The 57,671-nt window shown below is 61.0% G+C and carries 44 protein-coding genes (1 of these 44 running past the window's edge); 9 read left to right on the plus strand and 35 right to left on the minus strand.

Annotated features, from left to right (window positions below; all coding sequences use genetic code 11):
- Nucleotides 1-218 precede the first annotated feature (218 nt).
- Nucleotides 219-791 carry a hypothetical protein gene (locus CLV65_RS08720; protein WP_157847218.1) on the plus strand — a complete coding sequence of 191 codons (573 nt, stop codon included), beginning with the start codon at nt 219-221 and terminating at the stop codon, nt 789-791.
- A gap of 387 nt (nt 792-1,178) precedes the next feature.
- Here the strand turns inward: CLV65_RS08720 and CLV65_RS04335 are convergent, their stop codons facing one another.
- Nucleotides 1,179-1,778 (minus strand): hypothetical protein, encoded by a 600-nt coding sequence (locus CLV65_RS04335; protein ID WP_094690745.1) that lies wholly within the window; start codon nt 1,776-1,778, stop codon nt 1,179-1,181.
- Nucleotides 1,779-2,063: 285 nt separating this feature from the next.
- On the opposite strand from CLV65_RS04335, the gene glf reads away from it, so the two are divergent.
- Nucleotides 2,064-3,266, plus strand: coding sequence for a UDP-galactopyranose mutase (gene glf, locus CLV65_RS04340; RefSeq protein ID WP_094690746.1), 1,203 nt, complete (start codon nt 2,064-2,066; stop codon nt 3,264-3,266).
- Between the two features lie 251 nt (nt 3,267-3,517).
- On the opposite strand, the gene CLV65_RS04345 is transcribed toward glf, so the two are convergent.
- The 6 genes from CLV65_RS04345 to CLV65_RS04370 all read right to left on the minus strand — a co-directional run bounded on the left by CLV65_RS04345 (nt 3,518) and on the right by CLV65_RS04370 (nt 11,615).
- Nucleotides 3,518-4,354 (minus strand): arsenate reductase/protein-tyrosine-phosphatase family protein, encoded by an 837-nt coding sequence (locus CLV65_RS04345; protein ID WP_094690747.1) that lies wholly within the window; start codon nt 4,352-4,354, stop codon nt 3,518-3,520.
- 179 nt (nt 4,355-4,533) lie between these two features.
- Nucleotides 4,534-5,961 (minus strand): tyrosine-protein kinase domain-containing protein, encoded by a 1,428-nt coding sequence (locus tag CLV65_RS04350; protein ID WP_094690748.1) that lies wholly within the window; start codon nt 5,959-5,961, stop codon nt 4,534-4,536.
- Nucleotides 5,962-6,429: 468 nt separating this feature from the next.
- Entirely contained in the window at nt 6,430-8,235 is a 1,806-nt protein-coding gene (locus CLV65_RS04355) for a DUF4012 domain-containing protein (RefSeq protein ID WP_157847219.1), read from the minus strand.
- 247 nt (nt 8,236-8,482) lie between these two features.
- Complete coding sequence (locus CLV65_RS04360; protein ID WP_094690750.1) at nt 8,483-9,034, minus strand: hypothetical protein; 552 nt, start codon at nt 9,032-9,034, stop codon at nt 8,483-8,485.
- Nucleotides 9,035-9,112: 78 nt separating this feature from the next.
- Complete coding sequence (locus CLV65_RS04365; RefSeq protein ID WP_244569094.1) at nt 9,113-9,904, minus strand: ABC transporter ATP-binding protein; 792 nt, start codon at nt 9,902-9,904, stop codon at nt 9,113-9,115.
- A 1-nt stretch (nt 9,905) separates the two neighbouring features.
- Complete coding sequence (locus CLV65_RS04370; protein WP_094690751.1) at nt 9,906-11,615, minus strand: ABC transporter permease; 1,710 nt, start codon at nt 11,613-11,615, stop codon at nt 9,906-9,908.
- Nucleotides 11,616-11,993: 378 nt separating this feature from the next.
- Between CLV65_RS04370 and CLV65_RS04375 the strand changes: the two genes are divergently transcribed.
- Both CLV65_RS04375 and CLV65_RS04380 read left to right on the plus strand, forming a co-directional pair.
- Nucleotides 11,994-12,932, plus strand: coding sequence for a hypothetical protein (locus CLV65_RS04375; RefSeq protein WP_094690752.1), 939 nt, complete (start codon nt 11,994-11,996; stop codon nt 12,930-12,932).
- A gap of 81 nt (nt 12,933-13,013) precedes the next feature.
- Nucleotides 13,014-14,177, plus strand: coding sequence for a RecB family exonuclease (locus tag CLV65_RS04380; protein WP_094690753.1), 1,164 nt, complete (start codon nt 13,014-13,016; stop codon nt 14,175-14,177).
- A 21-nt stretch (nt 14,178-14,198) separates the two neighbouring features.
- On the opposite strand, the gene CLV65_RS04385 is transcribed toward CLV65_RS04380, so the two are convergent.
- From CLV65_RS04385 to mraZ, 12 genes are all read right to left on the minus strand, one after another.
- Nucleotides 14,199-15,260, minus strand: coding sequence for a cell division protein FtsQ/DivIB (locus CLV65_RS04385; protein ID WP_094690754.1), 1,062 nt, complete (start codon nt 15,258-15,260; stop codon nt 14,199-14,201).
- Nucleotides 15,257-16,897 carry a UDP-N-acetylmuramate--L-alanine ligase gene (gene murC / locus CLV65_RS04390; protein WP_094690755.1) on the minus strand — a complete coding sequence of 547 codons (1,641 nt, stop codon included), beginning with the start codon at nt 16,895-16,897 and terminating at the stop codon, nt 15,257-15,259. The genes CLV65_RS04385 and murC overlap by 4 nt, the downstream gene beginning before the upstream one ends.
- A 91-nt stretch (nt 16,898-16,988) precedes the next feature.
- Nucleotides 16,989-18,173: an undecaprenyldiphospho-muramoylpentapeptide beta-N-acetylglucosaminyltransferase gene (gene murG / locus CLV65_RS04395; protein WP_094690756.1), complete on the minus strand. Its 1,185-nt coding sequence runs from the start codon at nt 18,171-18,173 to the stop codon at nt 16,989-16,991.
- Nucleotides 18,174-18,316: 143 nt separating this feature from the next.
- A complete protein-coding gene (locus CLV65_RS04400) occupies nt 18,317-19,927 on the minus strand; it encodes an FtsW/RodA/SpoVE family cell cycle protein (protein ID WP_094690757.1) in 1,611 nt (536 codons plus the stop codon).
- Nucleotides 19,917-21,338, minus strand: a complete 1,422-nt coding sequence (gene murD, locus CLV65_RS04405) for a UDP-N-acetylmuramoyl-L-alanine--D-glutamate ligase (protein ID WP_420848385.1) — start codon at nt 21,336-21,338, stop codon at nt 19,917-19,919. Before murD ends, CLV65_RS04400 begins: the two co-directional genes overlap by 11 nt.
- A 119-nt stretch (nt 21,339-21,457) precedes the next feature.
- Complete coding sequence (gene mraY, locus CLV65_RS04410) at nt 21,458-22,564, minus strand: phospho-N-acetylmuramoyl-pentapeptide-transferase (protein ID WP_094690759.1); 1,107 nt, start codon at nt 22,562-22,564, stop codon at nt 21,458-21,460.
- Between the two features lie 84 nt (nt 22,565-22,648).
- Entirely contained in the window at nt 22,649-24,220 is a 1,572-nt protein-coding gene (locus CLV65_RS04415; RefSeq protein WP_094690760.1) for a UDP-N-acetylmuramoyl-tripeptide--D-alanyl-D-alanine ligase, read from the minus strand.
- 80 nt (nt 24,221-24,300) lie between these two features.
- On the minus strand, nt 24,301-25,200 hold the full coding sequence (locus tag CLV65_RS04420; RefSeq protein WP_094690761.1) for a hypothetical protein: 900 nt from the start codon (nt 25,198-25,200) through the stop codon (nt 24,301-24,303).
- 188 nt (nt 25,201-25,388) lie between these two features.
- A complete protein-coding gene (locus tag CLV65_RS04425) occupies nt 25,389-27,146 on the minus strand; it encodes a peptidoglycan D,D-transpeptidase FtsI family protein (RefSeq protein ID WP_094690937.1) in 1,758 nt (585 codons plus the stop codon).
- A gap of 125 nt (nt 27,147-27,271) precedes the next feature.
- Nucleotides 27,272-27,892, minus strand: a complete 621-nt coding sequence (gene ftsL, locus CLV65_RS08910) for a cell division protein FtsL (protein ID WP_211278394.1) — start codon at nt 27,890-27,892, stop codon at nt 27,272-27,274.
- A 62-nt stretch (nt 27,893-27,954) separates the two neighbouring features.
- Nucleotides 27,955-29,205 carry a 16S rRNA (cytosine(1402)-N(4))-methyltransferase RsmH gene (gene rsmH / locus CLV65_RS04435; RefSeq protein WP_094690762.1) on the minus strand — a complete coding sequence of 417 codons (1,251 nt, stop codon included), beginning with the start codon at nt 29,203-29,205 and terminating at the stop codon, nt 27,955-27,957.
- Entirely contained in the window at nt 29,205-29,696 is a 492-nt protein-coding gene (gene mraZ, locus CLV65_RS04440) for a division/cell wall cluster transcriptional repressor MraZ (RefSeq protein ID WP_244569114.1), read from the minus strand. Before mraZ ends, rsmH begins: the two co-directional genes overlap by 1 nt.
- A gap of 417 nt (nt 29,697-30,113) precedes the next feature.
- On the opposite strand from mraZ, the gene CLV65_RS04445 reads away from it, so the two are divergent.
- Both CLV65_RS04445 and serA read left to right on the plus strand, forming a co-directional pair.
- A complete protein-coding gene (locus tag CLV65_RS04445) occupies nt 30,114-32,396 on the plus strand; it encodes a HelD family protein (protein WP_094690763.1) in 2,283 nt (760 codons plus the stop codon).
- Nucleotides 32,397-32,492: 96 nt separating this feature from the next.
- Nucleotides 32,493-33,692 (plus strand): phosphoglycerate dehydrogenase, encoded by a 1,200-nt coding sequence (serA, locus tag CLV65_RS04450; protein ID WP_094690764.1) that lies wholly within the window; start codon nt 32,493-32,495, stop codon nt 33,690-33,692.
- A gap of 390 nt (nt 33,693-34,082) precedes the next feature.
- Here the strand turns inward: serA and nrdR are convergent, their stop codons facing one another.
- Both nrdR and CLV65_RS04460 read right to left on the minus strand, forming a co-directional pair.
- Complete coding sequence (gene nrdR, locus CLV65_RS04455) at nt 34,083-34,577, minus strand: transcriptional regulator NrdR (protein WP_094690765.1); 495 nt, start codon at nt 34,575-34,577, stop codon at nt 34,083-34,085.
- Between the two features lie 42 nt (nt 34,578-34,619).
- Nucleotides 34,620-34,958, minus strand: a complete 339-nt coding sequence (locus CLV65_RS04460; RefSeq protein WP_094690766.1) for a LysM peptidoglycan-binding domain-containing protein — start codon at nt 34,956-34,958, stop codon at nt 34,620-34,622.
- 166 nt (nt 34,959-35,124) lie between these two features.
- On the opposite strand from CLV65_RS04460, the gene lexA reads away from it, so the two are divergent.
- Complete coding sequence (gene lexA / locus CLV65_RS09200) at nt 35,125-36,186, plus strand: transcriptional repressor LexA (protein WP_476748459.1); 1,062 nt, start codon at nt 35,125-35,127, stop codon at nt 36,184-36,186.
- 81 nt (nt 36,187-36,267) lie between these two features.
- On the opposite strand, the gene CLV65_RS04470 is transcribed toward lexA, so the two are convergent.
- The 3 genes from CLV65_RS04470 to hflX all read right to left on the minus strand — a co-directional run bounded on the left by CLV65_RS04470 (nt 36,268) and on the right by hflX (nt 40,191).
- Nucleotides 36,268-37,221 carry a cation diffusion facilitator family transporter gene (locus CLV65_RS04470; RefSeq protein WP_094690768.1) on the minus strand — a complete coding sequence of 318 codons (954 nt, stop codon included), beginning with the start codon at nt 37,219-37,221 and terminating at the stop codon, nt 36,268-36,270.
- Between the two features lie 397 nt (nt 37,222-37,618).
- Nucleotides 37,619-38,581, minus strand: a complete 963-nt coding sequence (locus CLV65_RS04475) for an L-lactate dehydrogenase (protein WP_094690769.1) — start codon at nt 38,579-38,581, stop codon at nt 37,619-37,621.
- A gap of 173 nt (nt 38,582-38,754) precedes the next feature.
- Nucleotides 38,755-40,191: a GTPase HflX gene (hflX, locus tag CLV65_RS04480; protein ID WP_420848387.1), complete on the minus strand. Its 1,437-nt coding sequence runs from the start codon at nt 40,189-40,191 to the stop codon at nt 38,755-38,757.
- 743 nt (nt 40,192-40,934) lie between these two features.
- Here hflX and CLV65_RS04485 point away from each other — a divergent pair.
- Both CLV65_RS04485 and hrpA read left to right on the plus strand, forming a co-directional pair.
- Complete coding sequence (locus tag CLV65_RS04485) at nt 40,935-41,516, plus strand: class I SAM-dependent methyltransferase (RefSeq protein WP_244569115.1); 582 nt, start codon at nt 40,935-40,937, stop codon at nt 41,514-41,516.
- 19 nt (nt 41,517-41,535) lie between these two features.
- Entirely contained in the window at nt 41,536-45,648 is a 4,113-nt protein-coding gene (gene hrpA, locus CLV65_RS04490; protein WP_094690941.1) for an ATP-dependent RNA helicase HrpA, read from the plus strand.
- A gap of 131 nt (nt 45,649-45,779) precedes the next feature.
- On the opposite strand, the gene CLV65_RS04495 is transcribed toward hrpA, so the two are convergent.
- The 11 genes from CLV65_RS04495 to dnaE form a co-directional block, all read right to left on the minus strand.
- Complete coding sequence (locus tag CLV65_RS04495) at nt 45,780-46,556, minus strand: TetR/AcrR family transcriptional regulator (protein WP_094690770.1); 777 nt, start codon at nt 46,554-46,556, stop codon at nt 45,780-45,782.
- 177 nt (nt 46,557-46,733) lie between these two features.
- Complete coding sequence (locus CLV65_RS04500) at nt 46,734-47,087, minus strand: MGMT family protein (RefSeq protein ID WP_244569095.1); 354 nt, start codon at nt 47,085-47,087, stop codon at nt 46,734-46,736.
- Nucleotides 47,084-48,421, minus strand: a complete 1,338-nt coding sequence (gene glnA / locus CLV65_RS04505) for a type I glutamate--ammonia ligase (RefSeq protein ID WP_094690772.1) — start codon at nt 48,419-48,421, stop codon at nt 47,084-47,086. The genes CLV65_RS04500 and glnA overlap by 4 nt, the downstream gene beginning before the upstream one ends.
- A gap of 109 nt (nt 48,422-48,530) precedes the next feature.
- Nucleotides 48,531-49,253, minus strand: a complete 723-nt coding sequence (priA, locus tag CLV65_RS04510) for a bifunctional 1-(5-phosphoribosyl)-5-((5-phosphoribosylamino)methylideneamino)imidazole-4-carboxamide isomerase/phosphoribosylanthranilate isomerase PriA (RefSeq protein WP_094690773.1) — start codon at nt 49,251-49,253, stop codon at nt 48,531-48,533.
- Between the two features lie 57 nt (nt 49,254-49,310).
- Complete coding sequence (hisH, locus tag CLV65_RS04515) at nt 49,311-49,967, minus strand: imidazole glycerol phosphate synthase subunit HisH (protein WP_094690774.1); 657 nt, start codon at nt 49,965-49,967, stop codon at nt 49,311-49,313.
- Between the two features lie 221 nt (nt 49,968-50,188).
- Nucleotides 50,189-51,187 carry a hypothetical protein gene (locus CLV65_RS04520; protein WP_094690775.1) on the minus strand — a complete coding sequence of 333 codons (999 nt, stop codon included), beginning with the start codon at nt 51,185-51,187 and terminating at the stop codon, nt 50,189-50,191.
- Entirely contained in the window at nt 51,184-51,786 is a 603-nt protein-coding gene (hisB, locus tag CLV65_RS04525; RefSeq protein WP_094690776.1) for an imidazoleglycerol-phosphate dehydratase HisB, read from the minus strand. The genes CLV65_RS04520 and hisB overlap by 4 nt, the downstream gene beginning before the upstream one ends.
- A gap of 140 nt (nt 51,787-51,926) precedes the next feature.
- Nucleotides 51,927-53,081 (minus strand): histidinol-phosphate transaminase, encoded by a 1,155-nt coding sequence (locus CLV65_RS04530; protein WP_094690777.1) that lies wholly within the window; start codon nt 53,079-53,081, stop codon nt 51,927-51,929.
- Entirely contained in the window at nt 53,078-54,484 is a 1,407-nt protein-coding gene (hisD, locus tag CLV65_RS04535; RefSeq protein ID WP_094690942.1) for a histidinol dehydrogenase, read from the minus strand. Before hisD ends, CLV65_RS04530 begins: the two co-directional genes overlap by 4 nt.
- A 285-nt stretch (nt 54,485-54,769) precedes the next feature.
- Nucleotides 54,770-55,996, minus strand: a complete 1,227-nt coding sequence (locus CLV65_RS04540; RefSeq protein ID WP_094690778.1) for a hypothetical protein — start codon at nt 55,994-55,996, stop codon at nt 54,770-54,772.
- 149 nt (nt 55,997-56,145) lie between these two features.
- Nucleotides 56,146-57,671 carry the 3' end of a DNA polymerase III subunit alpha gene (dnaE, locus tag CLV65_RS04545; RefSeq protein WP_094690943.1) on the minus strand. 2,038 nt of this gene lie beyond the right edge of the window, so 1,526 of the gene's 3,564 nt are visible here — the last part of the coding sequence; its start codon lies beyond the right edge, outside the window; it ends in the stop codon at nt 56,146-56,148.

A 57,671-nucleotide genomic window follows, 5' to 3' on the forward strand; every position in this document is an offset into this window, starting at 1 on the left:
ATGTGGGCACGGCGGACGGCACGAGGACGTGAATCCCAGTGTTCGCAACGCTTCCGACGGTCAACGCCTCGGCGTTCAATCCCCCGCGGCTCCACCATCATCAAAGCCCCGCAGGCATCATGTCTGCGGGGCTTTTTCATTGCGATTGCTAGGATTCCCCAAGTACGGTCGCCGGGTTTCCTTTCCCAAGTGCAGTCGTTGGTTTTCATTTGCGGTTGATGGAATTCTTAGGTGCGCCGAATATAAAAACGTCGCCGAAAAAGGAAGTTAGGAAGTCTACCAAAACCATCCAAACCTCCGTATTCGGCGACTCACCAATGCACTCGCCGAAGACGGCAGTTACGGACCCCGAAAACAAGATCCAAACCTCCGTCATCGGCGACAAACCCTATACCTCGCCGAAGATGGAAGTTAGGAAGCCCATGAGACCCACCCAAACCTCCGTCATCGGCGACCCAATAAACCACTCGCCGAAGACGGAGGCTACAGGACCCAAAAACAAGACCCAAACGTCCCTCTTCGGCGACAGACTCAATGCGGCGCCGAAGACGGAAGTTAGGAAGTGCATGAGACCCACCCAAACCTCCGTCATCGGCGACCCAATAAACCACTCGCCGAAGACGGAGGCTACAGGACCCAAAAACAAGACCCAAACGTCCCTCTTCGGCGACAGACTCAATGCGGCGCCGAAGACGGAAGTTAGGAAGTGCATGAGACCCACCCAAACCTCCGTCATCGGCGACATAATCCAGGATTCGCCGAAGACGGCAGTTACAGACCCCGAAAACTGAATCCAAACCTCCCTCTTCGGCGACATACCACCCCACTCGCCGAAAACGGCAGTTACAGACCCCAATACAGAATCCAAACCTCCGCCATCGGCGAGCAATAACAAAATCACAGAAGAAGGAGGATGGATGGTTTCCTACACACAGCCTAACCTCCGTCTTCGGCGAGATAATTGAGGATTCGCTGCTCGGTGGACTGGCACCGCAGCGGCATGGAAGGATAGGTACAAAAGCGGTGCGCGGCAACCGCTGTCTGCCGCGCACCGTCCACTCCGCATACCGCTGTCTGCCGCTGTCTGCTATCCGCTGCGCGCCAGTATCCGCAAGCGCGCCACTATCCGCAGCTGTCTGCCGTGCAGCTATCCGCAGCACACCGCCATCCGCTGCGATCTACTCCTCGGAATCGTCGTCCTTGTCTTTCGCCGCTGACCGGGACTTCTTGGACCCCAGAGCGGAAATGATACGAATGGCCTCGCCAGCGTCATTCGTATGCACCGCATGGAGAAGGATACCGTTGATGCCAGCGGTGTTGCCGGAGTTCGGCAGGACCTGCTCCATATGCTCGCCCATCACGTCCAGCAGCTCCTGGGTGCGGCTCGTCCACCGCTCACCTGCCGCGTAACGCTTATTGAGTTCATCCCACTGCGGCATTTTCATGACCTCGGCAGCGGCAAGATGCACGGGAGCGGACACCTTGTATGTGATCTTTTCCGGCTCCGCACGCCCCCAGCGCAAAGCATCTTCCTTCTTGATGGGAGCGCATGCGACATCGACATACGTGACCTTGGGTTCATTGGAATTCTCAATGACGCGCACCGGCACAACGCTATCCACAATCAGCTTGTCGACCACGTCCTCGGGCACGCCCCATGCCGCGGCGGCCATCGATGGATACACCCAACGAGCAACATGTCCCTCGGCGTTCTTTTCGTCCTCGATCTTCTTGCTGAAGGCGGTGATCTCCGCCTGGCTCATGGTCTGCGTGGCCATCCGTGTCCTTTCTCAATCGTCGTGCCCCAATCCTACCGCGAACCACCACCCCAAGCGGCAAGATACGCCCTCAGCGGTACGATTGTGCCGTTATGGTTCCCTGTGCGACCACCTCTAGCCGGCCGCATCGAGACCGCAGAAACCTGCACAAGGGCTTGCAATGCGCGCGCCTTCGCTTCATCCAAGGCAGTGCGGCAGTGAACACCGCAACAGCACAGCAGCACAACAGTGCAGCAGAGCAAAAGTCGCTTGACACGTATTGTGAAACGTCAGAAGGAGACATTCATGGGCTCACCGCAAACAGGCAACGTTGCGAATGCGGATCTTGTCATTGTTGGAGCCGGCCTGTTCGGCCTGACCATCGCGCAACAGGTCGTTGAGCACAATCCGACAGCGCGCGTACATATCATCGATGTGCGCAACCATATTGGCGGCAACGCGTACTCCTACTTCGACGAACAGACCGGAGCGGAAATCCACAAGTACGGTGCCCATCTGTTCCACACGTCCAGCAAGCGCGTCTGGGATTATGTGAACCGCTTCACCACATTCACCAATTACGTGCACCGCGTCTACACCACGCACAACGGTGAAGTATTCCCGCTGCCTATTAACCTCGGCACGATCAACCAGTTCTTCCACGCCGCCTACACCCCCGCGCAAGCCAAGGCACTCATCGAGCAGCAGGCTGGGGAATACGCCGATGTCGATCCCCAGAACCTCAATGACCAAGGCATCAAGCTCATCGGAAAACCGTTGTACGAAGCTTTCATCAAGAACTACACAGCCAAGCAGTGGCAGACCGACCCCGAGCAGCTTCCCGCCACGATCATCCGCCGCCTTCCGGTGCGCTTCACCTACAACAACCGCTATTTCAAAGACACGTGGGAGGGTTTGCCCATCGACGGCTACACCGCGTGGTTCCAGCGCATGATCGACAACCCGCGCATTGAAGTGAGCCTGGGCGTTGATTTCTTCGACACTTCGCAGCCCTTGAACAAGGCAGCGCTGGTTGGCAAGGTCCCGATTGTGTATACAGGCCCGATCGACCGTTATTTCGGCTATTCAGAAGGCGAACTCAAATGGCGCACCGTTGATTTCAAGGAAGTGCGCTATGCGGAAGACGATCATTTTGGTTGCCCGGTGATGAACTATGCCGACGCGGACGTGCCATACACCCGTGCCATCGAGTTCAAGCATTTCAATCCCGAACGCGCCGACAAGCAGAGCCACGACAACACCGTGGTGTGGTACGAATACTCCCGTTTCGCCGGTCGCGACGATGACCCGTATTATCCGGTCAACACGGATGCTGACAAGGCCACCTACAACAAATACAAGAATCTCGAATCCGCCGAGCCGCAGGTCGTCTTCGGCGGCCGCCTTGGCCAGTATGCCTACTTCGACATGTGGGCGACGATCGACAGCGCGTTGACCGCGTACGAAGAGCAGGTCGCTCCCCTGTTGAAGGAAAGCCTCAACGCATAACCAACTCAGCGCATGACAGACAAGGAGTCATGAGCCACGAGCACAGGAACATCGATCGGCCTCAGGTGAATTGATCAAGGCTGATTTCGAACCCTGCTCGATTCCCGCTCTGCTCGGCTCCTGCTCTATTCGATTTCTGTTCCACAAGAAATCAAGGCGGCGCCGGTTGCGAACATTTCGCACACCGACGCCGCCTTTGCTATATCTCTACCGATGCCCTGCCATCTCGGGGCATGCGCACGAGCCGCATGCTATTGCGCACTGCCCCGGATGACACGCCCGGCATGACGGGGCGTAGCCGCCGCTACTGGGAAGGAATCCCGTGAAAGACCTGAATCAGCAGGTTGCACATCCGCCGGCTGTGCTGCCATGGCATGCCGCGCCTCCACCGCCGCCTCCACCGCCGCCTCCACCGCCGGCTGCGCCGCGGCATGCCGTGCCTTCACCACCGGCTGCGCCGCCATGTGAGCAGGCTGCCTGCCATCCACCTCTGATGCGTTATATGCACCTGGCGCCGCTGAAGAAACACCTGCCGCCGGGCGCGACGGCACGATGATCATTTTGAGGGCCATCGCGGTCTCATAGACAGCGCGTTGGTAATCCTCCTCCTGCTTACCATACGGATCGTCGATATCAGCGCCTTCAGGCACGTGGGCACGCAGCATTTGAGAGATGGAATCAATGTAACGAATCCTGCCCGCAATATCGGAATTGGGAATCATGCCGTTGATGTCAGCGTACCGGCACATGTTAGCGAAATCGGTGAGCAGATACGTGTGCTTGACCTTCGAAGGCGCCAACGACACGATGGAACTGCGCTGACGCTTCTCAAAACACAGGATGACGTCTTGTTTCATCGCAATTGCGTTGGTGAGACGCTGCGAACGGAACGACGAGGCATCTATGCCGGCGTTGAGCAATATCGTGCCGACGGTGGGCTGAATCGGGTGGTTGATGAGCCCGCGAATGCCCGCACTGGATACATGGATGGGCGCATGACGGAAATACATGGATGCCAGTGCGTCGGCTGCTGCAGAGCGGCAAATATTGCCGGTGCACACAAAGAGAATGTTGAGCTCCTGCGACATGGGACTCCTTCAAAAAACGCTTGCGACCATGATACACAACATTTCTTGAAACCACACGTGGCCACAGTGCATTCCCAACAAGCCGTGTGATTTACAAAAAGATGGCGGCAGTGGAATCCGGCCGCTGCCGCCATCTCGTGAGGAAGAGGACTCAATCCGCTATCATGCGAAACGCATTCTCACGCCGCATGCTCTGCAGTGCTGGCGTTCTTCGCGCCAGATCCTTTCTCATCGCCGTACCCGTATCCATATCCATAGCCGTAACCGTAGCCATCATGCGATTTCTCGTTGACGAAGGTCATAATGTATCCCAGCACATTCACATGGGAGGATTCCAGCTGATCATGCGCCGCGGCAAGCTCAGCACGCTTCACACGGTTGCTAGCGCACACCATCACGACGCCGCCGGCCTTGTTGCCAAAAGTCAGGGCGTCGCTGGCGACAGCAAGCGGAGCCGTATCAATGAGCACGTAATCATATACGTCACGCGCCTGGTCGATGAGATTCGACATAGTCTCGGAGCCGAGCAGCATGCCAGAATTCGCAGGACGGGCACCGGCAGGGAACACGAAGAAATTCTTCTTCCAATAACGCTGCACAACGTCACGCACATGCGCCTGACCGGACAGTACGTGCGACAGACCAGCAGCGCCTTCCATGCCGAAATGCTTCGCCACGGACGGGTGGCGCAAATCGGCGTCAATGAGCATGACGGATGATCCATTTTCAGCGAGAGCCGCAGCTGCGTTGCATGCCACGGTGGTCTTGCCCTCAGAGGGGATGGATGAGGTAAACACAATGAGTTTGCCTTTATGACCATCGTCAGGCACACCGAGGAACGACAGATTCGTGCGAAGGCGGCGGAAATCCTCAGCCACGGGAGATGCAGGGTCAGACACGATGACAGGCTGAAACTGCTTGAGCTGGTCAGATTCCGGCACCCGGCCAATGCGGGAAGCCCCCAGGATTTGACGCACGGTGGCGGAATCATGGACCTTTGTATCCAGCATCTCAGCGATAAGCGCAACGCCACATCCTGCAACCAGACCAAGCACAATTGCTGCAATCAGTACCATGCTTTTCTTCGGTTTGGAAGGCGCCGCCGGCACGCTGGCTTTCTTTATGAGCTGCAGCGAAATCACGGACTTGTCGCCGCCAGTGGACTTCGCCACTTGTTCAGACAAACTCTGAGCGATTGCATCAGCAATCTGGGCGGCGAGCTGCGGATCCGTATCGGTAACACTGATGTTGAGTATCAATGTATTCGTCGGATTTGTCGCGGAAATTTCGCCTGCAAGCTGCTGGGTGGTCTTCGACAGGTGCAACTGGTCGATCACAGGCTGAAGCACCGCGTCGGATTCCGCGAGCGACGAATACGAAGCGATCTGCTTTGACAGGTACGTGGACGCCGTGCTCATCTGGCTGAGCTGTGAGTTCTCAGAATCGTCAGAATTCGACGTATAGCTTGCGAAAACCTGCGATGTGGCGGTATACATGCGTGTTGCCGTCGCCAGATAGCCAATGGCAGCCGCAACGATCACAACGAATGTAATCAGCGCGGGAATCCATCGCCGTCGCAAAATCTTCAGCAAATCGCCAATTGTCATTTGTCCTCCATACTCCTTATGGCAGTTTTGCACCGGCGCAATCTTTCAAAGACGGCAGTCTGGGATGCGAGCCCCATCTGACACAGCTCAGTCCCAACTCGGATTCGCCAGTCTTGTGAAAAATCACAACCAATGTAACAGCCAGCCAGCGGTCTCCCGTTTCCCGAACACGGTGGATGGCCCAGCAAACGAACATGACGCCCCATGAAATGTCAGCGACCGCAAGGCCGCTTCATTACAGGAATAGCGTGATTCCATTTCCCCGCCCCCAAAGGAATGCCGTCCGATTGTTGGATTTGCAGCCATGCTATAAGCACGCAGAAACCTTGCGAATTCCCATAGCATAACTACTTGCCATAGCATGGTAAGACACATCATGGACCGCAAAAGGACATTCCAGGCATCGTCTTGCCGCCATCCATGCCTGTCTCACCATCTGGACGCATGAATCCCGTATGCCAATGCGGCTCAGTACTGGTAGTCGATGTTGCTTTCTCCGTTGCCGCTGGGGGTCTGGCGCAGCGTGAGTTTCTGAGCGCCACTCGCGCACTGCACGTCGAAGTCCACGCTCACGGATTCTCCAGGTCCGATCGTTGCCTGGAACGTTGACACATCGTGACCATCGACGTTCACGGAATTGACCGCCGACCCCGACGACACCGACACATTGCTGATGTGGCCGCCTGCAGGCGCATACAGATACACGCGCTCGACGGATTGCCCCACGCCCTCGGAATCTTTGTCGGTTCCCACGATATAAGCCGCCTGACCATCGACGCTCGTCAGTGTATTGGCGAACGTGTAATGCACGTGGTACGTCGTGTCGCTGGACTTTGTGAGCGTCGCAGTGCGCGACGTGAACCAATCGAGCTTCGACGCATGCATCTGTTGCATATACACGCCCACCTCAGGCTTGGAGGGGTCCGTGCCGATCTCTCCGGTGAGGCCCGCGTCGCGCAGTGCCTGCTGGTCCTCTGTATGGAACGACCACATGTACACATGGTTGCCCTTGGCGGCGTCAAGCAACACGTCGGACAGCTTCATGAGCTTGCTCACATTCATGTCGCTGAAGACATTCTTGACAACCTGCGTGGCGACGGCTGCGAAGTACGTGTCTTGCTCGGACACTGGCAGTTCATTGTAAACGTCATGGAGCAAGAACTGCGCGGTGTTCGTGCCATTGAGCACCCTGCCGTCGGGCATCGTGATGTCACCGGACACCCCGATGAGCTGCTGCAATGCGTAAGGGTCGAGGGAGAGGACTCCGTCGCAATCCGTTCCGTTGCCTCCGAAGCTCGCCGCCTTCCAAAAATCATTGGCCTGCTGCGCCACATCGGGGAAGTTCGGATTGGTGGTCATGTTATGCACGACAGAGCCGTAAACCAATCCCGCCGAAATCTGACGGAACAGCGTCGCCTGGCTGTCGGTGACGTCGGAAAGGCCGGAATTAGTCGGCCACTGGGCGTCAGCATAGAAATCATTGACAGAGATCACGCCATTGTTCATCGTCAGCGAGCCCATGGACCCCACCAGACCACCAGTGGAACGCGCCTCGGATGTTGTCTGGGCAAGAATCGCATAGGTGCGGGCACCGCTCGCCCCTGCGAAGCTAGGCAGCGTGACCATCAGAGAGGAAATCCCATTGAGCTGTTCGGCGAGCGCACGAATCTTGGCAACCGCATCATCATATTGGGTGCGGATCTTGGCAATCACCGGTTCCTTCACGGAATCAAGCACTGCGACCTGCTGCTGCAGTGTCGAATTGACGGATGACATCTGCTGTGAAGCGTCGGAAATCGGCTGAAGGTTCAAATTGCCTTCTTCCGTGGTGAGCGATGCGGATTCCAAGCTGGACACGACCTGCCCGAATTGCGGGACCACGTCGCTGATCAAGGTGTCCGCCACATCGGCAAGCGTCTGGACAGCGATGATGTCGCCTCCCACTTTGGGCAGTTTGGCGGCACGGTTCCAATCAGCGCCGTGCACGATTTGCCGGGCCTGCGCCGTGTTTTGCTGGGCCTTGGGAAGGTTTGTCTCAATCTTGGCAAGGTAATCTTCGTTCGAAGCGGAGTCGCCGCGTTGCATGAGCGAGACGGCTTCTTTCTCCAGCGCCTTGACCTGCATGGCCTGTGCATACAGCTGCTTGTACCAGTGGTATCCGAGGATTCCGCCGGTGGCAACCAGCACGAACACCACTACCACGACGGTAATAATGACATTGCGAACTGTGTGCCGTGAGCGTGTGCCTTCGTTCGCTCCGTGCTTCATGACCATGGGACCAACCCTTCTGTGTGTGTTGTGTGTTGTGTGTGCTGTATGTGCTGTATGTGAACGATGCGAAACGACATCCATCGCCTTCGCCAAGCAACGCATGACGCGTTGCTCTGCTAACGCTCTGCGCCCCCTGCGCGCGGATGCCTGTCAACGGTTGTCTAGCATAACATCACGGGACGGCACACTGTCAGTTCAGTTCAGTTCAGGTCAGGTCAGGCCAGGCCAGGTCAGTTCAGGTCAATTCAGGTCAGGCCGCGCCCCCATCATTCCCCGACGCCTCGGGCATGCCCCAATCGATCGCCTCAATCGTATAGCCATCCTTGACACCATCGTCCGTGGCGAAACCGAAATGCTGCGCCACCTCCACCATGGCATCGCGATCCGGGAATCCGGATTGCACGGCAAGATCGCGATTGTCCGTCCATGCGCACGGCGCATCCGCCTCACCCCAATCCACGGCATACTTGCCATCGCTCTGCCGTTGCAACACATAGACCTGCGAGGGGGCGACAAGGTCCTCGAAAACGGCGATCGGATCGTCGCCGCTCCATTCGACGGCAGCGATCTCATAGCCATCCGCCGGTTGCGGCGCGTCGCCCTGCGCATCCGTGCGCGCCAGCCCATAGGTCGCGCACGCAGCGGCAGCCTGCTTCGCGGTGGGGAATGCCGTCGACAACTGTGGGTCGTCGACCCATGTCCAATCATGATCGGCGGGCTTGATGCCGTAGTCGACGAAATACTTACCGTCTAAGACGCGGCGGATGGCGTAATCGATGCCGCTGCTGTCGCTGGTGCGCATACCGTTCCCGTTCCTCTCTGCCCCGACGCCGAGGCGTGTTGCACGCTGTCTTTCTTCCTCCTGATTATAAGGAGCCCATCATATGGAGCTGCGGCGCACCGCTTTGCGCTGGCGCGTGCGCTGCTTGATCGTCGACAGATCGAAGACGTCGTCGCAGGCGGACGCGACCTGCCGCGAGTGCGTGACGATGATGACGGTGCGGCCGTCGTCAACGATGCCGCGGAATATGTCGATGATTATTTGCGTGGATTCGGGGTCGAGGTTGCCGGTGGGTTCGTCCGCGATCACGACCGTCGGCCGGTATGACAGCACTCGGGCGATCGCTACGCGCTGCTGCTCGCCGCCGGAAAGGTGTCCGATCCGACGGTCCGCGTACTCGTCCGGCAGATCGACCTGTTCAAGCACATGCAGCACTGTCTCCTTCGCCTGCTGCTTGCCGTGATAGGCTCCGGCGAGTTTCATGCTCATGATGATGTTTTCGCTGACCGTCATGCCCGGCATGAGGTTGAAGGATTGGAAGATCACGCCGATTTTGCTGGCACGGTAGGCATAACGGTCTTGAGAGGCGAGATTGCGCCCTTCATACAGCACCTGTCCGCCGGTGGGCACCGCCAACCCCGACAGCAATGACAGCAGCGTTGTCTTGCCTGTGCCGCTGGGGCCGATGACCGCGTGCATGCGACCGGAGGTGAACGCGTGGCTCATATGGTCGAGCACGAGTGGCAGTCCCGGCTTGTAGCGGTACGAGACGTCTTTGAGCTCCAGAATCACATCCTGGGTCGCGACCACGGCGCCATCCGTGGAGGCGGCGGAATCCATGGTGGAAAGAGTTGAGGAAAGAGTTGAGGAACGAGTGGATGGTTGTGTCATGTCAGCTCCTGTCTGCCAAAATCTGCAACGGTTCATACCGCAGCACCCAAATAACGCCCACCAAACCCGCGATGAGCGCGAGAGCGAGGATTGCGAGCGCCGCCAATCCAACGGTTGTGAGGTTCACGCTGGCGTTGACCGAACTCATATATTGCGTCACCTGTCCCATCGGCCCGCCTTTCCGATTGCCGTCCGCCGCGGAATCGTCAGGCGGAACGGAGGCACCGGAAGAAGCAGAGGCGTCAGAAGACGCGGTGGCATCGGAACTCACCGTGCCCGATGACGCGCCTTGCGCTCCGGCTGCATGGCCACCTTGCAACTGGCGGCCGAAATTGCTTTGCTGCTGCTGCGCCTGCGATTGCGCGGATGATATTTCGCTGGCAAGCAGCTTGTTGGACACGGGCACGCTTGCGGCTGCACCAACGCAGGTGCCGATCAGCAGCCCCAAGACCGCGACGATGATCGTCTCTACGACCATCTGCCCGGCGACGGTGCGCTTATGCATGCCCATGGCGGTCATGACGCCCATCTCATACGTGCGCGTGCGAATCGAAAACAGTGTCATCGCCACCAGCATCACAGCCCCGAGCGCAAGCACCACACAAAGCAGCGTCTTGGCGAATTTCGACAGGTTGAGCAACGGCTCTATGGATTTTTCATAGGAGTCCACATCCGATGACTGCACTTGGTACGAATCGCTCAATCCGGCATCGGCGCACGCTTGCACGAATGCGTCATAATCACTGCCGGAGCCGAGCACGTAGGTGTATGAGATCTGCGTGGAATCATTGGAATCCGTGTCGAGACCCAATGCGCTCATCGTCGCCATGCTCACGATGATCCTGTCCGAGGTGCTTTGCCCGAAGCCGCCTGGACCGAAGGAGCCGCCCGAATCTGCGCCAGTGCTGGTGTATGTGCCGACCACGGTGAATGTGATCTGGGTGCCTGCCGAATCCGCGACGACGAAAGTGTCGCCTACCGACAGGCCATTGAGCTGCGCGAACTCATCGGTGACCATCGCGTCATAGCTGCCGTCGGAATTGGCAGCATCAAGGGTGTCTGACGTGCCTGTGGCGACTGCTTCGCCGCTCGACACGGTGATTCCTAGGTTCGCCAACGCTTCGTCGTTTGACAATCCCACCACGGTGAAATCCGAGGAGCTCATCGGGGATTCCGCTCCCCTGCCGCCGAATCCTTGACCGTCGTCGGATGGTTGTCCAGATTGCGCGGAATCAGACCCCGAGGAATCCGACGAACTCGACGACGCGGCATCGGATGATGAGGAACTGGACGACACCGGCTCGGCTTGTCCCTCCACCGCGGTGAGCTCCGCAGTCTGGGAATAATACGTGCCTGTGAGCAAGGATCCGGCAGCGGTCGCGTAGGTCTCGTAATCCGCCAACGTGAGCTGCATGTCGTTCATCGCTGTCCGTGCCGCCTCGCGCGCGGAGGAATCGCCGTTGGAGGAATCACCGTCGGAGGAATCGCTGGAGGCACTCCCCGCGGCGTCCTTGATGATCTGGCTGCGGTTCATGCTGATGGTGGCGGTGACCGATTGGTTTGCCAATCCCGATGCCTTAGCCGTCTGGGCCGCCTGCATGATGGCGAGGCTGACGACGACAGCCGCGGTGATGACGGTGAATACGATGACGAGAAGCAGGGAGTATCCTGTGCGTCGTCGTACGGACCGCCATGCGTTTTCGAATATCATGGCCTTCCCTTTCTAGATGATGGTCTGGATGATGGTTCCATGGACGGAATCCGCAGCAACGCTCTGAACCACGATGCTGTCTTTGCATTGTGGCGTCCATATCACCGGTTGCCGATGCCTGGAATCGCTGGTATCCAGCTCGCTGGCGCCTGTGCTCGCGAATGTTTGAGTTCTGTGCGCGTGCGCATTGCGTAGGATTCGTCCAAAATCAGTGTTGCAGCGCAACCATCGAAGCGATTGATGACCGCACGACAAATACCCCGGAAAACACTTCGAACTTCCTGAATGAAGGCGAAGCGACAGCTCGGTTTATTGACTCCTGCTTGTCGGTCAGCTCCCATATAGTGAAGAGACTGTTGAAGGAACAGGCACAAGGGCATGCGCAATACAACCGGGGACATCTCACACACCAGCAACAACGGGCTGCAATCCAACCAGTCCGTTGCATCACCGACCGCAATCAGCACCTCGGATGACCATCACAAACGCCACATGCGCCGATTCATGGCAGTGACCGCCGCCATTGTGCTTGCACTGTGCGCAGGCGGGGTAACGGCGAACGCGCGCATCACGCCCGCGCAATACCTCAAACAGGCGCAATCTCTCCAACCGTTGGGCGACGACATCAACGCCGTCTCACAATCCGTGGCAAGCATGGGAAGGCAACTCAGCGACAGCACTGCCGACAGCAGCACCCAGGCCACCGACGCCGCCGCGGCGATTTCGAATGCCGCGACAACGCTCAGTGACCATGTTGACGCACATCGCAAGGACCGGCTGCTTTCCCGCGACTCCACCGCAGCGGACAAGTATTCCGCTTTCGCCGACGCCGCGCATGCCTATGCTTCGGCAGCCGCCGCATACGCCGGCACCGCCGAACCACTCGCCGCGGCGTCTCTGGCATGCCAAGGCGCAGGCGTTACCCTCACCGTGGGAGACAACGTGCAGTTCCTCACGGATTATGGCTCATACTTGGATTCATGCTCCGCAGCACTCGACGCGCTCGATTCAGCGGATTCTGCGGATTCGACAGATCAATCGGCCGTATCCGCCTCCCAGCAGTGGAGCGAATCCACTCGCAAATTCGTATCCTCGCAGCGCGCTACCCTCACCGCATTGCAACAGATGGGCAGCACATCGGATATGCCACTCGATACATTCTCCACGTATCTGACGAAACTGGGCACATTGTCAGCGGCAAGCGCACCGGATGCCACGCAGGCGCTGCAATCCTGGTCCTCGACCCTCACCAGCCTCGACCCCGCCGAGTCTTTGCACGAAGTCGAGTCATACTTGTATCAGCAATCCGCCCGCTGACCCGATCCGCCTTCGGCCACCGCACAGAGCCAGCACAGAGCCAGCACAGGCACAGCACACATGTAACAAGGAAGGCGCACTATGACAGACCAGCGCACGGACTCCCCTCAGCACAATCACCAGATGCAACAGCAAGAGCACCAGATGCAACAGCAGGACCGCCCGACACCCCAACAGGCGCAGCAATCCCCCGAGGTACACCCAGACACCCCGGCATGGCTTGACGGCGAGGGCCTGCACCTGGCTGACGACCAGCTCAAGCGCAAAATCAGCAACAAACCGGTCTCGGCAAGCGCGATCAGCGGTCTCATCGACGGCTGCCCGGCGAAATTCACCTTCACCAGCCTGCTGGCGGATACGGTGATCCCCAAGACGCCCGATGACCCGCGGGTGCGCGGCACGATCTTCCACCGTGCGTGCGAACTGTATTACAACATTGCGCCGCAGGAGCGGGGCGAGCACATCGATTTTGAGCGTTTCGAAGAATGCAAGCTGCAGGCGTTGGACGAAAATCCGGACATGGAGGACGACCCCGGATTGCGCGCGTGGCTGGAGTCCGCTTCGCAACGCTTCTGCTCGATGGGCCCCGATTCCACGGATGTGACGGTGGCGCGGTACCGCACCGACAACGGCACGGAGCGTCCGGCGACCGAAATGAAGATTTCGCTTCATCTCGACGGCGTGCGACGCCGCGTCTTCGGGGCAATCGACCGCCTCGTGGCAGCCTCCCCCGACGACCCCCGCACGGTCATCGTGGATGATTTCAAAACCGGCCGCAAGGCAAGCGTGTATTCCGAGCACATGCGCTTCGCCGACTTCTCGTACCTGCGTCAGCAGACGCTGTATGCCATGCTGCTGGAACACGACACCCGCACGTTCGAAAACGGATGGAATCCGATCGGCGGCCGCCTGCTCTTCCCGCTCGCCGAGCAAGTGACGGTGCATGACGAAGGCTCGGGGCAGGACATGCAACTGCCCATGAAGAACGGCGCACTGATCTGCCTCGATGTGAAAGACGAAAGCCATCGCAAACGCACGTTGGAGGAGGCAGCGCGGACCAGCGACATGCTGGACCATGAATACGAGATGAACCTATATGAATACCGCCCCTCCAACCTGTGCGCATGGTGTCCGTTAGCACGCATCTGCCCTGCCGCGCGCATCAGCGATAGGGAAAACGCACAGCAGGCGGCGGCTGGGCAGCCGGATGCGGCGACCCTGGCACCGGCCATCGTGTGCGCATAATCGCGCATCAGCGCATCAGCATCATTTGATGATCGGCGAATCGGCGCTGGACACGTTGATGTAGGTCAGGGAAGCGTAGCTGGCGTCGCCGGTGTCTTTCTTGCCTAGGATCGCCGATACCACGCTTGCCTTGAATGCGATGTCGGAGGAATCACCCCACAGCACCGTCACGCCATCATCCATGACGGAGGTGATGGAGTCGCGTGTGGGAGCCGTGGTGCTCGTAACACGCGCCGCAAGCGCTGAACCAAGTCCGCCCAGCACTTTCACCGCTTGTGCCGTCGCCTCGTTATTAGAGACGGCATCCGCGGAATCCACGTCGATGCGGGGAATGGAGGCGTATGCGGATTCATCGGCTTGTTTGACGAGTTGTTCGCCATCCTGCGTGACCGGCACCAAGGAATTGTCGGAGGTGACATGGAGGACGGCGGCAGGCTGGGCGCTGGTGAACGTCACGGCGAGGCCGTGGGGAAAACGCCGCTGCACCTTCACATCGCTCACGCCCACGATTGCGTCGAGTTTGGAAGCGATGCCGTGCGAGTCAACAAGCAGCAGCGACTTGCCATTGTCAGCGTCGACGATGGATTCAATCTGAGAGGCATCCACCCATTGGTTCGTTCCGGTGATGACAGCGGTGGATGCATCGTATCGAAACAGCGGCGAAAGAAACGCCGCCCATCCACAGCCTGCGACAATCAGCGCAACAAGCACAAGGATGAGAATGCGTCGCACGATTCCATGAACCGCCGCTGTCTGCCGCTCCTTGCGCCTGCTGGGGAAATTCACGATCTTCGGCCGCACAAGCATGCCGGGATTGCCGCCGATCCGCGGGTCTTCGATGCGTTCGGCGACCGACGGGCCAGGCTTGAGCTGACGGGCGTCGATGAATCCCTCGCTGGCTTGCGGGGAGACGAGAATGTCATCCGCTGGCATGCGCGCAGGCGTGCTGGTGTCACCCGAGCGAACGCTGCGCGGCTCAGGATGGCGCGCAGCGTTGTTGCTTTGCGGTACCGGTCCGTTGGGAATCAGCGAATCGGCATCGTGCGCATCGGAGTGGTTCGACGATATGACGCGCCGGCTCATGCGGCTCCGTTCGCCTCGGTGTCCGCGCCTGCAGCATCAGCGGCGCCGAAACGATCACGCAAAGCGGCAAGGATCGCGTCATCCATCGTGGTGATGCTTCCGGCGCCCACCGTGAAGATGACATCGCCGGGGCATGCGCGCGCCGCGATGTCCTGTGCAGCCTTGGCCATGTCAGGCTCTGCGCTAATCCACCCACCGCCGATGCCTTGCTGGTCCGCGGCATCAGGAATCGTGCGCTCGGTCACATCCGGCCAATCCTCCTGCTTCTCACGCGCCGGATAGATTCCGGTGACGATAACGTCATCGGCCTTGTGAAGGGCCTGTGCGAAACGGCTGGCGAAGAAATGGGTGCGGGAGAACAGGTGCGGTTGGAACACGACGCGCAGCTTCGCCTGCGGATAACGGCGGCGCGCGGCGTCCAGCAATGCAGCGATCTCCGTGGGATGATGCGCGTAATCGTCGATAAGCGTCACGCCGCCCACGACGCCCTTTATTTCGAAGCGTCGCGCCGCACCATAGAATTCACGGATGCCACGCACCGCATCCGCCGGGCGCATGCCCAGCAGCAGGCACGTGGTGATGGCGGCAGCGGCATTGCGCGCATTGTGGACTCCCGGCACTCGCAGTTCGACAGGCACCGAGAACGTGGGCTCCGCCTGCGTCTCGTACTCAGGAATCAAGGAGGCAGGGAACGTGAGGGTGAAATGCTCGGGGAAGTTCGCCGCGTCCGGGGATTCCTCGGACGCCACCTGCTCGCCCTTGGCGCTGACGGATTCATGGCCGATGCGCACAATGCGCACCGCGCCGAGATCGGGCAATTGCGTCGGATCCTGCGTCGTATAAGCGACGGCACGCCGCTTCTCAGAATCATCAAGGCTGCGCAGCACCGCCAGCGCACCCGGATCGTCAGCGCATGCAACCACATGCCCGACGGCATGGTGGGCGTATTGCACGAACGCCTGCTGGAACGCATCCTTCGTCTGATAGTGATCCAGATGGTCCGCTTCCACATTCGTGATGACGGCGATGTAAGGATGATACTTTTCGAAGCTGCCGTCGGATTCATCAGCCTCGGCGATCATCACATCGCCATGGCCGGCATGGCCGCCGTCGATGACGCCACGGCTTGTGCGCACGCTTCCGCCAATCGCATACGAGGGGTCGACGAGATTGCCAGAGCCTGCAGTCTCGAGAATCTGGGCGATCATGGCGCTTGTCGTCGTCTTGCCATGAGCGCCGGCAACCGTGACGGAGCGGTGGGAAGCAAGCAGCAGCGCGAGGATGTCGCTGCGATGCACCAAGTATTTGCCTTCCTTCACCGCTTCCTGGATCTCCGGATTGTCGGGCTTGATGGCGCTCGACCACACGACGGTCTTCGCGCCACGCACGTTCTCAGCCCGCTGCCCGTAATAAATGTGTGCGCCGAGCTTGGCAAGGTGGTTGGTGCGCACGGACTCCTCCCGGTCGGAACCGGAGACATCAACGCCTTGTTCCAGCATCATCTCGGCGAGCACGCTCATTCCTGCCCCGCCGATGCCAATGAAATGAGTGCGCCCCAAATCCTCAAGATGAGCCTTCGCATAGGTGATTGGCTGGCTCGTCGGATCAAGAATGACGGATACACTACCCTGCGTCATCGCATTCCTCGCTTCCATCGCTGGGGGTTTGTTTCCACTGTAGTCTGCCGCCGTGCAAGGCGTGTTTCTGTTTCCATGAAGCGTGACCATACTACGCGTTCGCACCGACGCGGGACGATGCGATGCGCAACACTTCCTGCGCCATCGCATCCGCTGCGTCACGGATGCCATATGACCATGCCGCCTTGCCCATCGCGTGCAGACGGGTGCGGTCATGGACCAATGCCGGCACGTGCTGCTTCACCCAATCCGCGGTGAAATCAGCATCGTCGATGAGCAGCCCGCCGCCGGCGTCGACGACCGGCTGGGCGTTGAAACGCTGTTCGCCATTGCCAATGGGAAGCGGCACGTAGATGGCCGGCACGCCTAGGGCTGTGATTTCAGCGACGGTGCCAGCGCCGGAACGGCAGATCACCAGGTCCGCGGCTGCAAACGCTTCGTCCATGCGCTCCCAGTATTCGGTCGCATGATAGCTGCCCTCGCTGGAATCCCCCAGGCCGCAGATACGGCTCTCCCCCGCCACTGTCGCGACAGTGGAACGCACTGCGTCGATCTTGCCCTTGCCGGTCAGATGCACCACCTGCCCCAGATCAAGCAACGTGTCGGCGGCTTGAGACACAGCGTTGTTAAGGCTCAGTGCCCCCAAGGAGCCGCCGGTGACAAGGATCATCGGAAGCTGCGGGTCAAGTCCCAAGCGAATCTTCGCACTTGTGCGCGTCGTATCGCGATCCGCTTCGAGCTTGGCAGCCATCCGGGCAATCGGCTCACGCAACGGCAGGCCGACGCGGCGGATCGGAGCCGAGGATTTCAAGCCCGTGCCGTCGTACACCGTACCAATGAAGCTCGCCCATCGCGCCCCCAGCTTGTTGGCCATGCCGGCGCGCGCATTCTGTTCATGGATGACGATGGGGATGCCCACCTTGTGCGCGGCGTAATACGCGGGCGCGGCAGCGTAGCCTCCCACGCCCACGACCACATCCGCCTGACGCTCGGCAAGGATGCGCCTCACCTTCGCGGTCTCCGCCTTCCACAACCCCGGGAAGCGGAACATGTAGCCGTTCGGCTTGCGTGGGAACGGGACTTTCTCGATTGTGTCCATCGGCAATCCCGCGGCGGGCACGAGCGTGGATTCCAGCCCCACCTGCGTGCCGATGACAGACAGACTCGCCTGCGGATCGCGACGAGCGATGGCTGCCGCTATGGACAACAGTGGGTTGACGTGGCCTGCGGTGCCCCCGCCAGCCAGCACGATATGCACATTCCTTCTTCCAGACATGCCTACCACCTTATTACTTTCCTTGCCACTTTCCCCAGAACATTCCCACATCAAGAATATTCCCTGACGAGTCCCACAAACTGCGATGTGCCTGCGACGTGCACGGATGCCACCTCGTCGCCGCACAGCCCAGCGAGGACGCGTCACCGCGATGTCACATTGCGAATCGCCGGAATGCGCCGCGCCTCATAGCACACGACTCCGCACGCTCCCATGCAGCAGATCAGCGAACTGCCGCCGGAGCTGAGGAACGGCAATGGCAGGCCAGTGACGGGGAACATCTCCACCACGACGGCGATATTGATGACCGCCTGGGGGATGATCCAGAAGAACACGGCGATGAGCGTGAGGCTGCCCACGACATGCGGATGGTTGAGCGCCATGATGACAAGGCACCAGCCCATGAGCGCGAACAGCAGGATGACGAACAAGGCTCCCACGAATCCCAATTCCTCGCCGATGACCGCGAAGATGAAATCACTTTCGGCTTCCGGCAGGTAGTTCCATTTCTCATAGGAATTGCCCAGCCCCACGCCGCCGATACCGCCGGTGCTCAATGCATAGATGCCATGGATGACCTGATAGCAATTGCCCTGCAGGTCCGCGTCGGAAGCGGTGCATCCCTGGAACAGCATCTTGATACGGCTGATGCGGCTGGTGTTCAAGAACAGGGCGAACGTTCCCAAGACGACGATGGCGACAGCACCTACCTTGATCATCTTCCCCGGGATGCCTCCTGCGATCAGCACACCGAGGACGATGGTGATGAGGATGAGGCATGTGCCCATGTCCCTGGACACCCAGAAGACAAATCCAATCACCGCGAAAGACGCGACAAGCGGAACGAGCCAATTGATCAGATTGGAACGGTCGCGCGAGCGCTGCGCGTTGAAAACAAAAAGCGGCAGGACCGTGCACAAGGCAAGCTTGAGCAACTCCGCGGGCTGGAATTGCACACCGGCGATGGCAAGCCAGCTCTTGTTGCCCTGATACTCGACGCCGAAGATCATCAGGCCCAGCTGAGACAGCACAGCAATCGCCGCAAAGAACAGAACAACGACGCGATGGCCGTTTTTGATGTGACGACCGTGGAAGTTGATCATGAACAGCACCATCAACAGCAAGCCCAAGGCGATGAACTTGAGCTGCTCAAGCACCGCCGCGATAGGTGATTCACCTGCGGTGACGAGTTCCACGCTGGAGCTGGAATACACCATGACCAGGCCAAGCAGCGTAAGGGCCACGGCCGATGCGACGAAACCGAAATAGCAGTACACGGGATTGAGGAGGAACCTCCATCCGGTGTAATGCGACGTGGAGATCGCCGGAGTCTGGGCATCGTCCACATTGTCGAACGAATGTCTGACCACACACTGCGCGCGGCGCATCCATGATGCGGATGGGTCCGCGTCAGGCTTATAGGTGCTGCGCTGTGCCGCGTCTCCGCGCAGATTCACGCTACTGCCGCTGGCATCTTCCACAGCATCCGTTCGATCCGCGACACGTACACGGGGCCGCGGTGAGCTCCGCTTGGCAACCCGATGGTCGCGGTCGTCCAAGCGGCGTTTGCGCCGAGGAGCCGAGGCTGGGGTATCATCTGCCAAGCCTCGCCTCATGCGGTCGTATTCGGGCGAACCGAATTGCGGAGCGCGACGGCGCTGATCCGCCTCATCATCCCTGCCGCCACGTGAATTCACAGTGCGGCGTGGAGCATGATCCGCGCCTTGGGAATCGTCGCGCACATCACGCGCCATGCGCTTTCACCCACCCTTGCGCCGCGGTGGCGAACTTCTCGCCACGGTCGGCATATGAAACGAATTGGTCCATCGATGCGCATGCTGGCGCCATGAGCACCACGTCACCGGGCTGTGCGATGCGGGCGGCTTCCTCCACGGCGCGTTCCATGACCGTGTCACGTGGCTCGGGGTCGATGAACGTCACGGGGATGTCCGGCGCCTGCGAGGCGAAAGCCTCGCGCATCGGCTGCTGATCCACGCCGATGATGACCGCGGCCTTGATCGTGTGCGCTTGGTCTCGCACCAAGTCCTCGAAGCGGGAGCCTTTGGCCAGGCCGCCGGCGATCCACACGACGGACTTGGGGGCATAGCTTGACAGCGACGCGTGCGCGGCGTGAGCGTTCGTCGCCTTCGAATCATCGACGAAGCGGATGTCTCCCTCGCCGGTGTGGGCGCTTGCCACGAGCTGGATGCGATGCCCGCCGGGTTCGAATGCCTTGAGCGCCTGCAGCGCGGTAAAGGAATTGACGCCCATGCCACGGGTGAGCGCATACGCGCACAGTGCGTCTGCCAGCAGATGCGGGTACACAGTGCCATCCGGCTCCGTCAGATGCGTAAAGTCGGTGACGCGGATGAGGTTCTCATGCGCCTGCTCGCTGCGCAGCGCGGACCTGTCGCACACCCAGCCGTCCTTCACACCGATCTGCCCGTCGCCCGGCTCATGGAGGGTGAAGCCGATGCGCATGCAATCGGGGCCTGTGACGGCCTGCTTGGCGAGCCGCACGACATTGGGATCGTCGGCATTGTATACAAGCGCGCGCTTCACGCCACGGTAGACCTTCGACTTGTCGTACATGTAGTTGGCGAATCCGCCGTGCCAGTCAAGATGGTCGTCGGCGAGGTTCGTGATCGCGGCGCAGTCAAGCGCCAGCCCTTCGGTGAAATGCAACTGGAACGAGCTGAGCTCCACAGCGAGCGCATCATTGGTCGGCACGACAGCCGCCTGAGACACCGGCACGCCGATGTTGCCCACCGCCGGAGCCTTGAGACGTGCGGCGGTGAGGATGGCGGACACCATCTGCGTGGTGCTCGTCTTGCCGTTCGTGCCGGTGATGCCGATCCATGGCGCGGGGCGTCCCGTCGCATGGGTCGTGCAACGCAGCAGCCAGGCGAGCTCGACTTCGGAGATCACGGGGATGGAGCGGGATTGCGCGGTGACGATGAAATCGGCTTCCGGATGGAACACCGGCGACGTGATGACCAGGCCGATCTCATCCCAGGCCACGGCGTCAGAACTCGAGTAGGTGGATTCCGCCGGGCCTTCGTCGAGGGTGACGACGCGATGCCCTTGTGCGGCGAGCACGTCGCGCGCCGACCTTCCGGACACGCCCAGTCCGGCGACGAGCGCCGCCAAGCCTTTCGAATCCAATGAGTCGAGCGCTTCCTGTGCCTGTTCGAGGGTGGCGTTCGGCGGGAAGTTCTTCGTTCCCTCGGCGGTAACGGTATCAGTCATTGTTGATGCTCCTCTGTGGTTATGTCGTCAGTGGATCACAGGACGTGCGGCGAGTGGACGAGCCAGTTGCTGTAGAAGCACAGCGCGCCCACTATCGCGAACATCATCTCGATCATCCAGAAACGCACCACGACTTTGCTTTCCGACCATCCGCACAATTCGAAATGATGGTGGATGGGCGCCATCTTGAATACGCGCTTGTGCCGCGTGTGGAACACGGAAATCTGGATGACGTCGCTCATGGCCTCGATGACGAACAGGCCGCCGATGATGACGGCGAGCAGCTCCGTGTGCGTGGCGATGGACAGCGCGGCGAAAAGACCGCCCAAGGCGAGGGACCCGGTGTCGCCCATGAAGATGAGCGCCGGGTTCGTGTTGTACCACAGGAACCCGAAGCATGCGGCGAAGGCGCAACCTGCGATGATCGCAAGGTCACCGGGGTCGCTCACCGAATAGGTCATGCCAGCCTGCGCAGCCATGGGCGCCAGGTGCTTCGTCTCCCAGAACGCGATGAAAGCGTAAGCGACGAAGGCGATCATGGAATTGCCGGTGCACAAGCCATCCAGTCCGTCCGTGAGGTTGAATGCGTTCGTCCATGCAGCCAGCAGGAAGTTCACCCAGATAACATACAGCACGACCGCCGCGACCTTGCCCAGGCCTTCGAAAGAGATGAGGGTGTGCTCGATTCCCGTGATGCCCGGATGCGTGGCGGACAGGCCATCGCGCTGCGGCAGGCAGACCGCGATGATGGCGAAAACCGTGGCGATGAGGATCTGCCCGATGAGCTTGCCATGGATTGACAGGCCTTCGTTCTGCTTCTTACGCACCTTCGCGAAATCATCGATGAAGCCCAGCGCTCCCATCGCCACCATGACGAACAACACGAACAACGCCGTAATGGAGTACGGCGCGCCTTGCGTCAGATGGCGGTAGATGGCGGACACAAGCCATCCGAGCACGATGGATAGCACGATGACGACGCCTCCCATCGTGGGCGTGCCGCGCTTGACCAAGTGGGATTGCGGGCCGTCCTGGCGAATGTACTGTCCGTAATGCAGCCTGTGCACCACGCGGATCATGATGGGCGTGCCGATGAGCACGCCGACCAGCGACACCACGAAACCGATGATGAATGCAATCATGGATGTGTCCTCTTCCGCTTCTCGCGATTGTGTCCGCGCCCGGCACAGAGGCCGGCCGCAACTTCCAAGTGTTTCAATTATCCCCTATGCACGGTGCGCCGTCACGGGCGACCATTTCGCAGCAAGCGCCGAAAGTCCGGACGCGTGCGAGCCTTTGAGCAGCACAACGCTGCCCTGGTGCGCCTTGGCGAGCCGGGCGACTTCCTCGGCCGCCTGGTCGGCGGAATGCACGAACGCCACATCCATGCGGCTGTGGCCATCGGCCTGCTGTGCGCCTTGTGCCAGGCAGGAGGCGAGTCGATCGAGGTTGGCATCGGCATCGCTTCCCACCGCCACGAGCGCGTCCACGCCCAGATGGGCGCAGTATGCGCCAATGTCACGGTGCTTGGCCTCATCATCGTCACCGAGCTCCAGCATGGAGCCCAGCACCGCCACGCGGAACGGGCGGTCGCGGCGATCGCCCGCATGCCATGCCGCAAGGCCGTCGAGACCTGCCTTCATGGAATCGGGGTTGGCGTTGAACGAATCGTCGATGAGCGTGAATGCCGCCGGCACGACCGGGGGCTCCACGGTGGAAACCGCCATGCGGTGCGGGCTAGCGGCGCCCTGGGTCTCCAGCACCTGCACGATGGCGTCGAAAGGCACCCCCACCGTCAAGGCGGCGCATGCAGCGGCGAGCGCGTTCATCACGTTATGCCTGCCGCGCAATGCGAGCGTCACGCGATGCTCGTGCCCCGGCGCGACGAGGGTGAAGCTGGGGTGGTCCGTGTCGTCGACCTCGATGTCGCGCGCCCGCACATCGCACGTGTTGTTGGCTTCGTCAACGCCGAACCAGCGCACGGTGCGAGCCTGCGTCATGTCTGCCATCGTGGCGACGCGCGGATCGTCGGCGTTGAGCACGGCCACGCCATCGGTGGTCAGGGCCTGCACGATCTCGGCTTTAGCACGCCGGATGTTTTCGACGGAGCCGAATCCGCCCAGATGCGCGACGCCCACCTTCAGCACCACCGACACGTCCGGCGGCACGATGGAGGTCAGGTAACGGATCTCCCCCATTGCCGAGGCTCCCATTTCGGCGACGAGATACCGCGTGTCCTCCCCGACCTGCGTTGCCGTCAGGGGCAGGCCGATCTCATTGTTGAACGAGCCGACCGGAGCCACCGTGCGCCCTTGGGTGCGGAGCATGGCGGCAAGAAGATCCTTCGTCGTCGTCTTGCCCACGGAACCGGTGATGCCCACCACCGTGAACGGATGGGGCGCGGCCGGATCGAATGGACCTGCGATGGCGGGTTTGCTACTCTCGTCGCGGCTAGCGGAATCATCGCCTTCGTCAGCGGCCACCGCAAAGCTGCGACGCAAGGCGACGTTGGCCTTCGCCACACGCCCCAACGCCGCCACGGTGTCGTCCACGACGATCTGCGGCACATCCACGTCCACTTCATGGTTCACCAGTGCTGCCGTGGCGCCCGCCTTGGCCGCCTGCGCCACGAAATCGTGACCGTCGACGCGTTCCCCGCGGATCGCCACGAATAGGCTTCCCTGCCGTGCCTGGCGCGAATCCGTGCATACGGATGTCACGACGCCCTGCGCCCCGTCCGCATGCGCCACAGCCCCTTGCACAGCCTGGGCGAGCTCGCCCACCGTCATATCCATCATCTGGAATGTCCGCCTTCCTCATTGACGCCGGCGTTGATACCGGCGCGAGTGTCTTGTAAAGTCCTAAAGTCCGTGGTCTGTCAGGCGAAGTCCTGCACGACGCGCAACGCATTGCGAATACCGGATTTCTTGATTCCCGCCTGCATGACCATCGCCACCGCTATCGACAGTTCGCTGATGCCGAGGTCGTCTCCGCTGGTCACGTTCTCGCGGGCGATCTCGTCGGAATCGCCGGTGCGTCCGGTGGCGTGCGTGTTTTCGGTTATCTGCGGGGCATAATCCGCCAGCGCGGCGACCATCTCGTCATGCAAGGTGCGAGAGCCGTCCTTGGCGCCATGGTCGGTGAGTCCACACACATCGACGCTCACGCCTGCGAGTGACCCCGGGGCGAGAGTGTCGCCGCTGGCATCAATGACGACGGACGTGGCGCCGTCCTCCACGGCGGAGACCAGCACGGATTCCACCTGCAGGCCGCCGATGGGATACGAAAACACAAGGTCACGTTCCAAGGAATACGAATTGCCCGCGCTGATCAGACCGACGGGATTGCCCAACACGTGCAACAGGTCCGCCAACGCCTCGGCAGATCCGGCGGATTGCGATCCGCTCACGGTGAAGATCGCCAGCTGATTTGCGGGGTTTCCCGCCATGCGCGCCGCCAACGATGACAGTTCCGTCGCACTCGGGTCACCAAAAAGCAGGGGGATGTCCGGGTCCCCCGATGCATACGCAGGCTTGAGCGCCGAGGGAAGCAGCACTGCGTAGGCTCCGCGATCAGCTGCCGCCGTGATGACATCAGGCGTGACATGCATGCCTTTGCCCGCTATGAACAACGCGCCCGGGGTCACGGACTGCAGATCGTCAGCCAGCGATGTCACGGTGACCGGAGCGGCCTGTCCCGAGCCGATGTCAAGCCCAAGGATCCGCCCCAGGTCTCCGATTGTCGTGCGTTCCGTTGTCGATTCGCTTAACGAACCCATCGCGCTGCTCCTTGCTGGTGATGCATGGCCTTGTGTCCGTGACGGGGATGGCGCTTGGCGCGGCATCCGCCTTCACCGAGCAATCCTACCGCGTCGTATCCACGACGGGCTTGCCCCATGCGACGGCCATCCGTGCGACGGCCATCCGCGCCCCTGCTATCACCGATGTGTGGCATTCCCATCGCGGCTCACCATTTCACGGGAATCGCATCCGTGCGAGCCGGTGACTGCGGGACCTTGTATTTTTGCATGAGGAACTGGCCGATCTTCGCCGTCACCGGACCGGAAGTCCAGGCACCTTCGGTTCCCGCCGGGTCCTTCATGAACACGCTGACGACGAACTTGGGGTCGTTCGCCGGCAGTGCGATGATGTAGTCGGCGACGATGCTCGAAAGCGAGCCGTCATCGCCAGCCACCTGCGCGGTTCCGGACTTGGAGGCAAAACGGTAGCCGGGAATCGAATCCCATTTGTTGTCTTTTTCGGCGACGCTTTCCATGGCGTTGAGCGTGTTGGCGGCGGCGGATTCATCGACGACGCGTGTCGTTTCGTTGACGGAAGGCGTCACGTCCGTGCCATTGGCATCGGTGGCGGATTCGATGAGCGACTGCCCCAGGCGGACTCCCCCGTTGGCGATCGTGGCAACGACGTTCGTCATCTGCAATGCGGTGACCGCGTAGCCTTGACCGAACAGCACAACGTTCTGCGTGCGGCCGTCCCACTGGGAGTAGTCGCTGAGCAGACCGGAGGTGGCACCGGGGAAATTGATGCCTGAATCCTGGCCAATGCCGAACTTTCTGAGGTATTCATAACGCTTTTCCAACGAATACCCGCTCGATTCCATGATCGTGCCCACGTTGGAGGAATAGCACAGGATGCCGGCGCTCGTGAGGTGCCATACGGAGTGTGCCTCGGCGTCCTTGTATGTCTGGCCGTCCACGCTAATCGTGTTGGGTATCGTGAACTGGTTGGTCGGCTCCTGCAAGCCTTCCTGGTAGAGCGCCGCCGTGGTGATGACCTTGCCTGTTGAACCCGGTTCGAACGTCTGGGTCATCGCAAGCGATGCGGTTGTCTTGGCCTCGTCGCTGCCGGCCGTGATGTCCTGGCTGTCGGCAATGGCGAGGATCTTGCCAGTGGAGACCTCTTGCACGACGGCTACGCCCCATTTGGCTTTCTGGCTGGTCACGCCTTCCTTGAGGGCCTGCTCGACGTACCATTGCACATCGCTGTCTATCGTGAGTTTGACGGTGCCGCCGTTCAACGCCTGCGACGCGTCAGTCTGCGTGCCGGGGATCCGCTCGCCGGTCAGTGCCTGCTGATACGTGGTCGAGCCATCCTGACCTTGCAAGGCATCGTTCATCATGAGCTCGATACCGGCGACGCCCGTCCCTTCGTCGTCCACGCCACCCAGCACGTCTCCCAGCAGCGTGCCATCGGGATACTGGCGCTGGGATGTGCTTTCGAAACCGATGACGGTGGAAAGATGGAGAGCCTCGACCTGTTGCTTGAGCTGAGGGGTGACGTTCTTTTGCAGCACGACGTACGAGCTGGTGCCGGCGAGTTCGCCGCCCAGCTCCATCTCGCTGACGCCCAGCAACGGGGCGAGCAGTTCCGCCACTGCCTCGACGCCCGTGGCATCAGGGTTCGATGTGCTGTCCATATTCTGGCAGATGGAGGAATTGGTGCCGGTGCATTTGACGGGTTTGAACGCCGCAGCGCCATTCTGGTCGGCATACATCGTGTAGCGTTCCACGGATTGCGCAAGCACCTGGCCGTTCGTGTCGACGATTTCGCCTCGGGTGCCGTGGGTCACGACGGTCACCGTGCGAGATGCCGTCGCCTGCTGTGCCACGGATGCCCCGCCGAGCTGGAAACCGGCGAGCCTGACCACGCAGAAAGTGGCATAGATTGCAATCAGCACGCAGACGACCACGACGCGCTTGAGCATGGAGTTCCATGGCAAATGCAAGAAACCGGATATCGAGCGGCGCGACGTGGCCTTGCGCCGGCCATGGGAATCCTGTGAATCCTGCGGATTGTGCGAGTCATGGGAACCGGTCATTGTCGACCTTGTCATTGCGCCTGCCCCTGCGCCGATGCATCCGATGAGGCGTTGCCGGAATCCGTGGCGTCATGGGAGGCCGTCGACGATTGGCTACCCTGCCCCATGTCAAGGGTGACGGAACCGGAACCGGGCACCATGCCCATTTGCGTCGCCTTGTTGGGAAGGTCTGCGTTGAGCTGTTCCAGCTGTAGTTCGTCCGCCTCCACATCCTGCTGCAGCTGCGAGATGTTCTGCTTCGTGGTGCTCAGCGTGAACGAATCCTCGATCATCAGCGTGCGCAGCGTCAATGCTCCGGACATCGACGCCACAAGAACCACGATGGCGATGACAACGCGCAGCATGGGCTTGCTCACATGCCGCGCCCACGAGGCCGGGGACGCGATGCGATGCTTCGTGGCGTCCGCCTCGTTGTCGATGACGCGCAGCGCCGGCCTGCTGGCGGTCTTGGACTGGCGGCGGCCGTCGGCATGCGAGTCGGGGCGGCGTTCCGGCTTGAGACGAGGCATTGCCGATCCCCTCGCCGCCATGGGGGCACGCACGGCTCCATGTGCCGATGTGGCCGATGTGATGGATGACGAGGCTATGCGGCGCTGCGATTGGCGTGCCGCCGCCTCGGTGGCCCCGGACATATGCGCGGTGCCTCCATGCTGGCGTGCCTCAGAACGTGCAGGACGTGGTTGCGCTGCCGATGTCATCGTCGTGGCATCCTTTCCTTTGCGGAATGAGAGAAGTGTGAGGAATTGTGGTTGGTGTGCGAGGAGCGGTGTGCGCGCTCACGGGGACTTCGTCCCTTGGCGCCGGCGGGGCCTGCAGCCTCCCCACGCGCGAATCCCGCGTAGCCGGCATCCACCAGTTCGGCGAGTCCCTGTCGCCTCGCCGGCGGAATCGGCCGTATGAGTTCCACGGCGCGCAGTCTGACGGAGGACGATCGGGGGTTGCGTTGCCGCTCCGTCTCATCCGCTTTGATGGCTCCATGGGTCAGGTCCTTGAAGTATGGCTGCGCATCCTGGGGCACGACCGGCAGGTCGGCCGGGGCGTCGATGTGCAATCCCAATGACATGAAACGCTTGACGGTGCGGTCTTCGAGCGAATGGTAGGATTCGACGACCAACCGTCCTCCGACGGCGAGATGGAGAGCCGCCTGCGGCAATGTGCCGGCGAGTTTGTCAAGCTCACCGTTGACTTCGATGCGCAGCGCCTGGAACACCCTTTTGGCGGGATTGCCCGGCGCACGGTGCGCGCGCGGCACCGTGCGGTCGACGAGACGGGACAATTGCGCAGATGTCGTGATGGGCGATTCGCGGCGTTCCTCGCCGATGCGCTTGGCGATGGGACCGGCGAAACGCTCCTCGCCGTATTCCTTGAAGATCTGGCGCAGCCGGTCCGTGTCGTAAGTGTTGAGCACATCGGCCGCAGTGAGGGTCTGCGTCGTGTCCATGCGCATATCCAGCGGAGCGTCATGGGAGTATGAGAAGCCGCGGTCCGCCTCGTCTATCTGCAGGCTTGACAATCCAAGGTCCATGAACACCGCGTCCACGCGGGCAACACCCAAGCGATCAAGCACATCGGAGAGTTCATCGAAGGCGGCGTGCACCGGGGTGAAGCGATCGGACAGGCCGGCGTCATCCATGCGGCGCGTCGCGAGCGCCAGGGCCTCTGGATCGCGATCGATGCCAATGAGGCGAGCCTCAGGGCAGGCTTTGAGGAATGCCATCGAATGCCCTGCCAATCCCAAGGTGCAATCGACGATGATGGGGTGTTCGCCGGCAGGGCTGCCGGCATGGTGACGCTCGACAAGGCGGGACGTGACCAGGTCCACGCAATCGTCAAGCAGCACGGGGGTATGGATCGCCGACAGGTCGGCGTTGGCGCCAACGCCGTCCTGTGTTCCGCCGCCGATCCGGCCGCCGGTCTGGCAATCATCCGGCTTGTGCAATTCCATCACAGGTCCCCCAAGGGGAGGATGTCATCCGCCATGTCGGAATAATCATCCTCCTGTTCGTTCAAATACGTTTCCCATGTGGGTCTATCCCACACTTCGGCGCGCGTCCCCACGCCGATGACGACGATGTCGCCCGTCAGCCCCGCGTAGTCGCGCAGCATCTGAGGCACCATGACGCGCCCCTGCTTGTCGGGCACTTCATCCACCGCCCCCGACAGGAACACGCGCAGGTAGTTTCGCGCACGCTTGTCGGACAGTGACGTGCGTTGCACCTGTGCGGCGATGCGGCGAAATTCCGGGATGGGCAGCAGATACACGCACCGTTCCTGACCTCGGGCAAGCACACAGCCCGCACCCAACTGAGACCGGAACTTCGCCGGAAGTGCGACGCGACCCTTGGCATCGATCTTGGGGGTGTAGGTGCCCAACAGCAACGCAGGCATGAGCGATGATTCGCCAGCAACCGCAGCATCAGGCGCAGGAGCGCCGATGGAGACGGCTTGCGACTCATGGGTGTCGTCGTCCAAGTTGCACCTCCCCAAGCACGCCAGTAACCGCAATCTTTCCCCACTTTACCCCACTTTCCACCACCGCCACCCACTTTTATGCAAATTCCCCATTACCTCCACAAAATCCCACCACCATCCAGCCGATTCCATCGGTCCTCGCAATCCGACCCGCTGCTTGGCAACCCGCCCATCGTGGCGCACACACTGCCGCCGGCCATGCGAGCGCCGCCGCGTCAGACGGATGGCATTGCCGCGCGAGGCGGACGGCATCGCCGCGGAACACTGGACGGCACCGCCACGGAACACGCATTTGTAGCACCCTGTCGTGTACCATGATGAGGCGTTTTTTGCACGCCGGGAGAACGGCGGCGCATGGCCGAGGCTAGGAAAAGGACCCATATGACGGATTACGCTTCCCAGATTCACGAGGAGCAACAGCAGGTGGACCGCGCTTACGGGCGGCTGGACGAGATTCGCGCGATGACGAAGTCCAGGCTCGACGCCGTTAGGGCCGCCGGGTCGCACGGCTCCCCCACCCAGCGCACCGAACGCGATTCCTTTGCCACGATGTACGAGGACCGCCTCACCCAGCTGCGCGCCGTGGAGGACCGCCTCGTGTTCGGCAGGCTCGACGATGTGCACGGCAACCGCCTGTATATAGGACGCATCGGCCTGTCGGACGACGAGCACGAGCCCATCATCACGGATTGGCGAGCCGAAGCCGCTCGACCTTTCTATGAAGCGACTCCCAAGGAGCACGGTTCCATCGCCATGCGGCGTCACATCACGCTGCGCCTGCGCAAGGTCGTGGGCGTGGAGGATGAAGCGCTCGACCTTTCCTCCCAGCAAGTCACCAAGGCGACTGCCGAAGGCACGCTCACCGGAGAAGGCGCGCTCATGGCGTCCCTGTCAAGCCGCCGTTCGGGCAAGATGACGGACATCGTCGCCACGATCCAAGCCGAACAGGACCGCATCATCCGCGCCGACATGCGCCAGGCGCTCGTGGTGCAAGGCGGACCAGGCACCGGCAAGACCGCCGTGGCGTTGCACCGCGCCGCTTATCTGCTGTACACGCATCGCCAGCGCCTGTCGCATTCCGGCGTGCTCATCGTGGGCCCGAGCAACGCATTCCTCCATTACATTGACCAAGTGCTCCCCTCGCTGGGCGAAACCGGCGTTCTGTCGCGCACCATGGCGACGCTGCTGCCCGGCATCACCGCCAGCGCCGAGGACACGCCTCGCGTCGCCGCGCTCAAAGGCGACGCGCGCATGGCGCATGCCATCGCCAACGCCGTGAAAAGCCGCGAACGCGTTCCATCCCGGCTTCCGGTGATTCGTCTCAACTCTTTCAACGTGCCGATGCGCGCCGCCGACATCCAGCAGGCGATCACCGACGCGCGACGCACCCGCAAACCGCACAACCAAGCGCGCGAAACCTTCGTCAAGTCCGTGATGAGCGCCATGGTGGCGCGCTATCGCGAGCGTCTCGACTACGATCCCGAGGCTTCGGAGCTTGATTCGGTGCGCTCGATGCTGCGCATGAACGACGACTTCCGCCGCACCGTGAACCTTGCCTGGCTTCCCATGACAGCCCAGTGGATGCTCGCCGACATGCTCGCCAAGCCCCAGAAGCTGCACGCCTATGCGCCGTGGCTGACGCCCGCCGAGGTGGATGCGCTGCGCAGGCCAACCAATGCGCCGATCACACGTTCCGATGTGCCATTGCTTGACGAAGCGATGGAACTGCTGGGACCGGACCCCCACCAGGAGGCGCGCCAGGCGGCGGCGGACCGCGAGCGCGAGCATGACGAGCAAATCGCCCGCGACACTCTGGCGCAAAACGGCATCGGCAACGGAATCGTGGACGCCAAGACGCTTGTCGACAACATGAACGGATTGGACGAGGGCTCCACGGCCGAGCAGGCCGCCAACGACCGCGAGTGGACGTTCGGCCATATCGTCGTGGACGAGGCGCAGGAACTGACGCCGATGGACTGGCGCATGCTCATCCGCCGCTGCCCGTCGCGGTCTTTCACGATCGTGGGCGACGTCGCGCAGACAAGCGCCATCAATGGCACACGCTCGTGGGAGCGCACGATGGATCCGTTGTTCGGCCCCAAGGGCTGGTCGTTCAACGAGCTGACGATCGATTACCGCAACCCGCAGGAGGTCTCGGCACTCGCGACGCGCTTCGCGCACGACGAGGGGCTGTATGTCTCCACGGTCTCGGCAGTGCGTCATGTGCCGGACGCCGTGCACCTCGTCACCGCCTCCGGGGAATCACAGCTCGCGGACGAAGCGGCAATCCAGGCGCTCGAATGCGCGCAACGTTTCATCGCCACGGACGGCACAGGCCGTGTGGCGGTCATCGCGGATCATGAAATGGTGGACGAGATGCGCAAGACGCTTTCGCTGCGCCTCAAATCCACGAACGCGAACGAATGGTCACGCCTCACGTCGCAGAGCGCGTGGGACAGCCAGCTCATGGTGTGCGAGCCGCAGGACGTCAAGGGCCTGGAGTTCGACGCCGTCGTGCTTGTGCAGCCCGGACTCATCGCGCTCAACGCAGCGTCGCGCCTCGTGGGCGCCGCCGACCTGTATGTGGCGATGACACGCCCCACGCAGCGTCTCGTCGTGGTGCGCACCGCCCAGGACGCGCAGGACATGCCGCTCACAGCGTAGCGACGGGTGGCAATGGGATGGCGCCGACATACCGCCATGATGAATGAGACCTGAAACATTCTCGAAATATTCGCACCATGGCGGTATTGTGTTGCTATGCCTAAAGCTCTATTACTCGAAAACATCCACCCTCTGGCAACGCAGTACCTGCGCGATCGGGGTTTCGACGTGATCACTTCCAACGGCGCCATGGATGAGGACGAGCTCATCGAGGCCCTTGATGACGTCGATCTGCTCGGCGTCCGATCCAAGACAAACGTCACGCGTCGTGTGTTGGAAGCCCGCCCGAACCTCACCGCAGTCGGCTGCTTCTCCATCGGCACGAACCAAGTCGACCTCGATTATGCTGCGCAGCATGGCATCGCGGTCTTCAACGCGCCGTACTCCAACACTCGTTCCGTGGTCGAACTGGTGATTTCGGACATCATCGCGCTCGAACGTCGCGTGCCGGCGCACACGAAGGCCATCCGCGACGGCGTGTGGTCGAAGACCGCCAAGCAGTCGCATGAAGTGCGCGGCAAGACGCTGGGCATCATCGGCTACGGCAACATCGGCACCCAGGTCTCCGTGCTCGCCGAGGCCATGGGCATGTCCGTGATTTACTACGACATCGAAGAAAAGCTCGCGATGGGCAACGCCCGCCGTGCCTTCGACGTCGAGGACCTGCTGCGCGAGTCCGACGTGGTGACCGTGCACGTGGACGGCCGCAAGTCCAACACGAACTTCATTGACGACGAGAAGCTTTCTCTCATGAAGCCCGGCGCGCTGTTCATCAACCTGTCGCGTGGCTTTGTCGTCGACTGCGACGCGCTGTACAACCACCTGAAGTCCGGGCACCTGGGCGGCGCCGCCATCGACGTCTACCCCACCGAGCCCAAGAAGGTCGGAGACCCGTTCCACACCAAGCTTGCCGAGATCGACAACGTGGTGCTCACCCCGCATATCGGCGGTTCCACGCTCGAAGCGCAGGAGTCGATTGGCCGCTTCGTCTCCCATAAGCTGTTCGAATACTGGATGCATGGCGAGACATCCCTGTCGGTGAATATGCCGACCATCACCATCAAGCAGAACAAGGGCGTGGCGCGCATCACCCACCTGCATGTGAACCTGCCGGGTGTGCTCGCACAGCTCAATAACATCCTGAGCGCCGAGAACATCAACATCTCCGCGCAGTATCTTGCGACGGAAGACGACCTGGGCTATGTGGTCACCGATGTGGCGACTCACCCGAGCCCGAAGGCCATCGAGGAAATCAAGAACATCAAGGGCACGATTCGCGTGCGCATCCTCGACTAATCGACTGCTGCGTTCCGTGGTGCAGCGCCAAGCAACTGCAGAACGCAGCACCACGTTTGGCTCATGCCATAACGGCCTGCGCTGTGCAGATCACAGCGCGGATCACGGCATAGTCAGCATTATTCAGCATCATCGGAGGGACAAGCCCCACGCTTGTCCCTCCGATTTTTATCTCGCGCTTTATCTCGTGCTTTGACATGCAGCCTTATTGTTAAGCAGACTCATTGTCTACTGCCTTGTCTGCCGCCTTGCTCGATGCCGCTTTTTCTGATGTCGCTGTCTAATGACGCTTTGTCCGATTCCGCGTACCTGTTCCCGCTTTACCTGTTCTCGATTTATCTGTTTGCCAACTTTTCTGTTCGCTACCTTGCTCGATGCCGCATTATCCAATCAGGAAGCCGAACCATCAGCGGACTGATTGGAGCTCGCCTGTCGTGACTGACGGTAATTCTCCAAATCGGTGATGACAGTCTTGAAATCTTCAAGGCTCTCGAAATCCTGATAGACGGAGGCAAAACGCAGATACGCCACGAAATCCAAGTCTCGCAGTGGTTCAAGGATTGCCTTGCCGATATCGGCGGACGGAATCTCCGCCTGCCCTGAGGACCTCAGGGACATCTCGACCTTGTAACCCAGCTGCTGCAGCTGCTCTTCGGTAATGGGCCTGCCCTGGCAAGCCTTGGCAACACCAACGATGACCTTGCGCCTGTCGAACGGCTCTTTGCGGCCGCCACGTTTGACCACAGACAGAGGCACAGTCTCTTCCGTCGTGAAACGTCGCTGGCAATTTTCGCATACACGTCTGCGACGGATGGAGAAACCATCCTCCGAAGCGCGCGTCTCAACGACTTTTGTCGTCTTGTTCTTGCAAAAAGGGCACTGCATGCTCCTACATTACGTCACGCATGCGTCACCGCATAGTGTGCATCACCGTATGGGAATCACGAGGCGTTGACCAGGATACACGGCAGCGGAATCCATATCGTTGAGTTTCTCCAATTCGTTCACGGAATCCCTCACATCACCACCAGGCGGGGTGATCTCCTCAGCGAACTGCCACAATGTGTCACCAGGCTGGACCTGCCTGACTTCAACCTGTTGGGGAGCTTCGGTGGACGAGGCAGATCCCAACGGTGCAATCACAGCCGCAGCAACAGCAATGACGAAAACGACTGCGAACGTAAGAACAAGTTTGCCTTGCCGTGTCGCTTGTGACACATGTGCGTGCAGATTCCGGACAATATCGCTTCGGAAATTGTGTATCATCTCAGCTCCTTTCGAACATCTGTGCTAATCATCGCACATCTGTTCGAAGACACGCCAGCGCTTTCGAACATTTGTTTGCTTTTTTTGGAAACAACCTGTAGGCTTGACAATGAACGAGAGGACGACTATGAGCAGCATCGATTTCCCCACTGATTCCAACCGACCCATGTCCGCCGGCTCGCATCACAGCACGCAATCCATCAACGCCCTAACAGAGGCCGATGGCACTACGAATACGCCGGACACCACAGATCCGGCCAGCGCAGACCCCGGCAGCGCAGACCCAGCCAGCGCAGGTCCCGACAGCACCGACGCACAGCGTGTCATCGCGGGCTCCGACCTGACGCAACGGCAATGGCAGATTCTTTCCGCCATCACCGATTTCATGGATGAGCATGGCTTCGCCCCCTCTTTCCGAGAAATCGGGGTTCGTGTCGGACTCAAATCGACCTCATCCGTCAAGCACCAGCTGGAAATCCTCGAAGACAAGGGCTATCTCAAGACCAGTCGCAACAAAGGGCGCGCCATGGAGATTCTCATTCGCCCCCAGACGACCGTGCGCACGGCTTCTGCGGTTCCTTCCGTGCAGGCGGACCGCAGCATGGGCGTCACCATGCGGGACTCCAACTCCCCCGTGCCACCGGCATCCCTTGCATTCACCGCGCACCAAAACGGTTCCGCCACTCACACATCCGCGATCGCAGGCAACTTCGCTCAAGCGTCGAAGCGCAAGGAGTCAGCCGCCGACACAGCGCTGCCAGCCAACCAGCACGCAGGCTCATCCTTCGGCGCATTGCACTCCGCTCAGATCTATCCATTCCCCTCGCCCGACCAATCCGCAGCCTTCGTCAATTCGGTGGATGTACCGCTTGTCGGGCGTATCGCCGCCGGAACCCCCATCACCGCCGAACAGCATGTGGATGATGTGATGCGCCTGCCCGAGCAGCTCACCGGCACCGGCAACCTGTTCATGTTGGAAGTGCACGGCGATTCCATGATCAACGTCGCGATTTGCGATGGCGATTACGTCGTAGTGCGCGAACAGCAGGATGCGAAGAATGGAGACATCGTCGCCGCCCTGCTTGACGGCGAGGCAACAGTGAAGACCTTCCATCAGGACGACAACGGCCATGTATGGCTGCTGCCGCACAATCCGGCCTACTCCCCCATCGATGGCACCTACGCTACAGTCATGGGCAAGGTCGTGACCGTGCTGCGCAAACTGTGATCGTCAGCCTGCCGCGTCCCGAGGTCCACGACAAAATCCTTCCTCACCACCCTTGGTTCGTTCATCTGGACATGCGACACGTCACATGTCCAGATGGGATTCGCATTCATCCTCATAGTCCGCAGGTTCCAACTGGAACGTGCAATGTTCGATGGACACGGGAAAATGCTCGGCTGCGCACGTAGTCAGCCTACGGATCAGCTCGGCCGACTGCCCCACTGTCATATGGGCATCAACCACCACATGCGCCGTGAGCCGCACTAGGTCGGATGACACAGCGCTCACATGAACGTCGTGAATCGCCACGACCCCCTCCACGCCAGACAAATGCTTGACAACGCTCGCGGCATCCACACCCGCGGGGGCCTCTTCAAGAAGGACACGCACGCTGTCACGCAGCAGCTTCAAGGCACGCGGCACAATGAGCAGGGCAATCACACCGCCTGCAATGGCATCGAATCCATCCCAGCCAGTGCACAGCAGCACAGTCGACGAAACCACAACAGCGACCGACCCCAGCGCATCATTGCACACCTCGAGGAACGCGGCACGCACATTCATGTTATCCCCATGACTGCTCGCCAGCGTCACGATGGAAGCCGCATTGGCAAGCAAACCCACAATGCCGAAAACAAGCAGCATGACCGGGTCGTTGACCGTATCCGCGACGGAACCCGTAAGTCTCAGCACCGCTTGAACCAGGGAATACAGGCCGACGAACAACAACACAAGCGCCCCGCCGGCGGCGGTGATGACCTCAAGGCGGCGCCAGCCCCATGTGTGACGCGAATCCGGCTTGCGTTGCATGAGCACCGCCGCCGTCAAGGACGCCACGAGCACCGACACATCGGTGAGCATATGGCCGGCATCCACGAACAGCGCCAACGATTGGGTGAATGCCGCGCCAGCCACTTCCGCGACGAAGATGATGCCGGTGAAGGCAAGAGTCAAACGAAGGCGGCGCACATGGTCCCTTGCTTGGGCGTTGAAGCCATGTGCGTCCGTCTGCGTCCCACGAGAGTTGCGATTATTCATAGCGCCTCCTCAATCAACCCTTCGATTTTCTCACCGTATTGAGAAATTGCAAGGTTGCGAGAGCAAGAATCATTACCGCCACAGACCGAGCGGCATGAGCGCGGCAGGTGCAGCAGACACAACAAGTGCAGGCAGACGGATGCAGCGCAGGCGGAGTGGTGCAGGCAGGTGAAACGACTGACCGATGTTGCACAGTGCGGCACAGTGCAGGTTTACAGCTGCAGATTCAGCACAGCTCAACATAAAAAGGTCCGCGGAAAACCCGAAGGTATTCCGCGGACCTCATGCCATGAGCTTCAGGCGATCAGGCAATCAGGCAATCAAGCGATCAAGCAATCAAGCGACCGCAGCAAACCGTAGCAGCTGCGTCCATGGCCTCAATCGCCTGCAGACCGAATCAGAAGCCGAACTTGTGAGCGGTCTCGCGCAGCGTCTCGGCGGAGCGCTTCAGGGCAGCGAGCTCATCGTCGGACAGCGGCGTGTTGATGCGGGTGTTGACACCCTTGCGGTTGAGAACGCTCGGCACGGACATGCACACGTCGGAGATGCCGTGGAAGTCGTCCAGCAGCGAGGAAACCGGCAGAATGCGGTTGGAATCGCGAAGGATGGACTCGACGATGTCGACAGCCGACATAGCGATGGCGTAGTTCGTGGCGCCCTTGCCGTCGATGATGCGGTACGCGGCGTTCTTGACTTCCTGGTGGATGTCCTCGCGCACCTGAGCGGTCAGGGGCTCATGGCCCTCGAGCGGCTTCCAGTCGAGCATCGGCACGCCGCCGATCGTGGCGGAGGACCACAGCGGCACCTCGGAATCGCCATGCTCGCCAGCGATGTAAGCGTGCACGTTCTTGACGTTGACGCCGGTCTGCTGCGCGATGAGGAAGCGCAGACGAGCGGAATCCAGGTTCGTGCCGGAGCCGAACATCTGGTTTGCCGGCAGGCCGGAGAGCTTCATCGACACATGCGTGACGATGTCAACGGGGTTGGTGACGAGCACGTAGATTGCGTTCGGGGCGACCTTGAGCACGCTGGGGATGATGGACTTCATGATGCTGATCGTCGCACCGGCAAGGTCAAGACGAGACTGGCCGGGCTTCTGGCGTGCGCCAGCGGTGATGATCACAACGTCGGCGTCGCGGCAGATCTCCACGTCATCGGAACCGTCAATGGAAACGGTCGGATAGAAGCTGGAGCCATGCTGCATGTCGAGCACTTCGGCCTCGACGCGCTTGAGGTTGATGTCCTCAAGCACGATCTGACGGGCGACACCACGCTGCGCAGCGGCAAAAGCGGTAGTGGAACCAACGGCGCCGGCACCGATAATCGCAAGCTTCGTGGGGCGAATGGGTGAATTGGCCATAAGCTACTCTTCCTCCAACGCTTCCTGCGCCGCGGTCGTTTGAAAGTCAATCGTTTCAACAGACGCAGGAGAGCTTTCTTGAATCGTGTTCAATACATCTTCAATATATTGCGACGGTGTGACGATACACGCGGCATGGCACAACGGTTTGCGAATCGTGGCCGTCGTGACGTTCACACGTGCCGCTGAGCTGTGGCCGCATCCTCCGCTTCCATAATCGCCGCCGCAAGGCGCGAATCCACATCCGCCGAAACATGCACGCCGTCGGCTTCGTAATCGGCCTTCTCGACATGCCCGAATTCACGCACCTGCGACATGAGCGCACCCGCCGTGTATGGCACGACGGCATCCACATGCACGCCCGGCTTGGGCAACTGCGCCTCCACGGCGCGCACCAATCCGTCCACGCCTTCCCCGGTGGCGGCGGAGACGATATGCGCCTGGGGCATGAGCCCCAGGATGCGTTCCCTCATGCGCGGATCCATGCGGTCGGCCTTGTTGAACACCATGATGACAGGAATCTGCGCCACCCCGTCGATGCTTCCCAACACGTCGTCGACAGCTTCGATCTGACCGAAGGGGTCGGGGTGCGACCCATCGACGACATGCACGATGAGCTCGGCGTCCGCGACTTCTTCAAGCGTGGATTTGAACGCTTCGACGAGCTGCGTGGGAAGGCGACGCACGAATCCGACGGTGTCGACATACATGTAGACGCGTCCATCCGCCGCTTTTGTGCGTCGCACCGCGGTGTCAAGCGTGGCGAACAGCGCGTTGTGCACCATTTCGCTGGAACCGGTGAGCCTGTTGATGAGCGAGGATTTGCCAGCGTTCGTATAGCCGACGACTGCGACCGTGGGCAGCCCGAGACGGCGCCGCGAACCACGCTTGACCTCGCGCGATGGCGCCATCTGGGCGATCTGCCGGCGCAAATGCGCCATGCGCGTGCGAATGACGCGCCGGTCCATTTCGATTTTCGTCTCGCCGGGGCCGCGCGAGCCGATGCCGCCGTTCTGACCGGCGGCCTGACCGCCCGCCTGACGTGACAGCGATCCGCCCCAGCCGCGCAGACGCGGGAGCATGTATTCGAGCTGGGCGAGCTCCACCTGTGCCTTGCCTTCGCGGCTGGTGGCGTGCTGGGCGAAGATGTCGAGGATCACCGCGGTGCGGTCCACGACCTTGACTTTCGTGACGTCCTCGAGGCCACGGCGCTGGGACGGCGGCAGGTCGGCGTCCACGATGATCGTGTCGGCGTCGTGCTCGGCGACAATCGCCGCCAGCTGCTTGGCCTTGCCTGAACCGAGGTATGTGGCGGCGTCGGGCTTGAGGCGATGCTGGAGCACTCCGTCCACGACTTGTGCGCCGGCGGTGTCGGCGAGCGCGGCCAGCTCCCTCAGGGATTCCTCCGCGGCGCTTTGCGTCGTCTCCAGACTCGACCACACGCCCACGAGCACGACCCTTTCCAGGCGCACCTTGCGGTATTCCACTTCGGTGACGTCCTGTAGCTCGCCAAGGCCGGCCACGTGCTTGAGCTGGTTGCGGCTTTCGCGCTCCTCCCATTCCAGCGATCCCGCTGTATGCGAAGGAGCTGCGGCGGGCAGATCCAGCACATCGGAGCGAGAGGAATCCAACGTCTGCGACGGACTGTCTATGCGCACCGACGCATGGCCATGCACGGAACGCTCTGGCCGCGTGCTGCCCTTCGCTGGTGCCGAGCCATTCCACGCGGTTGATTCGGATGCGGTTGATTCGGATGCCGAGGATGCTGAATGCTGCGAATGCTGCGTCGTATGCGTGCCCTTCTCACTGTCGCCGTCACGGGAATCACCGCCCCGCCACGGCGAACGCGGGCGCGGTGTTTAGTTCCCTCATTATCATCAAGTCAGTAGACAGAACAAGGAGTGCCATGATTCACCAGCGCCGCCGCAAGCCCAATCCTTTTGACAGCCGAGCAGCACACAGGGCGGCACGATACCAACGCCGCCGCCCCCAGGCCTCGCCTGACTCCCCTGCCAGCGCACCGACCGAGACGAACGCCCCGCAGGAAGCCACAACACACGGCAACAAGACTTCGGCCAGCGCACAACGCGCCGGCAATCACGCCCACAGCGAACGCAACGCCCGCACGCACGACCATGGCGTGCACGCCAGCCAGTCCCATGGCCAGGCCCATGATCAGGTCAAGTCGGAGCCGCATCAGAAGGCCGCGCACCCGACCGATTCGAACGTAGCCAATCCGCAGGTTACCGATCAGCCCCAAACCGACCACACCAAAACCGACCGCCCTCAGGCACAGCAGGCTCCGGCAGGTCGCGCCACCCAGTATTTCGCAGGCGCCCCCACCACTGAGGATGTGCGCCGCACAATCACCGTCACATTGCGCGGCCGGGATGTGCCAATGGATGTGTCGAACGGCGTATTTTCGACCGACAGGCTTGACCTGGGCACGCGCGTGCTGCTCAAGCATGCGCCGCAGCCTCCGGCACACGGCACGTTCCTTGACCTTGGCTGCGGCTGGGGTCCGATCGCCGTCGCCTTGGCGCTGGAATCCCCTCATGCCGACGTATGGGCGGTGGATGTGAACGAGCGTGCGCTTGACCTCACGCGCAGCAATGCGGAACGCAACGGCTGCGCCAACGTGCGTGTGTCCGCTGCGGACGCCGTGCCGCAGGACGTCCGTTTCGACCTCATGTGGTCGAATCCCCCGATCCGCATCGGCAAGGAAGCCCTCCACGAGTTGCTCATGCAGTGGCTCGTGCGCCTCACCGTGGGCGGCAGGGCGTATCTTGTCGTGCAGCGCAACCTAGGGGCTGATTCCCTCATACCGTGGCTGCAGCAGGCTTTGGACAGCCAGTGCGGCGAACAAAGCTTCGCGGTTTCCAAGAATGCGTCAAGCAAGGGGTATCGCGTCATTGAAATCGTGCGCGCACGGTAAGTGGTGATGCCTGCCCATGATGCGATTCGAATACCCTGCCGAGCTTCCCGTCAGCGAAGCCCGAGATTCCATTGCCCGCGCCGTGCGCTCGTCGCAGGTCGTCATTGTCTCCGGCCAGACCGGCTCCGGCAAGACCACACAGATCCCCAAGATTCTGTTGGAAGAAGGCCGTGGCACGCATGGCCGCAAGATCATGCTCACGCAACCGCGGCGTATCGCCGCCCGCACGGTGGCGGAGCGCATCGCGCAAGAGACCGGCACGCGATTGGGCGATCAGATCGGCTTCCGTGTGCGCTTCACCGACGAAAGCTCACCCGCCACGCGCCTTGTGGTGGCGACGGACGGCATTCTGCTCGCGCAAATCCAGCGCGACCCCGAACTGTCGGCGTATGACACAATCATGATCGACGAGGCGCACGAACGCAGCCTCAACATCGACTTCCTGCTGGGATATCTCACAGCGCTCCTCCCCCGACGCCGCGACCTGAAGCTCATCATCACGTCCGCCACCATCGATTCGGAGAAATTCCGCAAGCATTTTTCGCAAGCGTTGCACCATGATGTCCCCGTCATCGAGGTCTCCGGCAGGACGTACCCGGTGCAAATCGTCTACGAACCCTTGGGTGCGCCGCCTGCGCTCATGCGCAGCGTGCCGGGGTTTCAGGATGCCGTCCGCAATCCGGACGACCCTGACGATTGGGACGACACCGACATGGATGTGCCCACCGCCGTCGCACGCGCCTGCGCGGAACTGGTGATTCGGTCCACGCATGTGACCGGCCCCAGGGACATCCTTGTGTTTGCGGCCGGCGAGCGCGACATTCGCGATTATGAAACCGCGCTGCGCCGGCATTTCGGCCCGCGCGCCAGCGACATGCGGAGACCGGACGCATTGGAGATCGTGCCGCTTTTCGCACGGTTGTCCGCCAAGGAACAGCATCGCGTGTTCGAGGCACATGCGCATCAGCGCATCATCCTCGCCACGAATGTTGCGGAGACGTCGCTCACTGTGCCGTCGATCCGCTACGTGGTGGATCCCGGTCTGGCGCGCATTTCACGGTATTCGAAAACCGCGAAAGTGCAGCGCCTGCCCATCGAACCGATTTCGCAGGCAAGCGCCGACCAACGCGCCGGCCGATGCGGACGTGTGGCGGACGGCATTGCGATCCGCCTGTATGCGCATGACGATTACGAGACACGGCCTCGTTTCACCGACCCTGAGATTCTGCGCACGTCGCTGGGCGCGGTTGTGTTGCAGATGCTCGCCGTCGGCGTGGCGTCCACGGCACGGGATGTGACGGATTTCGGATTCATCGACCCTCCCGACATGAAGGCTGTGTCGGATGGTTTCAATGAATTGACGGAGCTGGGGGCCATCAGTCGCGGCCATCGACGCACCCGCAACGGCCATGGCGGCGGCGACACGGGCTCCTCGCGCGGCAGCGACGTGCGGCTCACCGCAATCGGCCGCCAACTGTCCCGGCTTCCCGTGGATGTGCGGCTCGGCCGCATGGTCATCGAAGCGGCGCGCCACGCCACCGCGGACGTGCTGGCGGATGTGCTGGTGATCGTCGCGTTCATGAGCCTGCAAGACCCCCGTGAACGCCCCGAGGACAAGCGTGATGAAGCCGATCGCATCCATAACCGTTATGCGGATGCCACCTCGGACTTCCTCACCGCCCTCAACATCTGGGATTCGTTCTGGCAAGCGGGAGGCGAGCCGTCGAATTCCGCGTTGCGTCGCCGGTGCAAGGCCGAGTTCATGAACTATCTGCGCATGCGCCAATGGCATGACCTGTATTCCCAGCTGCGCCAGATGTGTGCGCAGTTGCATTTCACGGTGGGAGACCCCACGCCCGCCGAACGTCCCGATGCCTCTGTCACCCGGCTGCCGATGGATCAGCAAGGCGCCCACAGCCTCGCCTGCTCATGGGATGGCGACAGCATCCACCGATCCATGCTTCCCGGATTGCTGTCCAACATCGGCATGCAGGTCGTGCGCGATCCCAAGGCGTCGCAATTCGCCGGCTTGCATGGAGCGGCACGCGCCCGCGCGATGAAGAAAGCGGCGAAGGCTTCCAAGAATGATTACCAAGGCGCGCGCGGCGTGCATTTCGGGCTTTTCCCCGCGAGTGCTGTCGCGAAGTCCACGCCTTCGTGGGTGATGGCGGGCGAGCTTGTGGAGACCAGCCGCCTGTGGGCGCGTTCCGCGGCGGCGATTGATCCGACGTGGGCCGAGTCTTTGGCGGGCGATTTGGCGCGCACCACCTACGCCGAGCCGCATTGGTCCGGTTCGGCAGGGGCCGCCGTGGCGTCCAGCACGGTTCTGCTCTACGGTCTGCCGATCGTGCAGGGACGCACCGTGCAATGGGCGCGCATCAACCCGGCTCAGGCACGCATGTTCCTCATCCGCCAGGGATTGGTGGAAGGTGATATTCACGAACGCTTCCCGTTCGACTCATTCATTGAGCGCAACCGGCAGGTGGTGAGCGCCGCCGATGAAGAAACGAACCGCACGCGACGTGTCGTCGACGCCGTGGATGACGAGGACTTGGTGGAGTTCTACGACTCCGTGCTGCCTGCCGAGGCGACGAGCGTGGCGGCATTGGGATCATGGTGGCGCAAACATCATGACGACAACCCTCATCTGCTGGATTTCGATGCGTCGAAGGTGCGTCGCTTGGCGGATTCCGATGACACGGATCTCGATGATTATCCCGACCAGTGGTCGACGCGGGGCACGGATGGGCGTGAGATACGCCTGCCGCTGTCATATGTTTACGATCCGCATTCCGAAGCCGATGGCATCACGGTGCACATTCCGCTGAGCATGCTGTCCCGTCTCAATCCTGAGCAGTTCACATGGACCGTCCCGGGATTCCTTGAAGATCTGATCGTGGCGACGATCAAGTCGCTTCCCAAGGCGTTGCGCGTTCAATTCGTGCCCGCGCCTGACACCGCCGCCAAGATCCGGGCATGGCTGGATATCACGTATCCGGTGCTGCCTGGTTCCGTGACACCGCATGATGGCGACGCGCTGGATGCCGCGAGCGCGGTCCCCTCGTTTGAGAAAGCGTTCACGCAGGCTGCCATTGCGGTGGTCGGCGCGCAACTGCACCCTCAGGTGTGGACCACGGAACGCTGGGAACGCATGCCCCGCCATCTGCGCCTCACGTTCAGCGTGGAAGCGGATGCGCCCCGTGGAGGCGGGCGTCATCGCCATGGTGGCGGCAAACGCCATGCGCCGAAAGTGCTCGGCACATCGAAGAGCCTGGTCGAGTTGCAAAAGAGATTCGAGCGCGAAGCCGTGGAATCGGCGCGCGCCTCCATCACCAAGCAGGCGTCCCAGGCCGGCGACAGCGGCTTGGTGGTCGAGAAGGCGAACCTTCTTCACAAAGCGGGCGCCACCATGAAGCCCCGCAGGCAAATGCTCTGGGAGGCGGCGCTCGACGCTGTGCGCCTGCCGAGCGAACGGGTGTCGTCGCGATGGCTGGGCGGCGAAGCGCTCATGCTTGCCGCGGCGCCTTACAAGTCCACGGCAGCCCTTGTCGAGGACATCCAGATGGCTGCCGTCAAGCGTCTGCTGCCGAATGTCGCCGACTGCAAGGACGATGCCCAGCTCGCCGATGCCGTGCAATCCGTGACGGATGTGTATGAGGACACCGTGTATGCGGTGGCGCATGATGTGATTGCCATCGTCAAGCGCCAAGCGCAGGTTGACAAGGCTGTTTCTGGCCCTGCGTCCCTCCCGTTGCTTGCCACGTTGCAATGGATTCGCGACCATGTGGCGTCCCTTGTCTTCGACGGTTTCGTCGCGGCCGCCCCGCCGTATGCGTTGGGCGGCATCGAACGCTATTTGCATGCGGATGAATACCGGTTGGACAAGGCGAAGGCCAACAAGGACCGTGACGTGGCATGGGCGTGGCAGGCGCAAGAGGCGCACGACATCGTGGCGTCCTGCGCCAAGGCTGCGGATGCCATGCCTGCGGGAGCCGCCAGAGATGCCGCGTATGACCGTGCCGAACACGTGCGGTGGATGTATGAGGAATTCCTCGTGTCGTTGTGGGCACAGGAGCTGGGCACCGCACAACCGGTGAGCATCAAAAGGCTCAAGAAGGCTGCGACGGCGTGACGGCTGCTGCCGGTGCACTGACGGTCGGTGCACTGGCGGTCGCATGTGTTATTCGCACTGCGATTAATGCACCGTGATTATTAATGCACCGTGACAGTGCACATGCATGACAGTGCGCATGCATGGCGCGCCTATGCCGCTGCCGAGCCGTCCTTCACGTCGTGAATCGTGGCAATGGATGCGGGATTTGCAAGCCCTGCATCCGTCGCCATCGTGTTCGTTGCCATCGCGTCCGCCGTCACTGCGTCCGTCGCCATGGTGTCCGTCGCCATCTTCCTGGCGACGTCGATGTCACACACCAGCATGATGAGCGGATCGATGTCCTTGAGCGATGCCGCTTCTTGGGTAAGCATGGCGCAATACGGCTGCACGATGCCCAGATAGGATTTCGTCAACTGCTCCTGCGATACGTCAAGCCCGCCTGTCACCAACTGGTACATCAGCGAATATCCAACAACCACGGTGAATGACACGAACCGCTTGTCACATTCCTCCACCTTGATTTTTTGCTGCGCCATGCGCTCGACGAGCACGTCATAGACATTGCGAATCTTGGTGGAGATCAGCCATTGGTAGTTGGGAGAATTGCGGTATCTGTCAAGCAGCGTCGCATACGGCTCCCTGTTGGCGAATATGTATTCGGCGCACGCAGCCACGAGTCCCGCCGGATGCCGCGCGTCAAACACCAGATGACGCGTCTCTATGAGATCGATGAGTTTGTGTTCCCGGCGGAAGAACGATTGCGTGAGGTCGTCGATTGACGAATAGTAGGAATAGAACGTGTTGCGAGTCAGATTGGCCTTCGTCGCGACATCCGTGACGGAAATGCGGTTGACGGGTTTGCTGAGCAACAGCGATTCGAACGCCTTGTGAAGTGCGGTGAGCGAACGCTCAGCATTGCGATACATACGGTTATCTCCTCCTTTGGCCACGCACTACCTCTATCCCCTGCAATGCACGGCAAACGCCCAGACCCATACCCCGTGAGTCCGTTTGCGGTGATTGTATCAGACTTCAATCATGCCGGCAATCACTCGCGCCATCCGACCGATCACACTAGCCGAACGAACACGCTAGCCGCCCAGTCATGCCTGCCATTGGTACGTGCCCAAGTCCACCACCCCATCATGGCAGGGCACTCCTTCGGCTTCCAACAATTCAATCTGCCGGTTGCCACCACCGAAAGCGAAGGCATCCGACACACGCCCGAAGCGATTGACGACCCTGTAGCAGGGTATGTGCGCCGGATCGGGATTCACATGCAACGCGTAGCCGACGACCCGGCTCCACCGGGGATTGCCGGCGAGGGCCGCCACCTGCCCATAGGTGGCGACCCTCCCCCGCGGAATCTGCCTGACGACGGCATAGATGCGGTCGAAGGTGTTCGGCGCATCCTGCCCGTCGTGTTGTCTGGCTGGCTTTTCTTGCAAAGACGTCACAGCCTGGGCAGGTACTTCTTGAGTTCGTACGGCGTGACCTGGAGCCTGTATTCGTTCCATTCCTGACGCTTGTTGCGCAGGAAGTACTCGAACACATGCTCGCCGAGCACGTCAGCTACGAAATCGGACTTTTCCATGACCTTCAAAGCGGTGTCGAGGGAATCCGGCAACGGCTGGATGCCCATCGCCTGACGCTCCGCGTCCGTGAGCTCCCACACGTCATCGCTCGTGGGGTCGCCCAACTCCATTTTCTTGTCGATGCCGTCGAGACCGGAAGCCAGCAGCAGCGAATACGCAAGGTAGGGGTTGGCGACAGGGTCGAGCGCACGGTACTCCATGCGGGACGAATTGCCTTTGCCGGGCTTGTACTGCGGAATGCGCAGCAATGCGGAACGGTTGTTGTGACCCCAGCAGATGTAGCTAGGAGCCTCTGCCCCGCCCCACAGACGCTTGTACGAATTGACGTACTGGTCGCACACTGCGGTGATCTCCGCGGCATGATACAGGATGCCGGCAGCGAACTGGCGCGCGGTCTGGGACATGTTGAATTCCTGACCGGCTTCGTAGAAGGCGTTCTCGTCGCCTTCGAACAGCGACATGTGCGTGTGCATGCCCGAACCCGGCTGGTCGGTCATCGGCTTGGGCATGAACGACGCGCTGATTCCGCGTTCCAGCGAAATCTCCTTGACGACGGTACGGAACGTCATGATGTTGTCGGCGGTAGCCAATGCATCGGCGTAACGCAGGTCGATTTCGTTCTGTCCGGGACCGGCCTCATGGTGGGAGTATTCGACGGAGATGCCCATTTGCTCGAGAAGGTTCACCGTCGCGCGACGGAAGTCCATGCCAGGGCTGCGCGGCACATGGTCGAAATAGCTTCCCTGATCGATGGGCGTGGGCGGCACGGAGAAATCATCCTGCTTTTCAAACAGGTAGAACTCAATCTCCGGATGCGTGTAGAACGTGAAGCCCTTTTCTTTTGCCTTGCCGAGCGTGCGCTTGAGCACGTAACGGGGGTCGCCGAGCGATGGCGAGCCTTCGGGCGTGAGCACATCGCAGAACATGCGTGCCGTGCCCTGGGGGCCGCCGCGCCACGGCAGAATCTGGAAGGTCGCGGGATCGGGTTTGGCGATCATGTCGTCCTCCGACACGCGCGTCAGTCCTTCCACCGCAGAACCATCGAAGCCCAATCCTTCTTCGAAGGCCGATTCGAGTTCCGCAGGTGCGATGGCGACGGACTTCAGCTGTCCGAGCACATCGGTGAACCACAGACGGATGAAGTGGACGTCTCGCTCCTCCACGGTGCGCATGACGAACTCTTGCTGTTTATTCATAAAGCCTATTTTCCTCCGCTAATGTTGCGGGCGCTTTAACATTCGGTGAGCGTGGCTTCACATTGTTGCGCTATGCGCCGCGCGCGAACGCCCGGGAAGCGCCCTGGGGTCAGGCGCGGGCGACTTCCAGGGCCTGCGGCAGCGTGAAGGCCTTCGCGTACAGCGACTTGCCCAGGATCGCAGCGTCGACGTTGCCGCCGATCGCGGCGATGTTGCGGATGTCCTCGAGGCTGGAGATGCCGCCCGATGCGGTGACCTTCGCATCCGTGCGTTCTGCGACTTCGCGCAGCAGGTCGCAGTTGGGGCCGCTCATCATGCCATCACGGGACACGTCGGTCACCACGTAGCGGGAGCAACCGGCCTTGTTGAGCATGTCGATCGTCTCGAAGAGGTCACCGCCTTCCTTCGTCCAGCCACGGGCGGCAAGCGTGTGGCCCCTCACGTCGAGGCCCACTGCCACGCGATCGCCCCATTGTGCAATGGCCTGTGCGGTCCATTCGGGGTTCTCGAGCGCAGCCGTGCCGATGTTGACGCGCGCGGCGCCTGCCTCAAGCGCAGCATTGAGCGAATCGTCATCGCGGATTCCGCCCGACAGTTCGATCTTGACCTTGCTGCCGAGCGTGGCGACAATCTGCCCCAGCTGGTCACGGTTATTGCCTGTGCCGAACGCCGCGTCAAGATCGACGAGGTGAATCCATTCCGCACCTTCGTCAACCCAGGTCTGGGCGGCTTCGAGCGGGCTGCCGTAGTCCGTTTCGGAGCCGGATTCTCCCTGACGCAGGCGCACGGCCTTTCCGTAGCGCACATCCACAGCGGGAAGCAACGTGATCATGTCAATCCTTTCTTTTGCGGCTTTCGACAGCCCTTCATTGCAGCTTTATGCGGCGCATCAACGCGCGGTCGCGAAGGAATCCACCCAGTTGCGCAACAGCGTGGCGCCGGCCTGTGCGGACTTCTCCGGATGGAATTGCGTGATGGACAGCGGTCCGCGTTCCACCGCTGCGGCGAAACGCGAAGAACCATAGTCACACCATGTCACCTTGAATTCGTCATCGGGCTCAAACAGCCCCTGCACCCTGCCTTCAGGCGTCGGGTCGCTGACGCAATACGAATGGACGAAGTAGAAGCGTTCGCGCTCCACTCCTTTGAGAAGCGTGGAACCAGCGGCGGCATCCACGGTGTTCCATCCCATCTGCGGCACAACGGGTGCCTTGAGCTGGCGGACCGACCCGCCGAGTACTCCAAGTCCTTCCGCCGGCACTCCCCCTTCGTAACCGGTGTCGAACATGACCTGCAGTCCGACGCACACACCGAGCACAGGCTTGCGCTCCCGCAATCTGTCGTAGACCATGTCGTCGCCACCGGCGCGGCGCAGCCCTTCGACACACGCGGCGAAAGCGCCCACGCCAGGCACGACGACACCGTCGGCGGCCATGGCCTTGTCCACATCGGATGTCAGTTCCACATCCACGCCCAGGTTCGCCACTGCACGCACCATGGAACGCACGTTGCCAAAACCGTAATCAAACACAACGATCGAGGTCATGATCCTCCTTCATGGGAATCCTGCCGGCGTCGGACGCAGGCAACTGATTAACACTGTAACGGATTCATGTGTCAACAGATTCGTGTGTCAATGAATTCGTGCACCGGAAATCCATCTGCCGCGCAATTCACACATCGGGAATTGCCGGCGATGAATTCCCCTGTCAGAAATCCCTTGCCACGCAACTCCAAGCTGCGGACCCCGTGCCCGATGCCTAGGCCTCAGTCATCGCTGGCGTCGTCATCCACACCGTCTCCATTGCGAGAATCGCCGGCGGCGTCATCCTCCGGTGAATTCTTGGGGAAACGACGGCGCAAGCCGAATCCGAAGCGACGATGTTGACGCTTGTTGATGCGGTCGGCGAAATTCTGCAGTATGTGGAACGACTTCGCTTTGTTGAGGTCCTTCGTGTCGATGACCGTGAAGTCACCGCTGGCGACGACGTCATTGACATCAGCCTGACCGACCATCACGTCTTCGACAAGCGCCGGAGAGTTCATGAACACGATGGGCGGCGGGAAGGACTCCCCTTGGGTGGCGTTGACCCACTGATGGGCTTCGATGTGCCCCGCGCGGTTGACGACGAGCACCACGCTCATGCCGTTGACCAGCTTGGTGAGCGCCTGCGCGGCGTCCTCGGGATGGCGTCCGTCAAGATCCTTGAGTATGGCGATGGCGCCGGTCTTGTCAGCGATGCAATAAGCGTCGATGTCACAGATCGCAGCGAAAGCGGCAAGCACATCCACGTCCCTCACCCGAGTGAGCAGCATGGCACTGCTTGCCTTCTCGCCCAGCAGTTGCTGGAGCGCCGACTCCATGTCGGACATATCGGCGAGGTCGCTTTCGAAATCATCATCGGAGAACCCGTCAGCGGACTGCGACGATTCTTCCGAAGATTCCTCCAGTGATTCCTCTGGAAAATCCTCTAGGGAGTGGTCTGAAGATTCCGTCAGGGATTCATCGGTGGATGCGACGGAATCGTCCGTTCGACTGCCGTCAGCGACGCCGTCGGGGGAAGTCGCGGCATCCGACGGGATGGACGACGACGCGGAGGCAGCCTTGTTTTCGTTGCGCTGCAAGGCTTCGTTCATCTGGGCAATCGTAGGATCGTCATTATCGTTGAAATCCTGTTCGAAACCTGCGAGAGCGGCCTCGATGTCGTCATCCGACAAGCCGTCCGAACCGTTGGCGTCGGAATTGCCTCCGTTCGACTGCGTCATAGCGTGCCCTTCGTGCTGGGAATGAGTCCGGCGATGCGCGGATCTGGCGCGACAGCGTAACGCAGCGCACGTGCAAGCGCCTTGAACTCGGCTTCGGCGATATGATGCGGATCACGCCCGGCGAGCACCTGCATGTGCATGCAGATGCCAGCGTGCAAAGCGATGGATTCCATCACGTGGCGCACCAAGGAGCCGGTGAAGTGACCGCCGATCATGCAGAATTCGAAACCTTCGGGCTCGCCCGAGCACACGCAGTAGGGACGTCCGGAGATGTCGATGACGCACTTTGCCAAGGCCTCGTCCAACGGAACCGTGGCGTCTGCGAAACGCGTGATGCCGGCCTTGTCGCCCAGTGCCTGCTTCAATGCCTCGCCGAACACGATTGCCGTGTCCTCGACGGTGTGGTGGACATCGATATCGGTGTCGCCACGCGCCGAAACCGTCAGGTCAATCAGGGAATGCTTGCCCAATGCCGTGAGCATGTGATTGTAAAACGGAACGGTGGTCTCGATATCGGTTTTGCCCGTGCCGTCGAGATTGAGGCTCAGTTCGATGCTGGACTCGCTGGTCGTGCGAGTGATGGTCGCGGTGCGTGCCATGTGCGGATGCTTCTTTCTTGCTGTCTATGCCTTCGTTATGCCTGCTGCGATTGCGCGATTGTGCAGCGTTGCTGTGCGGCGATGCCAAGGCGCTGCGGCTACGGGCGGCGCACGCCGGCGGGCGTGTTAGGGCTGATGCCCTAACGCTGCTCCGCCAGACGCAATACCTCCACAAATGCCTTCTTGAACTCAGCGATCTCCTCATCGGTGCCCATGCACACGCGAAGCCACCCGTCGGGGCCAACGTCGCGGATGAGCACGCCACGGTCGAGCAGACGATTGAAGATGAAATCACGATCGTCGAACACTCCGAAGAACACGAAGTTCGAATCCGTGTCGGCAACGGTGAGAGGAGTGCCCTTGTATGTCTGAGCGCGCAGCCACTGCACCAAGTCGTCACGCGTCTGACGCAGATGACCGACCTGGGCGAGCTGCTCGTCGGTATGGTCGAGGGCAGCAAGGGCGACGGCCTGTGTAACGGCGCTCAGGTGATAGGGCATGCGCACGATGCGCAGGGAATCGATGACTCCCGTCTGCGCGGCGATGTAACCCACGCGCGCACCGGCATAGGCGAACGCCTTCGACATGGTGCGGCTCACGGCAAGATTAGGGTGCTTGTCGATGAGCGTCGTGGCGCTGGGCTTGCCCGGACGACGGAACTCAATGTAGGCTTCGTCCACCACGAGAAGCGGATGAGCACCCTGCGGGGCACCTTCCACATCTGCCTTCTCGCAGGCCGCGAGAAGCGCTTCGACCTCTTCGATGGAAGCAGGCGTGCCAGTGGGGTTGTTGGGGCTGGTCAGGAGCACGATCGACGGCTTCACCTCAGCGATCGCCTTGACCGCCGCATCCACGTCAAGAGTGAAATCAGACTTGCGGGGCACTGTTTCCCATGCGGTGAATGTGTCACGCGCATACTCGGGATACATCGAATAGGTCGGTGCGAATCCCAAAGCGGTGCGACCGGGACCACCGAATGCCTGGAACACCTGCAGCATGATTTCGTTGGAGCCGTTCGCCGCCCACAGCTGCTCGGGCTCGAGGTCGACAAACGATTCCTTCGACAGGTAGTGTGCCAACGCACGGCGCAGTTCCATATGCTCGCGATCGGGGTAACGGTTCAGCGTCGGGGCAATCTGACGCACCCGTTCGACGATGGATTCGACGACTGCCGGGCTTGGCGGATACGGGTTTTCGTTGACGTTCAGGCACACCGGCACGTCAAGCTGCGGAGCGCCGTAGGGTTCTTCGCCAGCAAGGTCGTTGCGCAGCGGAAGGTTCGAAGGGATGCTCATCGCAGACCCGCCTCTTCTTCCTGCTGCTCCAGGGTCGCCTTGTCATAGGGGTCCTTGACGAAGCGCGTGAGCACGCATTCGCCGTGACCGGGCAGATCCTCCTGCACGGCGAAGTCGTTGATGCGGGCGGCGAGCTCCTTGAGACCGGTCTCGTCGTATTCGATGACCTCGACGGGCTTCATGAACGTGTGCACGCCCAAGCCGGATGCGTAACGCGCGGTGCCGCCGGTCGGCAGCACGTGGTTGGAGCCAGACATGTAATCGCCCAGCGGCACCGGGGAGAACGGGCCGCGGAAGATGGCGCCCGCGTTGTGGATGCGCGCAATCGTAGCATCCGGATCGGCGGTCTGCACCTCCAAGTGTTCGGCAGCGTAGGCGTTGGCCACATCGATCGACTGGTCAAGATCAGACGTGAGAATCACGCCGGACTGGGAACCCGACAGCGACTTCTGGATGCGCTCGGCGTGCTCGGTGCGCGGCACGCGCTGCTGCAGCTGCTTGCGCACGGCGTCGGCAAGTTCCTCGGAATCGGTAATCAGCACGGAGCCTGCAAGCTCATCGTGTTCGGCCTGGCCGATAAGGTCGGCTGCGACGAAACGCGGGTCTGCGGTGGAATCCGCCAGGATGGCGATTTCGGTGGGGCCTGCCTCGGCATCGATGCCGACGCTGCCAGCCACGAGATGCTTGGCGGTTGCAACGAAGATGTTACCCGGGCCGGTGATCTTGTCAACCGGTTCGCACAGGATCTCTCCGTCCTGGGGCTCGGAGCCCTTGGCGCCGAAAGCGAACATTGCGATTGCCTGAGCGCCGCCGACCGCATAGACCTCATCGACGCCGAGGATGGCGCACGTAGCGAGGATGGACTTGCTCGGCAGGCCATCGGGATCCGTCTTGCTCGGAGGCGTCGCGATGGCGAGGGACTCAACGCCAGCCGCCTGCGCAGGCACGGTGTTCATGATAACGGAGGAAGGATAGACGGCCTTGCCGCCGGGCACATACAGACCGACGCGCTGCACCGGAATCCAGCGCTCTGCAACACGGGCGCCGGGACCCAGGTCAGTGTGGAAGTCCTTGGGCACTTGGGATGCGCTCACTGCACGGCAACGACGCACGGATTCCTCGATCGCCGCACGCACACGCGGGTCAAGCTCCTCCAAGGCCTTCGTCATGGCTTCCTTGGGCACCCTCAGGTTCTTAGGACGCACATGGTCGAACTTCTCAGCGAAATCACGCAGTGCTGCCGCACCACGCTCCTGCACGTCGGCCAGAATCGGCTTGACGAGCTCCGTTGCCTCGCCCACGCCCATTGCGGCGCGCGGCATGGCCTTGAGAAGTTCCGCACGAGAAAGCTTCTGCCCGCGCAGATCAATGGTCCTGATGGTGATTTCTTCCGGTGTAGTCATAGAACCGAGTATAAGGTCGAAAGCAGACACATACGTCGCAATGCACGCACTGCGGACATGGTTGTATGACATGCCCTGCGTGCAGGCGCCGCATGGGTGCCATGACCGGTGCCATGACCTGTTCCATGACCGGTGTCCGGCGCCTTCAGCGCTCGGTTGACTCAGCGCTCGGTTGACTCAGCGCGCGATGCTTTCACTGTACGGCGCTTTCACTGTTTAGTGCCTCCACTGTTTAGCGCTCTCACTGTACAGCGCTCTCAGCGTTCAGCCGTCTCGGCGCGGGCCTCAGTACTTGTTGATGAGCGCAGTCGTGGAATCGGATGTCGTCAGTTTCCAGCTGGCGCCGTTTTGGTACAGGCCGAGGAACACGCTGCTGCCATCGGCACCATCACCGATTTGGTAGAGGACGATGGTCGTGTCGTCTATCTTGTCGGACCCCACGCCGGTGAGCGTCCATGCCGCGATGGGAGTGCCTCCGAAGTCAGTACGCTGCCCAGGCGCCAAGGCGTAATCGGCATGCACGGACTTTGCGGTGGTCGACGTTGATTTAGCGGTGGACGACGTCTGCGAACCGTCCTTGATGTCCATCGTCGTGGCGGTGAATGTCACTGTGATGGATTCATCGCCCGCGACCTCCCACGTGTGGCGCAATCCGGACGGAACCTGCTTGTTGCTGACGGCAAGCTGCGCGTTGCCTGCGACCCCTCCGGCAGACTGCGAGCCAGTGAATGCCTTGCGCATGCTATCCACCGCGCCCGATAGGTCACTCGTGTCTGTTTCGAAAGTCTGCTGGTATTCGAGCAGCTGATACGGCGGATCGTCCTCCTTGTAGGCGCTGAGATCCGCTTGCGCCTGCCCCATCGCCTTGTTGAGGCCGGCGAGATAGCCTTCGGTGATCGTGGCCTGAGATGCGGCGGTCTGACCGGTGTATGTGCTCATCAACGTCGTCGCCGCGGTCACCTGGGCATTGAGGGCGCTCATCGCTGTATTCACGCCGCTCTCCACGTTGCCCTGACCTGCTGTCTTGAGAGACTCGGTTATTTGCGACGTGAGGTTCACCAGACGGTTGCTGTAGGTTTCAAGGTCGGAGTTGGCCTGAACGTACTGACTTTGCGTATGGGGTTCGGAGGTGTAGTACGAAGGCACATCGTCGAGCAGACGCTGCGATTGGGTGCGCAGCTTCACCAAATCGTCGACGCTTTCGGAGTTGGAAATATATTTGGTCAGCAACTCCACGGGTTTTTCCGAACCGTTGAGGGCACTGCTCATATCCGCCCGAGCCTGCGAGACCTTCTCAACGTTCTGGGCATACAGCTGCGCCTGGTTCGTGCCGCTTCCGCCTCGCCAGTTACGGAACGCCACGCCTGCGACCACGACAACAATCACCGTCGTGATGACGACGATGGCCGTGCGGAACACCTTGAACCGGCGCTCATTATGCCGGTGCATCCGCAGGATATCGGCGTTATCGAAGCCTTCGTCGTATTCGCTGCCGTATTCGTTGCTGCTCATAGTGCCCTACCCTACCTCAAAGCCCCGCCCGAGCCCAAAGCTTCGCCTTGGTTCCAAGCAGCGCCCCAGTTCAAAGCACCGCCCGGTTCAACCCCGCTGCAGCCCGGTTGTTGCAAGGGAGCGCATCCGTGGCAGGTGCAGGCATCACATCACCCAAGGCAGGAAGGACCGAACAGCGCCTTGAGCTCACCGAACATCGATGGGTCGCGCGAAACGCGGTATTCATCGCCACACGCAATCTGGAAAACTCGGTCATTGTCACTGATGCGCAGTCTCACCTCGCACAGACCGTGATAACGGTTGAAGATAGATTTGAGCGCATCAAGCCTCGACAGAGTGCATTGGCGCGCGTCGACCAGCAGTTCGAGCGGCTCGTTGCCGGACGCGTCCACATGCACGACATCCACCGTGTTGACGCGTAGCTGCACCTCGTCCTCGCGCACATCAAGGTTGCCGCGCACCTTGACGATGTTGTCTTGGTGAAGCATCTCCTGGAATTGCTGGTACGTATTGCCGAAGAGCAAGCAGTGAATGGAACTGTTGAGATCCTCGACGGTGATGATCGCCCACGCGCGTCCCTTCTTGGAGATTTTGCGCTGGACCTGGGTGATGAGACCGGCGAGCGTGACCTGCACGGAGTTCGCGTTGTCCTCCCCCAGCGAATGACCTAGGTCAATCGCCTTGGCGATGGACATATCGCTCAGTTCGCTAAGCACGGAAGCCATACCGTTGAGCGGATGGTCGGAGACATACAGCCCGAGCATTTCGCGTTCGAACTCGAGCCGCGTCTTCTTGTCCCAATCAGGGATATCGGGCACGGAGATTTCCGCGTCGCCGAGCGCATCCGACTCGTCCTCATCCGAGCACATAACGGAGAACAAATCGAAGACGCCTTGTGCCTCCTTGCGCTTGAGCGGCACGGTCTGGTCGATTGCCGTCTCGCTGATCGTGCACAGCGCATGGCGATTGGGGTCAATGGAATCGAAAGTTCCCGCCTTAATGAGGGAGTCAACGGTGCGCTTGTTGAGCACAGTGACCGGCACGCGCTTGACAAAGTTGAGGAAGCTCTCGTACTTGCCGTGCTCGTTGCGTTCTTTGACGATTTCTTCGACAACTTTCTCGCCCACGTTGCGAATGGCGCCCATGCCGAAGCGGACGACGTCGCCGACAGCGGAATACTTGGCGACGGATTCGTTAATGTCCGGCTGAAGCACTTTGATGCCCATGCGACGCGCCTCCGCCAAATACAGCGCGGTCTTGTCTTTGTTTGATATTTCGTTCTGGAGCAACGCCGCCATGAATTCGACGGGGTAATGCGTCTTGAGGTATGCGGTCCAGTACGAAATCAAACCGTACGCAGCGGAATGCGCCTTGTTGAACGCATATCCAGCGAATGGCAGGAACACATCCCACACAGCCTGGGCAGCCTCTCGGCTATAGCCATGGTCCATCATTCCTTGGAAGAACGGGCCTTGTTCCTTGGCCAACACCTCGGGCTTCTTCTTGCCCATGGCGCGGCGCAGCACATCTGCGCGACCCAGCGAATAGCCGGCGAGGATTCGAGCTGCGGACTGCACCTGCTCCTGGTAGACGATGAGACCGTAGGTCTCACCGAGCACGCCGCGCAACGGCTCATCCACCTCGGGGTGAATAGGCGTGATTTCTTGCAAGCCGT

It is taken from the genome of Pseudoscardovia suis (genome assembly GCF_002797875.1).
Taxonomy (GTDB): Bacteria; Actinomycetota; Actinomycetes; order Actinomycetales; family Bifidobacteriaceae; genus Pseudoscardovia; species Pseudoscardovia suis.

Coding starts and splice junctions, on each gene's coding strand:
- CLV65_RS08720 (WP_157847218.1), top strand. CDS start 219: ATGGAATTCTTAGGTGCGCCGAATATAAAAACGTCGCCGAAAAAGGAA.
- CLV65_RS04335 (WP_094690745.1), bottom strand. CDS start 1,778: ATGGCCACGCAGACCATGAGCCAGGCGGAGATCACCGCCTTCAGCAAG.
- glf (WP_094690746.1), top strand. CDS start 2,064: ATGGGCTCACCGCAAACAGGCAACGTTGCGAATGCGGATCTTGTCATT.
- CLV65_RS04345 (WP_094690747.1), bottom strand. CDS start 4,354: ATGTCGCAGGAGCTCAACATTCTCTTTGTGTGCACCGGCAATATTTGC.
- CLV65_RS04350 (WP_094690748.1), bottom strand. CDS start 5,961: ATGACAATTGGCGATTTGCTGAAGATTTTGCGACGGCGATGGATTCCC.
- CLV65_RS04355 (WP_157847219.1), bottom strand. CDS start 8,235: ATGGTCATGAAGCACGGAGCGAACGAAGGCACACGCTCACGGCACACA.
- CLV65_RS04360 (WP_094690750.1), bottom strand. CDS start 9,034: ATGCGCACCAGCGACAGCAGCGGCATCGATTACGCCATCCGCCGCGTC.
- CLV65_RS04365 (WP_244569094.1), bottom strand. CDS start 9,904: ATGACACAACCATCCACTCGTTCCTCAACTCTTTCCTCAACTCTTTCC.
- CLV65_RS04370 (WP_094690751.1), bottom strand. CDS start 11,615: ATGATATTCGAAAACGCATGGCGGTCCGTACGACGACGCACAGGATAC.
- CLV65_RS04375 (WP_094690752.1), top strand. CDS start 11,994: ATGCGCAATACAACCGGGGACATCTCACACACCAGCAACAACGGGCTG.
- CLV65_RS04380 (WP_094690753.1), top strand. CDS start 13,014: ATGACAGACCAGCGCACGGACTCCCCTCAGCACAATCACCAGATGCAA.
- CLV65_RS04385 (WP_094690754.1), bottom strand. CDS start 15,260: ATGAGCCGGCGCGTCATATCGTCGAACCACTCCGATGCGCACGATGCC.
- murC (WP_094690755.1), bottom strand. CDS start 16,897: ATGACGCAGGGTAGTGTATCCGTCATTCTTGATCCGACGAGCCAGCCA.
- murG (WP_094690756.1), bottom strand. CDS start 18,173: ATGTCTGGAAGAAGGAATGTGCATATCGTGCTGGCTGGCGGGGGCACC.
- CLV65_RS04400 (WP_094690757.1), bottom strand. CDS start 19,927: ATGGCGCGTGATGTGCGCGACGATTCCCAAGGCGCGGATCATGCTCCA.
- mraY (WP_094690759.1), bottom strand. CDS start 22,564: ATGATTGCATTCATCATCGGTTTCGTGGTGTCGCTGGTCGGCGTGCTC.
- CLV65_RS04415 (WP_094690760.1), bottom strand. CDS start 24,220: ATGATGGATATGACGGTGGGCGAGCTCGCCCAGGCTGTGCAAGGGGCT.
- CLV65_RS04420 (WP_094690761.1), bottom strand. CDS start 25,200: ATGGGTTCGTTAAGCGAATCGACAACGGAACGCACGACAATCGGAGAC.
- CLV65_RS04425 (WP_094690937.1), bottom strand. CDS start 27,146: ATGCTCAAGCGCGTCGTGGTCGTCTGCGTGCTGATTGCAATCTATGCC.
- ftsL (WP_211278394.1), bottom strand. CDS start 27,892: ATGTCCGGGGCCACCGAGGCGGCGGCACGCCAATCGCAGCGCCGCATA.
- rsmH (WP_094690762.1), bottom strand. CDS start 29,205: ATGGAATTGCACAAGCCGGATGATTGCCAGACCGGCGGCCGGATCGGC.
- CLV65_RS04445 (WP_094690763.1), top strand. CDS start 30,114: ATGACGGATTACGCTTCCCAGATTCACGAGGAGCAACAGCAGGTGGAC.
- serA (WP_094690764.1), top strand. CDS start 32,493: ATGCCTAAAGCTCTATTACTCGAAAACATCCACCCTCTGGCAACGCAG.
- nrdR (WP_094690765.1), bottom strand. CDS start 34,577: ATGCAGTGCCCTTTTTGCAAGAACAAGACGACAAAAGTCGTTGAGACG.
- CLV65_RS04460 (WP_094690766.1), bottom strand. CDS start 34,958: ATGATACACAATTTCCGAAGCGATATTGTCCGGAATCTGCACGCACAT.
- lexA (WP_476748459.1), top strand. CDS start 35,125: ATGTCCGCCGGCTCGCATCACAGCACGCAATCCATCAACGCCCTAACA.
- CLV65_RS04470 (WP_094690768.1), bottom strand. CDS start 37,221: ATGAATAATCGCAACTCTCGTGGGACGCAGACGGACGCACATGGCTTC.
- CLV65_RS04475 (WP_094690769.1), bottom strand. CDS start 38,581: ATGGCCAATTCACCCATTCGCCCCACGAAGCTTGCGATTATCGGTGCC.
- hrpA (WP_094690941.1), top strand. CDS start 41,536: ATGCGATTCGAATACCCTGCCGAGCTTCCCGTCAGCGAAGCCCGAGAT.
- CLV65_RS04495 (WP_094690770.1), bottom strand. CDS start 46,556: ATGTATCGCAATGCTGAGCGTTCGCTCACCGCACTTCACAAGGCGTTC.
- glnA (WP_094690772.1), bottom strand. CDS start 48,421: ATGAATAAACAGCAAGAGTTCGTCATGCGCACCGTGGAGGAGCGAGAC.
- priA (WP_094690773.1), bottom strand. CDS start 49,253: ATGATCACGTTGCTTCCCGCTGTGGATGTGCGCTACGGAAAGGCCGTG.
- hisH (WP_094690774.1), bottom strand. CDS start 49,967: ATGACCTCGATCGTTGTGTTTGATTACGGTTTTGGCAACGTGCGTTCC.
- CLV65_RS04520 (WP_094690775.1), bottom strand. CDS start 51,187: ATGACGCAGTCGAACGGAGGCAATTCCGACGCCAACGGTTCGGACGGC.
- hisB (WP_094690776.1), bottom strand. CDS start 51,786: ATGGCACGCACCGCGACCATCACTCGCACGACCAGCGAGTCCAGCATC.
- CLV65_RS04530 (WP_094690777.1), bottom strand. CDS start 53,081: ATGAGCATCCCTTCGAACCTTCCGCTGCGCAACGACCTTGCTGGCGAA.
- hisD (WP_094690942.1), bottom strand. CDS start 54,484: ATGACTACACCGGAAGAAATCACCATCAGGACCATTGATCTGCGCGGG.
- CLV65_RS04540 (WP_094690778.1), bottom strand. CDS start 55,996: ATGAGCAGCAACGAATACGGCAGCGAATACGACGAAGGCTTCGATAAC.